49 protein-coding genes and 1 tRNA gene (2 of these 50 cut by a window edge) are annotated in these 57497 nt (G+C 58.0%); 32 read left to right on the top strand and 18 right to left on the bottom strand.

The features are described from left to right. The 4 genes from ACR2R1_RS08185 to ACR2R1_RS08170 form a co-directional block, all read right to left on the bottom strand. Positions 1-438, bottom strand: partial view of an amino acid adenylation domain-containing protein gene (locus ACR2R1_RS08185; RefSeq protein ID WP_434113506.1) — the 5' end (the start) only. The gene continues 1167 nt to the left of window position 1, outside the view; only the first 438 of its 1605 coding nucleotides appear in the window; the start codon lies at positions 436-438; its stop codon lies beyond the left edge, outside the window. A 5-nt stretch (positions 439-443) separates the two neighbouring features. Further along, on the bottom strand, positions 444-1508 hold the full coding sequence (locus ACR2R1_RS08180; RefSeq protein WP_156879774.1) for an LLM class flavin-dependent oxidoreductase: 1065 nt from the start codon (positions 1506-1508) through the stop codon (positions 444-446). A gap of 224 nt (positions 1509-1732) precedes the next feature. Further along, positions 1733-3814 carry an iron-containing redox enzyme family protein gene (locus ACR2R1_RS08175; protein WP_434113503.1) on the bottom strand — a complete coding sequence of 694 codons (2082 nt, stop codon included), beginning with the start codon at positions 3812-3814 and terminating at the stop codon, positions 1733-1735. Further along, positions 3811-5574 carry a carbamoyltransferase family protein gene (locus tag ACR2R1_RS08170; protein ID WP_434113501.1) on the bottom strand — a complete coding sequence of 588 codons (1764 nt, stop codon included), beginning with the start codon at positions 5572-5574 and terminating at the stop codon, positions 3811-3813. Before ACR2R1_RS08170 ends, ACR2R1_RS08175 begins: the two co-directional genes overlap by 4 nt. A gap of 18 nt (positions 5575-5592) precedes the next feature. Here ACR2R1_RS08170 and ACR2R1_RS08165 point away from each other — a divergent pair, with 18 nt between their 5' ends. Next, complete coding sequence (locus tag ACR2R1_RS08165) at positions 5593-6645, top strand: fatty acid desaturase (protein ID WP_168183804.1); 1053 nt, start codon at positions 5593-5595, stop codon at positions 6643-6645. Between the two features lie 35 nt (positions 6646-6680). Here the strand turns inward: ACR2R1_RS08165 and ACR2R1_RS08160 are convergent, their stop codons facing one another. Continuing rightward, positions 6681-7883 (bottom strand): cytochrome P450, encoded by a 1203-nt coding sequence (locus ACR2R1_RS08160; protein WP_434113497.1) that lies wholly within the window; start codon positions 7881-7883, stop codon positions 6681-6683. 209 nt (positions 7884-8092) lie between these two features. Here ACR2R1_RS08160 and ACR2R1_RS08155 point away from each other — a divergent pair, with 209 nt between their 5' ends. Together ACR2R1_RS08155 and ACR2R1_RS08150 are read left to right on the top strand one after the other, a co-directional pair. Further along, complete coding sequence (locus tag ACR2R1_RS08155) at positions 8093-8830, top strand: TerC family protein (protein WP_434113494.1); 738 nt, start codon at positions 8093-8095, stop codon at positions 8828-8830. Positions 8831-8855: 25 nt separating this feature from the next. Further along, positions 8856-9281 carry a universal stress protein gene (locus ACR2R1_RS08150; protein ID WP_156879778.1) on the top strand — a complete coding sequence of 142 codons (426 nt, stop codon included), beginning with the start codon at positions 8856-8858 and terminating at the stop codon, positions 9279-9281. Between the two features lie 217 nt (positions 9282-9498). Here ACR2R1_RS08150 and ACR2R1_RS08145 read toward each other — a convergent pair whose 3' ends face one another. Further along, entirely contained in the window at positions 9499-11577 is a 2079-nt protein-coding gene (locus tag ACR2R1_RS08145) for a TonB-dependent receptor family protein (protein WP_434113492.1), read from the bottom strand. A gap of 769 nt (positions 11578-12346) precedes the next feature. Here ACR2R1_RS08145 and ftsH point away from each other — a divergent pair. The 9 genes from ftsH (at position 12347) to ACR2R1_RS08100 (ending at position 23030) form a co-directional block, all read left to right on the top strand. After that, entirely contained in the window at positions 12347-14263 is a 1917-nt protein-coding gene (gene ftsH, locus ACR2R1_RS08140) for an ATP-dependent zinc metalloprotease FtsH (protein ID WP_156879779.1), read from the top strand. A 301-nt stretch (positions 14264-14564) separates the two neighbouring features. After that, positions 14565-15905, top strand: coding sequence for a phosphoglucosamine mutase (gene glmM, locus ACR2R1_RS08135; RefSeq protein ID WP_077730577.1), 1341 nt, complete (start codon positions 14565-14567; stop codon positions 15903-15905). A 71-nt stretch (positions 15906-15976) separates the two neighbouring features. Next, entirely contained in the window at positions 15977-16360 is a 384-nt protein-coding gene (gene gloA / locus ACR2R1_RS08130; protein ID WP_077730578.1) for a lactoylglutathione lyase, read from the top strand. A gap of 127 nt (positions 16361-16487) precedes the next feature. Next, positions 16488-16733: an RNA chaperone Hfq gene (gene hfq / locus ACR2R1_RS08125; RefSeq protein WP_077730579.1), complete on the top strand. Its 246-nt coding sequence runs from the start codon at positions 16488-16490 to the stop codon at positions 16731-16733. A 62-nt stretch (positions 16734-16795) separates the two neighbouring features. Further along, positions 16796-18070, top strand: coding sequence for a ribosome rescue GTPase HflX (gene hflX / locus ACR2R1_RS08120; RefSeq protein WP_434113490.1), 1275 nt, complete (start codon positions 16796-16798; stop codon positions 18068-18070). A 207-nt stretch (positions 18071-18277) separates the two neighbouring features. Then, the gene (hflK, locus tag ACR2R1_RS08115; protein ID WP_077730581.1) at positions 18278-19453 is read left to right on the top strand and encodes an FtsH protease activity modulator HflK; all 1176 of its coding nucleotides are present in this window, start codon (positions 18278-18280) and stop codon (positions 19451-19453) included. Between the two features lie 2 nt (positions 19454-19455). Further along, complete coding sequence (gene hflC, locus ACR2R1_RS08110; RefSeq protein WP_077730615.1) at positions 19456-20313, top strand: protease modulator HflC; 858 nt, start codon at positions 19456-19458, stop codon at positions 20311-20313. 185 nt (positions 20314-20498) lie between these two features. Next, positions 20499-21692, top strand: a complete 1194-nt coding sequence (locus ACR2R1_RS08105; protein ID WP_434113487.1) for an ATP phosphoribosyltransferase regulatory subunit — start codon at positions 20499-20501, stop codon at positions 21690-21692. Positions 21693-21737: 45 nt separating this feature from the next. Next, positions 21738-23030 (top strand): adenylosuccinate synthase, encoded by a 1293-nt coding sequence (locus ACR2R1_RS08100; RefSeq protein ID WP_077730583.1) that lies wholly within the window; start codon positions 21738-21740, stop codon positions 23028-23030. Between the two features lie 14 nt (positions 23031-23044). On the opposite strand, the gene ACR2R1_RS08095 is transcribed toward ACR2R1_RS08100, so the two are convergent. Next, positions 23045-23129, bottom strand: a tRNA-Leu gene (locus tag ACR2R1_RS08095). A gap of 165 nt (positions 23130-23294) precedes the next feature. Here ACR2R1_RS08095 and rnr point away from each other — a divergent pair. Continuing rightward, positions 23295-25535 (top strand): ribonuclease R, encoded by a 2241-nt coding sequence (gene rnr / locus ACR2R1_RS08090; protein ID WP_077730584.1) that lies wholly within the window; start codon positions 23295-23297, stop codon positions 25533-25535. Next, positions 25532-26287 (top strand): 23S rRNA (guanosine(2251)-2'-O)-methyltransferase RlmB, encoded by a 756-nt coding sequence (gene rlmB, locus ACR2R1_RS08085; RefSeq protein ID WP_077730585.1) that lies wholly within the window; start codon positions 25532-25534, stop codon positions 26285-26287. The genes rnr and rlmB overlap by 4 nt, the downstream gene beginning before the upstream one ends. On the opposite strand, the gene ACR2R1_RS08080 is transcribed toward rlmB, so the two are convergent. After that, positions 26284-26454 carry a hypothetical protein gene (locus tag ACR2R1_RS08080; protein WP_166642627.1) on the bottom strand — a complete coding sequence of 57 codons (171 nt, stop codon included), beginning with the start codon at positions 26452-26454 and terminating at the stop codon, positions 26284-26286. The two genes, rlmB and ACR2R1_RS08080, sit on opposite strands and share 4 nt — an antisense overlap. Before the next feature lie 353 nt (positions 26455-26807). On the opposite strand from ACR2R1_RS08080, the gene mtnA reads away from it, so the two are divergent. The 3 genes from mtnA (at position 26808) to ACR2R1_RS08065 (ending at position 29996) form a co-directional block, all read left to right on the top strand. Further along, entirely contained in the window at positions 26808-27842 is a 1035-nt protein-coding gene (gene mtnA, locus ACR2R1_RS08075) for an S-methyl-5-thioribose-1-phosphate isomerase (RefSeq protein WP_086134126.1), read from the top strand. A gap of 232 nt (positions 27843-28074) precedes the next feature. Further along, positions 28075-29349, top strand: a complete 1275-nt coding sequence (gene serS / locus ACR2R1_RS08070; protein ID WP_434113482.1) for a serine--tRNA ligase — start codon at positions 28075-28077, stop codon at positions 29347-29349. Positions 29350-29591: 242 nt separating this feature from the next. Then, the gene (locus ACR2R1_RS08065; protein ID WP_434113479.1) at positions 29592-29996 is read left to right on the top strand and encodes a septal ring lytic transglycosylase RlpA family protein; all 405 of its coding nucleotides are present in this window, start codon (positions 29592-29594) and stop codon (positions 29994-29996) included. A gap of 70 nt (positions 29997-30066) precedes the next feature. Here ACR2R1_RS08065 and ACR2R1_RS08060 read toward each other — a convergent pair whose 3' ends face one another. Further along, positions 30067-30390 carry a DUF2845 domain-containing protein gene (locus ACR2R1_RS08060; RefSeq protein ID WP_133718166.1) on the bottom strand — a complete coding sequence of 108 codons (324 nt, stop codon included), beginning with the start codon at positions 30388-30390 and terminating at the stop codon, positions 30067-30069. Positions 30391-30489: 99 nt separating this feature from the next. On the opposite strand from ACR2R1_RS08060, the gene erpA reads away from it, so the two are divergent. Continuing rightward, entirely contained in the window at positions 30490-30825 is a 336-nt protein-coding gene (gene erpA / locus ACR2R1_RS08055; RefSeq protein WP_434114219.1) for an iron-sulfur cluster insertion protein ErpA, read from the top strand. A 127-nt stretch (positions 30826-30952) separates the two neighbouring features. Here the strand turns inward: erpA and ACR2R1_RS08050 are convergent, their stop codons facing one another. The 5 genes from ACR2R1_RS08050 to coxB all read right to left on the bottom strand — a co-directional run bounded on the left by ACR2R1_RS08050 (position 30953) and on the right by coxB (position 36212). Further along, entirely contained in the window at positions 30953-31309 is a 357-nt protein-coding gene (locus ACR2R1_RS08050) for a hypothetical protein (RefSeq protein ID WP_077730591.1), read from the bottom strand. 6 nt (positions 31310-31315) lie between these two features. Further along, positions 31316-33838 carry a cbb3-type cytochrome c oxidase subunit I gene (locus ACR2R1_RS08045; protein WP_434113476.1) on the bottom strand — a complete coding sequence of 841 codons (2523 nt, stop codon included), beginning with the start codon at positions 33836-33838 and terminating at the stop codon, positions 31316-31318. Positions 33839-33848: 10 nt separating this feature from the next. Beyond that, entirely contained in the window at positions 33849-34946 is a 1098-nt protein-coding gene (locus ACR2R1_RS08040; RefSeq protein ID WP_347257518.1) for a sodium:calcium antiporter, read from the bottom strand. Between the two features lie 150 nt (positions 34947-35096). Next, a complete protein-coding gene (locus tag ACR2R1_RS08035; RefSeq protein WP_347257519.1) occupies positions 35097-35396 on the bottom strand; it encodes a putative quinol monooxygenase in 300 nt (99 codons plus the stop codon). A gap of 87 nt (positions 35397-35483) precedes the next feature. Further along, entirely contained in the window at positions 35484-36212 is a 729-nt protein-coding gene (gene coxB / locus ACR2R1_RS08030) for a cytochrome c oxidase subunit II (RefSeq protein WP_434113473.1), read from the bottom strand. A 192-nt stretch (positions 36213-36404) separates the two neighbouring features. Between coxB and ACR2R1_RS08025 the strand changes: the two genes are divergently transcribed. From ACR2R1_RS08025 to ACR2R1_RS08000, 6 genes are all read left to right on the top strand, one after another. Then, positions 36405-36941, top strand: a complete 537-nt coding sequence (locus ACR2R1_RS08025; protein ID WP_205780781.1) for a c-type cytochrome — start codon at positions 36405-36407, stop codon at positions 36939-36941. Further along, entirely contained in the window at positions 36914-37309 is a 396-nt protein-coding gene (locus ACR2R1_RS08020) for a c-type cytochrome (RefSeq protein ID WP_133718174.1), read from the top strand. Before ACR2R1_RS08025 ends, ACR2R1_RS08020 begins: the two co-directional genes overlap by 28 nt. 145 nt (positions 37310-37454) lie before the next feature. After that, complete coding sequence (locus tag ACR2R1_RS08015; protein ID WP_348529950.1) at positions 37455-38597, top strand: Do family serine endopeptidase; 1143 nt, start codon at positions 37455-37457, stop codon at positions 38595-38597. Between the two features lie 175 nt (positions 38598-38772). Beyond that, positions 38773-39276 (top strand): beta/gamma crystallin domain-containing protein, encoded by a 504-nt coding sequence (locus tag ACR2R1_RS08010; RefSeq protein WP_077730595.1) that lies wholly within the window; start codon positions 38773-38775, stop codon positions 39274-39276. 8 nt (positions 39277-39284) lie between these two features. Beyond that, positions 39285-40529, top strand: a complete 1245-nt coding sequence (locus tag ACR2R1_RS08005; RefSeq protein WP_434113468.1) for an efflux RND transporter periplasmic adaptor subunit — start codon at positions 39285-39287, stop codon at positions 40527-40529. After that, positions 40529-43618, top strand: a complete 3090-nt coding sequence (locus tag ACR2R1_RS08000) for an efflux RND transporter permease subunit (protein ID WP_434114216.1) — start codon at positions 40529-40531, stop codon at positions 43616-43618. The genes ACR2R1_RS08005 and ACR2R1_RS08000 overlap by 1 nt, the downstream gene beginning before the upstream one ends. Positions 43619-43678: 60 nt before the next feature. Here the strand turns inward: ACR2R1_RS08000 and ACR2R1_RS07995 are convergent, their stop codons facing one another. Together ACR2R1_RS07995 and ACR2R1_RS07990 are read right to left on the bottom strand one after the other, a co-directional pair. Beyond that, complete coding sequence (locus ACR2R1_RS07995) at positions 43679-44446, bottom strand: PRC-barrel domain-containing protein (RefSeq protein ID WP_434113465.1); 768 nt, start codon at positions 44444-44446, stop codon at positions 43679-43681. 100 nt (positions 44447-44546) lie between these two features. Beyond that, positions 44547-45293, bottom strand: a complete 747-nt coding sequence (locus ACR2R1_RS07990; RefSeq protein ID WP_434113463.1) for a phosphatase PAP2 family protein — start codon at positions 45291-45293, stop codon at positions 44547-44549. Between the two features lie 221 nt (positions 45294-45514). On the opposite strand from ACR2R1_RS07990, the gene ACR2R1_RS07985 reads away from it, so the two are divergent. Beyond that, the gene (locus tag ACR2R1_RS07985; RefSeq protein ID WP_434113461.1) at positions 45515-46576 is read left to right on the top strand and encodes an AI-2E family transporter; all 1062 of its coding nucleotides are present in this window, start codon (positions 45515-45517) and stop codon (positions 46574-46576) included. A gap of 120 nt (positions 46577-46696) precedes the next feature. On the opposite strand, the gene ACR2R1_RS07980 is transcribed toward ACR2R1_RS07985, so the two are convergent. After that, on the bottom strand, positions 46697-47239 hold the full coding sequence (locus tag ACR2R1_RS07980) for a MarR family winged helix-turn-helix transcriptional regulator (RefSeq protein WP_434113459.1): 543 nt from the start codon (positions 47237-47239) through the stop codon (positions 46697-46699). A gap of 114 nt (positions 47240-47353) precedes the next feature. Continuing rightward, positions 47354-48265 carry a carbohydrate kinase family protein gene (locus tag ACR2R1_RS07975; protein WP_077730600.1) on the bottom strand — a complete coding sequence of 304 codons (912 nt, stop codon included), beginning with the start codon at positions 48263-48265 and terminating at the stop codon, positions 47354-47356. 293 nt (positions 48266-48558) lie between these two features. Here ACR2R1_RS07975 and ACR2R1_RS07970 point away from each other — a divergent pair, with 293 nt between their 5' ends. The 7 genes from ACR2R1_RS07970 to ACR2R1_RS07940 all read left to right on the top strand — a co-directional run. Further along, a complete protein-coding gene (locus ACR2R1_RS07970; RefSeq protein ID WP_077730601.1) occupies positions 48559-49734 on the top strand; it encodes an N-acetylmuramoyl-L-alanine amidase in 1176 nt (391 codons plus the stop codon). Positions 49735-50134: 400 nt separating this feature from the next. Beyond that, positions 50135-51160 (top strand): isopenicillin N synthase family dioxygenase, encoded by a 1026-nt coding sequence (locus tag ACR2R1_RS07965; protein WP_434113457.1) that lies wholly within the window; start codon positions 50135-50137, stop codon positions 51158-51160. Positions 51161-51601: 441 nt separating this feature from the next. Further along, positions 51602-53932 (top strand): DUF3604 domain-containing protein, encoded by a 2331-nt coding sequence (locus ACR2R1_RS07960; protein WP_434113455.1) that lies wholly within the window; start codon positions 51602-51604, stop codon positions 53930-53932. Further along, positions 53902-54891, top strand: coding sequence for a peptidylprolyl isomerase (locus ACR2R1_RS07955; protein ID WP_434113453.1), 990 nt, complete (start codon positions 53902-53904; stop codon positions 54889-54891). The genes ACR2R1_RS07960 and ACR2R1_RS07955 overlap by 31 nt, the downstream gene beginning before the upstream one ends. A 14-nt stretch (positions 54892-54905) precedes the next feature. Beyond that, positions 54906-55886: a HupE/UreJ family protein gene (locus ACR2R1_RS07950; protein ID WP_434113451.1), complete on the top strand. Its 981-nt coding sequence runs from the start codon at positions 54906-54908 to the stop codon at positions 55884-55886. A 231-nt stretch (positions 55887-56117) separates the two neighbouring features. Continuing rightward, on the top strand, positions 56118-56774 hold the full coding sequence (locus tag ACR2R1_RS07945; protein WP_434113449.1) for a hypothetical protein: 657 nt from the start codon (positions 56118-56120) through the stop codon (positions 56772-56774). Positions 56775-57434: 660 nt separating this feature from the next. Beyond that, positions 57435-57497: the 5' portion of a PKD domain-containing protein gene (locus tag ACR2R1_RS07940; protein WP_434113447.1), read on the top strand. The gene runs 7701 nt beyond the window's last position; 63 of the gene's 7764 nt are visible here — the first part of the coding sequence; its start codon is at positions 57435-57437; its stop codon lies beyond the right edge, outside the window.

Genomic DNA, 57497 nt, shown 5'->3' with positions numbered 1-57497 from the left:
ATCGAAGCATGTGGTGAATTTCCGTCCGTTCAAGCGATATCGCTCGATCGAGCCGATCATCATGGGACAGTCGCCGATCTCTCCAAGGATGTCATCCAAGAGTTTCACCGCCTCGGACGAGACCAGCGCTCCCCACGGCTCGGAAATTCTGATCATCGGTGCCAGGCGCGCGGGGGGGCTGGTCAGATCGATCGGAACATAAACCGCATCCGTCTTGAGCACGCCTAGCATGGCGACGACGGCAGCCGGCGATTTAGGCAGCAACAGACAAATTCGATCGCCGCGGCGGCAACCGGCTTTTAGCAAATGCCAAGCCAAGCGCGAGCTGGCTGAATCCAGTTCTCCGTAAGTCAAAGAGGAACTTCCCAGGGTAACGGCAATGGCATTCGGGCGCAGCTCGGCCTGTCGGGATACGTAATCTTGCAACAGTTCGGGCACGGTGCTTACCCCTTTAGGGATTCTAGGGCTTCGCGAAAAACGACTGCCGTATGCTCCAGTTCTTCCTCGCTGGGCGGGATATCGAGAATGAAAGTACGATAGCCGAGCCTGACGTAGCTGGCGATTTCCCGTGCCACCCGTTCGTAACAGCCCACCAGATAAGGGCAAAACGTCTGGTAATTGTGGAAGGGGCCGAGCCAATAGGGGTTATCGTCGTCCACGGGCGCTGTATGCGACGACAGCTGTTTATGCCAGTCGGAGTCCGACACTTTCATTGCGAGATGATGGGTCAGCTGCCCTTCGCGGGTTTCCGGAAAACGCTCTAAGGCGGCCCGCCATGCCTGCTCGGCCGAGGAACGTGACACGATGCCCACCCGAACGCCGCAGGGCACTCCGATATCCTTTTCTACGCCTCGCTCTTCATTTGGAGGCAAGGGGTACTTGATCGCGGTTGCGCCTATCGCGTGAGCCGCCGCCATACCGGCATCCGACGAGCCCGATATCAGGATGCCGGGCTGCAGCGAAGGCGGCAGCGACGGAGACATCTTGAGATTGTGGACGTGGTAATACTTTCCCTCGAAGCTTATGCCCGCCGGGCTCTCCAGCAGTTGCCGGATAATCGTCGTGTACTCGACCGTACGCGCGTAGCGCTGGTCATGGGGCGTATCATCGCCAAGGGCCGACAGATCGTTGCGGAAGCCGCCGGCCAGCATGTTCAAATAGACACGCCGCCCGTACAGAAATCCTAGCGTCGCGACTTTCTTCGCGGCCGTATAAGGGTGCATATAGATCGGCTGAACGGCCACCAGCGGAGCTAAGGTCGCAGTGTGTTCCAGAATGATTTGACTCACCAGCCACGGGTCCGCCAGCGAGTTGTCGGTGTAGACCAGAATGCCTCGGCATCCGATACGCTCGCTCCAGCGGGCTACCTCGATGACACGCTGTCGATAGGATTTCGGATCGCCGGTAGTGGATTGAGGGCAGGTCGAGAAAACGTCGATCGCGTCAAGACCGATGCGGCTTTCTCCGGAAAAATCGGCAGATGCACTGTTACGCTGAAGCTGCGACATAAAGCCTTCCTTGGAAATGTCGTTCCAGATCGTTGGTTAAAGCCTGCCTAGCGTGCGCAAAGCGGCCATTGTCCTTTTCGGCCGGGCAGTCGGATCGCGATTGGGCTTGACGCTTTTTCGATTCGGTGTCCGTGAATCTCTGAGTCAAGAATTGGCGTGTCGTTGCCCGATCGATACGTTCATATAAACGTCTTGTGGTCCGGTTCGCCCATTCGTACGTTTACCTATCTTGTCGGGTACGCCGTCTTCAAACGGTCAGCAAAATAGCGCTGCATGAATCGGCCCGTCATCGGCAGAATGGCGACGCCGAGGGATACGTAACCTAACCGGATTCTGCGCCATGCTTCTTGCATGCCCGAAAAATCACTCCGCTGTCGTACTCGGTCCAGGTAGAGCAGGATGGCGTCGCGTGCCCGGCCCGCATGCCCGGATGCCAGATTGTCGATGGTCTGGTGAAGTTGAATGATGGTGGGATCGATTCCGTAATGGCGGAGAATATCCGCAACCTGCATATAGCCGGCCCCGAGTCCGCTCAACTCGATGGCGAGATTGAGACCCAGCAGTTCCGGGAAATAGCGGTCCTTGAGCAGCCCGATAGCCAGCATGTAAACCGGCAATTCAAACGCGGCGTCGGTTAATCTTCGATCCTGGGCGAAGCCTTCGGTCTCGAACTCGGGAATCGCCAAGTCCAAGCTCTCCAGCAGCCGTCGATAGACATTGGCATGATTGCGTCCCGGTCTGCCGTTTCCCACCTCGTCGGCATAGATATGCAACAGATGCCGTTCGATCTCGCCGAGATTTTCGGAGGCCGTCGGAATGGCGGCCAGCCAGCAGCCGTCGACCAGAATGGACGGCGCCAGTTGCAGAATTGCCCAAAGACAAAACTCCCGCCCAATCCTGGGATTGCCGTTCAGGGGACGATAGCGCGCGGCTTCCTGCCGATAAGCGGCTTCTATCCACTCGCTGAAGGCCGCCGGATGATAATGGCGCAAAGAACGACGGATCGGTTTCAGCAAGTCCAGCCATCGGCTGCGGCCAAGAATGCGCTTCACCGCGATCGTCGCTTCGGGCGGGCAGTCGCCGGCGGATTCGGCACGGAGCAGCGCGGAGAAGAGCCGTCGGCGGCTCATGGCAGGCGGCGAGGGCTGGTGTTTTTTCGGTCCAGCCCGTGCGTTCTGTGGAGTTGGCACTGCACGGGGTTCGCTAATGGACCGGCGAGCCGTTTCGCCGGCGTCGATTGCTTCCGATTCGGCATCGGGATTTTCGATCCAGTTGAGACAGGACCGCCGTTCCTCTTCGGTGAACACGCCGAACATGGCGCCACCGAATTGCATGGCTCGAATCAGCCGGCCGGCGGCTGGACATCGGAGATCCACATAAGGCGAGGTGCGCAATGCTTCGAGCATCGCACCGGGATCGTCCTCGGCCTGTGCCAGCCATTGATCAAGGCTACGCTCTTGGAGCATCACCCGACGATGGTAGCCGACGGCGTACCGGCGCTTCGCCCTAACGATGTCGGCCATGGCGTCGGCGGCCGTCGGGCGTCGATTCCGGTCGGCGGAGAAAGCGAGCAGAAGTGATTCGAACGCATGGCGGTAGAGGTGCCAGCCGGCGCGGATACGCGCCAAGTGGCCGTATTCCCGGAGGTGGGACTCCAACGCAGCTGATGCCAAAGGGCGGACAGCGTTCGAAAATCGTTCCCGTGCCGAAATCCAAGCGGTTTCAGGGCTATCCGAGAGAGTAGCCCACCAAGCCGAATCCAAAAAGCAATGAGCAAGGGTGTAGCCCAGCAGCTCCGGAAAGAAGGTACGGGGTTTGTGCATCAGGCCGAGATGGAGGCAGGGCATGCGCAGGGCGAAATCGGGGAAACGCCGGTCGCTGAAAAAAGTAGGGCTGTAAATGGCCGGGAGCGTTATGGTCGAATTCGTCAACAAGCTCCGGAAATGTAGGGAAAGGGGCGGTGAGTCGTCCTCCAGCCCGATCGTTCGGCAGTAAATCGCAAATAGGTGACCGTGCGCGGACAAATGGCCCGTGGCCGGCTGGGATACGCGGGCCAGCCACGCGCCTTCGAGCAACGCGCTTGGACTGAGAGCCAAGAGCAACGATCGTCGTTCGGCTGGGTCGGCGACATTCGGCGCGTTAACCGGCACCCAGGTTTCGAGTTGGAAGTCGGGTCGATTTTGCTGCTCTTGAGCTTCGATCAAAGCGGCTTTCACGAACTCTTCGGCGGTTTGCAGAGTTCCTCGATCGGGAGGATCGTTCAGCAGAACCTGGCAAAGAGAGCGGAAATCCGGCGACGCGGTCATGGCTGAAGACCTGGCTTGGTGAACAGATGATCGTCGATGACCAGGGCGTCGAGGCCGGACGTGAGCAATACGCCGGCGGCGTCCTCCACGCTGTGCACGATGGGTTTGCCCATGACGTTGAAGCTGGTGTTGAGCAGGACCGGCACGCCGGTTCGTCGATGAAATTCGCCGAGCAGCGCATGAAAACGCGGATTCCAGTCTTGCTTGAGCGTTTGCAGCCGACCGGTGCCGTCGACGTGGACCACGGCGGGCACCCGGTCAAGTACGGTGGGCCTGAAGCGCAGGGTACGATCCATATAGGGGCTTTCCTGGTAGTTTTCGAAGAAATTCGGACCGTGCTCGTGCAGAACGACCGGCGCATAGGGACGGAAGCGTTCGCGGAATTTCACGTCTCGGTTGATGCGCTCGCCCATGTCCCGCGACCTGGGGTCGGCCAGAATGGAACGATTGCCCAGCGCGCGGGGGCCGAATTCGGCGCAGCCTTGAACCCAGCCCAAGATTTTTCCCTGGGCCAGAAGATCCGCGGCAGCGGTTATTACGGCTCCATCCGGCAAGTGTCGAACCGGAAGTTGTGCGTACTGAGCGAGACGTTCAATGGCGTCGCGCTTGATGCGGCTACCTAAATAGGGCGAAAGGCGGCGGGGTTCCGTCCGGCTTTCCGGATGGTCGTCGTGAAACGCCAGCAGGGCTGCGCCTAAGGCGGTTCCGTCATCGGCAGGTGCCGGCGGGACGTACAGCGATTGGAACGGCGTATGAGCCAACAGCTGACCGTTGCAGACCGAGTTGAGCGCGCATCCTCCCCCGAAAGCCAGATTATCGGACGAGGCGAGTTCGTGGAGATTGGCGATGAGCCGGTTGACGGTCTCGGTGAAGAAATGCTGGCCGGTATGGGCCAAATCCGCGACGGCCTCCGGTGCTTGATCCCTCAATCTCCGACGGGTTATCAGGCGGTTCAGGTACTCGAAGAATCGTTCGTAATCGGGAGCCAGGCGCAAACCCTCGATCCGCATCGTGCCGCGCAGCCAGCTCAAGACCTCCTCGTCGATCCGTCCGTAGGACGCGAGCCCCATGACTTTCCATTCCTCGCCGCCTATCCAATCGAAACCGCATAGCTCGGTGAGCTTCATATAGTAGAATCCCAAGCTGAGCGGGCCGCGTGCTTCGAAGAGAGGTTTCAGGCGTCCGTTGCGATAGGCGAAGAACGCCATGGAGCCTTCCTCGCCATAAGAATCGATTACCGCGCAGGCTGCCTGGTCGAAAGGACTCCCGTAACACGCCAGCGCGGCATGAGTCAGATGATGGTCGTAATGGCGGAAACGGACGGATGCGCCGGGAAAGTCGCGGCCCAATGTTCGCGCCAGGTTGAGCCCGATCCGCCGCATGGCGTGGTGCTGGCAAGCCAGCATGTGGTGGATCTGATACATTTCCAGCCACGTGGTAAGGCGGCGTCCTTTGCCGTTCAGGATGCCCCGGGGCGACAGCCAGCCGAGCATCTTCGCGAGTCTTTCGTAGATCGGCCGGGATCGGCGCCAGTTGCAAGCAATGACGAATTCATCGGCATCGCCGCAATGCTCGCTCAGAAGCTTAGGGATAAGGTATAGGTTGTCCGGCTCGCAATTCAGGGCGCGCTTGTATTGAAGGTGGCGTTCGGTAGCCTCCGCGAATAAGATCTCGCCCGCATGGTTCAGGATGGACAGCGCCGGATCGTGATAGGTCGCGCAGAGGCCAACATAATACGTTCGGGTGTCGTGTTTTTTCATCGCCGATTCCGAAAGCCTATGGACATTCTAACGAAAACTGCGGGGGTCGGGATTCCGAGAACGGTTCGTCTGCCGGATTTTCTACCGCCTTGGTGGTGCGGTTTCGGTCTCAGCCTGTTTATGCCGATCTGCATTTTCGCGTTTTTCGCAACCGGCCCCCATCCGGCGGTTCAGGCCTTGGCTTGGACATTGCCGATGGGCGCACTCTTTGCGGCCGATTGTTTCGGTCCTTCCGAGCGGCGGTCGGTGCCTGCCGACGCTCCGCGCTGGTTTTTCGACGGAATCCTGTATGCGCTAGTTCTATTGCAGATACTGAACGCCCTCGCTTTGGGACTCTTGGTCTCGCGGCTTAGATGGGCCGGCCCGCTGGAAGTTGCGAATAGCCTGGGCAATCTGTTGGCCGTCCGGATCATGGCCGGAGCCAATTTTTGCTGCGCGGCAATTTGTCCTGCCCACGAACTCATCCACAAACATCGCCGATGGCACCGGATGCTGGGACGATTTCTGTTTGCCACCGTGTTTTACGATCATTTTTCGATCGCGCACAAGCGGGCTCATCATGCCATGCTGGGCAGTGCGCTGGATCCGTCGACCGCTATTGCGGGCGAATGCTACGAGGACTTTTTTCGGCGCGTGGCGATTCAACAATGGCGGATTGCCTGGAATGCCGATCGAAGGGCTACTTTGACCGGAGCGGCCGTCGAAGCCGTTTGGCTCGCAGCATACGTCTGGCTGTTCGGGCTCTTGGCGGCTGCGGTGTTTCTGCGATGCGCCTATCTCGCCATACGGATCTTGGAATCCGTCAATTACTTCCAGCATTACGGTTTGACCCAAGCCTCCGGCCGGTCGCGTTTAGCAGCCTGGCGCAACGACTCCGCGGTCAGCCTGTTTCTGTTTCTGGGCCTCACGCGGCACGCCGACCATCATCGTCGCCCCGGGATACCTTATCCGGAACTGTGCGCACCGACCGAAGGACCCGCCATGCCTTACGGATATTGGGGCATGGCGGTGATGGTGCTGAGGCGTAACGAGAAATACCGGGCTTGGGTCGATTCGCAAGAAAACGTATAAGATGACCGAAAGGGAGCGCTCGCGATTGTTCGCCCCTACCAATGCGCCAGCAAATGGGCCAGGCCGCGGATGGTAATGGTCGGCTTCCACGACGGATGATCGATGTTCTCCAACTGTAGCTCCGGCAGCCTGCGGAGCAGGGCGTCAAGCGCCGTCTCGAGCTCGATGCGCGCGAGCCGGGCTCCCAGGCAGTAGTGCATGCCGCCCCCGAAGGACAGCGGTTTTTGCGGAAGTTCGGCGCGTTCGATCAGGAATCGCTCGGGTTCTTTGAACACGGCCGGATCGCGGTTGGCTGCACCGAGATTGATGTAGACCGTCTCTCCTTGCTTGATCGTTACCGCCCCGACGGCGACATCCTGCATGGCAACGCGAGCGGCGATATGAACGGAAGTCTCGTAACGAAGACACTCGTTCACGGCTTGCGGCAGCAATGACGGGTTTCCTCGAAGCAAATCCAACTGCTCGGGATGCCGAAATAGTGTCAATAGCGCATTGCCAATCATATTGGCCGTGGTTTCGTGCCCCGCCAGAAACAGTAGCGCCATATTGGCGATGATTTCATCCTCGCTCAACCGGTCTTCGCCTTCCTCGGCCTGAAGGAGCAAGGAAACCAGGTCATTGCCAGGATTTTTGCGACGTTCGCGGCAAATCTCGCGGAAATAGTGGTCGAATGCGTGCGAGGCCCGGTTGGCGGCGTCGATTTCATCGGCACCGATCGGACTCAATTCGAACACCTTGACCAGTGCTTGGGTGTCGGCGAGGAATCGGAGGCTGTCCTCGAGATGTATATCGAGAAGTGCGCAGATGACCCGGACTGGAAGCGGGTAAGCGAATGTCTTGACCAAATCGGCGCGGCGGCTATCGATAAAGCCGTCTATCAGGCGATGAGTTTCCCGCTGGGCCAGATAGCGCAGTTCGGGGGCCTGTTTCACGCCGAAAGCTTTGCTGACGAGCGTGCGCAGCCGAGTGTGCTCCGGAGGGTTCATCAGCAGCATGAACCGATTCACCATCTGAAAGGCCGGCTCCATGACGGCGTCCTTTCCGTAGCGGCAGGCGAGTCCCGCCAGAAAATCCTTGCCGAAGCGGGCGTCGCGGAGAATTCGGTTGGCATCCTGGTAGCGTGTCGCCAGCCAGATGCCGGGCATGAGCGGACAAATCGGTGCGTCACTGCGCAACTTGGCATAGAACGGATAAGGATCGGCAAAGAAGGCGGGGGAGTCGATATTGATGTTGAGCACGGCGGCCAATTCTGTCCAATAGGTTGTTGGAGACGGTCGAAGATACCCGATTCACGACGGATCCATAAACGGGAGATTTTTTCCGGCACAGTTCGCTCCTCGACCGGTTGCTTGCTACTTCGCCGTCACGCGGTGAAAATATCTTCTTTTAAGGATGTTCGAAATTTCCTTCCCTCATCAGGACCACACCTCGGCCGGAAGCAATAATCATGTCAGGACTTTTTGTCGATCCTCAGTTCTGGATCGGACTCGGCGAGATTATCGTCGTCAATATCATTCTCTCGGGCGACAACGCGGTGGTCATCGCTCTCGCCGCGCGTTCACTCCCGGAACAACAGCGCAATCTCGCCATAGTCTGGGGGTCGGTTGCCGCCATTTTGATGAGGGTTGTCCTCACCATAGTCGCAGTGGAAATGTTGCGGCTTCCTTATTTGAAGATCATCGGCAGCGTGCTGCTGTTCTGGATTGCCGTGCAGTTGCTATTGCCCGAGGGCGACGGCGGCGAGGGTGTCGACGGCCACGATAATCTTATCGCTGCGATCCGGACGATCTTGATTGCCGATCTGGTCATGAGCCTCGACAACGTTATCGCAGTTGCCGCGGCGGCGAAAGGCAACGTACTGCTCCTGATACTCGGTCTGGCGATCAGTATTCCCCTAGTGATTTTCGGCAGCACCGTCATTCTGCGCTTGATGGACCGATTCCCGGTAATCATTGTGCTCGGGGCCGCTTTGCTCGGTTTCGTATCGGGCGAAATGCTGGTCACCGATCCGGCGTGGCCTGGGCCGGAGGGCCATTGGCTGCATGACGTGATCCCCTTTGTCGGTGCCGTTCTGGTGGTCTTGGCCGGCAAGTGGTTGGCGCAGCGTAAAGCGACGACGGCACAGCACCGGGTAGTGGATCTCGCCGCCGAAGACGAGCAGCCGAAATCGGGCAAAACGGGCTGACGCCACCTATTCCAGGAGAATACGAATGTTAAGAGTATTGGTTCCGGTCGATGGCTCCGAAAATTCGATCCGCGCCGTCGATCACGTGCTCAAAAAGGCAGCCTGGTACAAGGAGCCGCTGGAGATCCATCTCCTTAACGTCCAGCATCCGCTGCACGGGGAGGTACGTATGTTCCTCGATGCCGAACAGATCCGCGCTTTTCATCATGACGAGGGAACCAAGGCCCTGGAGTCGGCTCGTAAGATCTTGGATGGAGCCGGGCTTCCCTACATCGTTCATATCGGTGTCGGCAATCCGGCCGAGGTGATCGTACAGTACGCCAAAGAGAAGGCGTGCGATCAGATCGTCATGAGCGCCCGCGGCCTTGGTTCGGTCGCGGCTCTGCTCATGGGGTCGGTAGCGACCAAGGTCATCCATCTGAGCGAAGTGCCGGTGTTGCTTGTGAAGTAACCCCGTAGATGCGTGATCGCTCCGCCGCGTCATAATATGGATTGTGCGCGGCATGAACGGGTGCGGGCGCTCGTGACGTTCTCGCCTATCCAGGTTTCAAAGTGACTTGACGATCAGCCCGTTAGACTACGGGGCGACGGGGCTTGCAACCGAACGCGTCGGATTGCAAACCCCGTTATTTCATTTTGTCGATATCGAGTACTATCCGGCCGCTACGTTAAAACCGGTATTCCACGCCACCGAAGAAAGCCCGTCCATCGCCCGGATAAAACTGCGCCGCATCGCGTCCGTCGGCATTGGCGATGACGCCAGTGGTTGCCGCATATTTTTCGTCGGTCAGGTTCTTCGCCTCGAAGTAGGCGGAAAATCCTTGTTTGGTCCTATAACCAGCGCGAAAACCCATGATAGCGTAGGCATCGGCGGACAGCGTATTGGCCAGGTCGACCGGAATTCGGGTCGCGGACCACTCCACGTTGGGACCCGCGTAGAAGCCGGACGGATGCTCATAGCGGAGTTCCGCTCGCAAGTAGTGTTCCGGAATGCCTGGCAGGCGGTTGTTGCCGTAGGTCGGGTCGTTGTCGAAGCGGAAATCGTTCCACATGTAAGCCTGACGCAGAACGATGTTTTCTATGGGGCGGACCTCGAAACCGAGTTCGATACCTTGGTGTATGGTCGTGGAGTCGGCGTTTCGGGTGATCGTCGCCGTTCCGCTCGGATCCGCCGGATCACGCAGCTGCAGCAATTCGTTCTCGATCCACGCATGGTAGTAGGACAGGTCCCAGTTGACCATGCCCTCCTGTCCGCGCGTCCCGATTTCTACGGTGCTGCCGCGTTGAGCCGAAAGCTGAAGCGGGGTATTGCCATATTGAAGGGTTAGTTCGCCGAATGACGGGGGCTCGAAGCTGCGGCTGAAATTCACATAAGCTTGGCTATTGGCCGTGAATTCCCAGCGCGCGCCGATTTTCGGGCTGACCCCGAAGAAATCCTGGTGGTCGCTTTGATCGCCATTGCTCAGGAAGCGATCGGTATATTCGCGTGAGGCATAGGACAGTTGAAGGCCGGTAACCAGGGCCAATTGATGCAAGATATAGTGTTGGTTTTCGCCGTAGAGATCGATGTTGATGGCGTCTTGCGTACTCTTGGCCCTTCTGGCGCCGCGGTGGCCGCCGACGTTGACGAAACGGTCGTCCTGGGTTCGGCCGCCGGTCGGATATAGACCCAGGATGAAAATATTCTTGCGGCCGAACAAATCGTTTTCATTGGTATAACGAATGTTCATGCCGTAATCGTCGGAAACCTGGTCAAGAACCTGAAAAATAGGGTGATAAAGATCCTTGTAAGACCAGAAGCTGCTGATGTCGATGCGCTGCTTGTCGTCCCATCGCCAGGTAGTGGTATTGCCGAGCCGCATCAGCCTGAAGTCGCGCTTCTGCTGGCCTCTGAGGCTGCTTGGATTGGCCTGGGTCGGATCGTCTTCCAGTTGCGCTTTGGTTAAGCTTCCTGGTAGGTTCGATTGGGTGTTGACATAAGTGACGTAGAAGCGCGTTTCCAGGTTCTCATTGAAGCGATAGCCGAAATTGCTGAAGATGCGCTCGTTCTCCTGCTCGCTCCAGTTGCGAAAACCGTTGGTAGAAAAGAAGGTTCCGGAGATATAGTAATCAGCATCGCCGATCACTTGCCCTGAGCTCACCTGGGCACGGTAAGTGTCGAAGCTGCCGGATTCGAAGCGTAGCTGTAGAGGCGACGCGGTGTATCCGGCCCGGCTCACGAAGTTGATCGCTCCGCCAAGGGTGGTAGAGCCGTACATGAGTGCGTTAGCGCCGCGGTAAACTTCCACGTATTCGGCAGCCAGAGGCTCTACTGCCTGCATGTCGAAGCCTCCGTCGGCGAGGTTTAGCGGAACTCCGTCCTGAAGGAGTTTGATGCCGCGGCCGTGAAAGGTGCGTTGAATGCCGGAGCCTCGGATCGAGACCCGCGATTCCTCGGCACCGAATCGCGGTTGCACGTACACGCCGGGAGAGTAGTCGAGAACATCCTTGAGATTGGCGGCACGGCCCTTCTGATAGCTTTCCGCATCGATAATATCGACGCCTCCGGGAACCCGGTTAATCTGCTCGCGCGCGGTTTCGATATTAGGTACGGTGAGAGCTTGAGGTGCCGTATCGGCTTCGCCGGTAATCGTTAAAGTTGGTAACTGAGTGGGCTTGGTGTCATGATCGGCCCATGCTTTTCCCCCGATGGTTGCTCCGCTGCATAAGAGTGCGAGAGTCATCTTTAAATAGTGATTGCTCATCATTTTCGGACTTGTTGTTTTAGTTTTTTGAGACGGCTGTTAGCGTAAGCACTATTTGAGCCAGTCCGTCTTCAGGCCGAGAACTGGAGGATAGTTTGTCGGAAAGGTCGATCGGGGTGTGTGAAATCACGCATTCCTGGTCGGCGAAGTGAGGCAAATGACATGCTTGGGGTGGCGCGATAAGGGTTGGAAGTGCTCTGGCAATTTCTTGTTTTTTGCGCCCATGGCTGTCGTTGATGGAGATTGCAGGCCGATGTCGGTGACATTATTAACCCGGCCTATAAATATAGGCCGGGTTAATCCGGGGCAGGGATGCCCCGGCGCGGCGGCAAGCCGCGTGAGCCCAGGCCGGGCGTGTACCGGCTTGGGCGGCGGCCCGAAATACCAGGAGGGTATTAACGGGCCTGATTAATAATTGGTCAGCCAAAAAATTTCTTGCAGTACCCGCTTTGGGGTAGGGCATTTGCCGCATCGAGGTTTTGATGATGGGTGCGGCGGCGCTGCATCGGTGTAATGAATTTCTCACGCCGGTATTCGCGTGCGGTGCCGATGGTTGCGAGAGCTCGGGCAGTTCTCGGCAGAAAAATTGCAGAATGAACCTTCTCGAATATGCGCAGTCGAAAAGTCAGTGAAGAGGGAGGTAGATGTAGGCTTCTACGATTGTCCTTGCCCGTTTGAAGCATTTACACCGGGCGATATCCTGATAGTATTTGTAAACTATTTCAAAAAAATGGTCGGATTTATCCGACGAGGAAGTTAGACCGTGAATGACATGTTGAAGAACATAATTCTGTGGGTAGTCATCGCCGTCGTTTTGATGTCGGTTTTCAATAATTTTGGCTCCCGAAAGTCGGTCGATTCGACTATGTCGTATTCGCAGTTCATCTCGGCGGTGAACGAGGGGCAGATTAAGCAGGTGACTATCGACGGGCAAATGATCCGGGGCATGCTCGGGACCGGCGAGAAGTTCACTACTTACAGTCCTGGCGACGACCACTTGGTTGACGACCTGCTGAAGAACCATGTCGAGATCAAGGCTCAGCCGCCAGAATCTCAATCATTATTGATGCAGATCTTTATTTCGTGGTTCCCGATGTTGCTGCTGATTGCTGTGTGGATTTTCTTCATGCGGCAAATGCAAGGCGGTACCGGAGGAAGGGGGGCCATGTCCTTCGGTAAGAGCCGAGCTCGGCTGATCGAAGAAGATCAAGTCAAGGTGACGTTTGCCGACGTAGCGGGCGTTGAAGAGGCCAAGGAAGACGTTCAGGAGATGGTCGATTTCCTCAAGGATCCGAGCAAGTTTCAGAAGCTGGGCGGCAAGATTCCGCGCGGGGCTCTGATGGTCGGTCCGCCAGGGACCGGTAAGACTTTGCTGGCCCGAGCGATCGCCGGAGAGGCTAAGGTTCCGTTCTTTTCCATCTCGGGCTCGGATTTTGTCGAGATGTTTGTGGGCGTGGGTGCGTCCCGCGTGCGCGATATGTTCGAGACGGCGAAGAAAAATGCGCCGTGCATCATCTTCATTGACGAGATCGATGCGGTAGGCCGCCATCGTGGTGCCGGTTTAGGCGGTGGCCACGACGAGCGCGAGCAGACGCTCAATCAGTTGCTCGTCGAAATGGACGGTTTCGAAGGAAACGAAGGTATTATCGTCATCGCGGCAACCAACCGCCCCGATGTTCTGGATCCGGCGCTCTTGCGTCCTGGGCGCTTTGACCGTCAGATCGTCGTTGGACTACCTGACGTTCGTGGTCGCGAGCAAATCTTGAAGGTGCACATGAAGCGAGTGCCGATTGCCGACAACGTGGAAGTCGAATATCTGGCACGCGGCACCCCTGGATTTTCCGGCGCTGATTTGGCCAACTTGGTCAACGAGGCGGCTTTGTTCGCCGCCCGCAAGAATAAGCGCAGCGTCGACATGGAGGACTTCGAGAAAGCCAAGGATAAGATTCTTATGGGCGTAGAGCGCAAATCCATGGTAATGACCGACGAGGAGAAGCAGCTCACCGCTTATCACGAGGCAGGTCATGCGATTGTGGGACGGCTGGTTCCGGAACACGATCCGGTGTACAAGGTCAGCATCATGCCGCGCGGCCGGGCGCTGGGAATTACTATGTTTTTGCCGGAGCGTGACCAGTACAGTGCGAGCAAGCAGAAACTGGAAAGCCAGATTTCGAGTTTGTTCGGAGGACGTATAGCGGAAGAGCTCATTTTCGGCAAAGAAAAAGTGACGACCGGCGCTCAGAACGATATCGAGCGGGCTACCAATCTCGCGCGCAGCATGGTTACCCGATGGGGGCTCTCGGAACGTTTAGGGCCGTTGGCGTATAGCGAAGAAGAAGGCGAAGTATTCTTGGGACGCTCCGTCACCAAGCATAAAATGGTCTCCGAGGAGACGGCGCATCTGATCGATGAGGAAATTCGCTCGGTAATCGATCGCAACTATGAGCGTTCGGAGCGCTTGTTGCGAGAAAACATGGAAAAATTACATCTGATGGCTGAAGCCTTGATCAAGTACGAGACAATCGATCGTTTCCAAATCGACGACATTATGGAAGGCAAGGTTCCGCGTCCGCCGCAAAGCTGGGGCGAGGCGCCTCCGAGCGGTGGTGCTGCGGCGGGTTTGGGTGCTAAAGAGACTCCCAAGGCAAAAGGAGCTGGAGGCATCGGTAAAGCAGCGGAACAGCACTGATTCTGTTTGGTAGGCTTATTGAGACCCCCGGCACCGTGCTAGGTGCGGGGGGTTTTGTTTTTGTATGGATCGCCTACACTAGCTGACGACCTTTTACGTTCAGTTGTCGGATAGAACTTGTCCGTTGGAATGGAGGGCAGTCGCTATGAAACTAAGGACATAGACGGCGCGGATAATTGCGTAATTTCCATGCTTCTTGAAAGCGGAAGGTATTAGTGTGTCCAAAAGGTGTCGACGGATCGGCTACTGCATAGAGCGTAAAATCAAAAATAATTGAATCTTTAGATTTGAAGGACGGCGAATGAAAAAATCGTACTTTGGTACAGACGGAATTCGCGGCAAAGTAGGGGAATATCCTATTACACCGGACTTTATGCTGAAGTTGGGTTGGGCGGCAGGCCGCGTGTTTTCGCTGGATCGCTACCCTTCCAATGTTCTGATCGGAAAGGACACCAGAATTTCCGGCTACATGTTCGAATCTGCTCTCGAGGCGGGGCTTGCGGCGGCGGGGATTAATACTCAGTTGCTCGGTCCCATGCCAACCCCGGCAATCGCTTATCTTACGCGGACGTTTCGAGCCCAGGCCGGGATAGTCATCAGCGCCTCGCACAATCCGCATTACGATAATGGGATTAAGTTTTTTGGGCCCGATGGCATGAAGCTTCCGGACGAGGTCGAGCTCCAGATTGAGGAGCAATTGGACAAACCCATGACGACGGTGGAGTCTTCAAGGATAGGCAAAGCGTCTCGCATCAGTGATGCGGTCGGGCGTTATATCGAATTTTGCAAAAGCACTATTCCGTCCCGCATCGAATTTACTGGATTCAAAATTGTTGTCGATTGCGCCCATGGCTCGACATATCACATCGCGCCCCATGTATTCGAGGAAGTTGGTGCGACGGTTGTCGCTATTGGCATTCAGCCCAATGGCTTGAATATAAACGACGGCGTCGGAGCTACCAAACCCGAGCGACTTAGCCGTGCGGTATTGGAAGAGCAGGCGGATTTTGGGATCGCCTTGGATGGCGACGGCGATCGGCTGATCATGGTCGATCATAAAGGGGAGATCGTCGATGGCGATGAACTCGTTTACATCATCGCTAAGTCCCGTATGGAGTGCGGTGGGTTAAGAGGGCCGATAGTCGGTACTCTGATGAGTAACTTAGGGTTAGAGCATGCGCTGGATGCGTTGGGGTTAGAGTTTAAGCGCGCTGCGGTAGGAGATCGTTACGTGATGGAAATGATGCTTCAGCATGACAGCGTGCTCGGTGGTGAAAGTTCAGGTCATATCATATGCCGGGACCGGATTACGACCGGCGATGGTATTGTTTCTGCTTTGCAGGTTATGGCAGCGATGCACGAGGCGGGCAAATCGCTTAACGAATTGAAGAGCGACATGGTCAAATACCCTCAGTGTTTGGTGAACGTGAAGGTGCGGGACAAAGTCAATTTGGATGAAATCGAGCCGGTTCAGAAGTTGAAAAATGAAATTCAGCGTGAACTTGGCAGCAAGGGGCGTATTTTGCTCAGACCGTCGGGAACCGAACCGCTAATTAGGATTATGGTTGAAGGGCAAGACGCTCATGTTGTTCGTGCTACGGCCGACCGTCTCGCAAATGCCGTCTCTTCGGCGCTGACCTAGAGATGTGTTCGTGGCGGTTATTAGATGCGCGATGATTTCATTAGCAAAAATTGAGTCGAGGTAGTCAGTCGATGCGTATCTTGCACGCGATGATTCGGGTTGGAGACTTAGAACGGTCGATTCGCTTTTACACTGAAATTCTCGGAATGAAACTATTGAGAAAGGAGGATTTTCCTGATGGAAAATTCACTCTGGCATTCGTAGGGTTCGGTGACGAACGCCACGATTCGGTGATTGAATTGACTTACAACTGGGGTGTTCATGGCTATAACTTGGGCGATGCCTTTGGGCATATCGCGATCGAAGTCGAGGACATCTACGACGCTGTCGAGCGTATAAGACGCGCTGGCGGCGAAATTTTACGCGAAGCCGGCCCCATGAAGTACGGCACCACGGTCATTGCCTTCGTGGCGGATCCGGATGGTTACAAAATTGAATTAATCGGAAAAGAATAAAGGGCTGTTGCGCTTATTTTTCATATATTAATGGCGGCTACAGTCAGGTATTGTGCCTGGCGAAAAAATGAGAGATTTGTTTTAATACTGGCTGAGCGTCGGTCTTATAACAATAAGGAGAAAGAGGATGTCAAAAGGGCAAAATTTACAAGATCCGTTCCTAAATGCGCTTAGAAAAGAACATGTTCCGGTTTCGATCTATCTCGTAAACGGGATCAAGTTACAAGGTAAAGTGGATTCTTTCGATCAGTACGTGATCATACTCAAGAACACTGTAAGCCAAATGGTTTACAAGCATGCCATTTCCACGATTGTCCCTGCGCGTCAGGTCCGTCTACCCCATGCGGCGGAAGGATTGGAAGACGAGGGTTAATCGACAGTTCGGTTCAAGCCGTAAGATGGTGATGTCGAAGTTGGTCTGGGAGAAGAGTTTACTTGTTTGAGAGGCCGAAGTCCGGCGAGCGTGCCGTGCTTGTTCATTTGGCCGCTCAGGACGAGACCGAAGCTCTTGTAGAACTTCAGGAACTCGCCTCATCAGCCGGGGCGGAGCCTGTAGCTACGGTGACAGGCAGGAGACACACGCCCGATCCTCGTTATTACATCGGAAAAGGGAAACTTGACGAGTTGGCCCGGATTGTCCGGGAGGACGAAGCAGAGCTGGTTCTTTTCAACCATCCTTTAACGCCCAGCCAAGAGCGTAATTTAGAGAGAGAGCTTTCGGTCAGGGTTGTCGATCGCACCGGATTGATTCTCGATATCTTCGCTCAGCGGGCCCAATCCTTCGAAGGCAAACTCCAGGTTGAATTAGCACAGTTGCGGCACTTATCTACTCGTTTGGTGCGCGGCTGGACTCACTTGGAACGTCAAAAAGGGGGTATCGGCCTCCGTGGTCCTGGGGAGACACAGCTTGAGACGGACAAGCGTTTAATTGCTGATCGAATACGGCTGATTCAAAAACGGCTGGAGAAAGTCGAGCGGCAACGCAATCAGGGACGCTCCGCTAGACGGCGGGCGGAGTTGCCGGTTGTCAGTTTGGTGGGATATACAAATGCCGGCAAATCGACTCTCTTCAACGCGTTGACGGGGGCTGGCGTTTATGCGGCAAATCAGTTATTTGCTACGCTCGATCCCACCTTGCGACGCTTGCAGTTAACGCCGAGTTTGACGGTAATTCTAGCTGACACGGTCGGATTTATCCGGCATTTGCCACACGAGCTGGTTGCAGCATTCCGTTCGACTTTGAAGGAAGCGGCGGACGCAGATTTATTGCTTCACGTTATTGATGCGAGTGATGAGCGGTCTGACGAAACCATATCGGAAGTCAATCGGGTTCTGAGCGAAATCGGAGCTGATCGAGTAAGACAGATTCAGGTCTTTAACAAGATCGATCGGGTTGCGGATATTGAGCCGCACGCTGAGAGAAACGCGAGCGGAGATGTCGCAAAAGTATGGTTGTCCGCCAAGACAGGTGCTGGTCTGCCTTTGCTTCACGACGTTTTAGAGGTTCTTTTTCGTCGCGAAGTGATTCACCGCAGAATTCACTTGGGTCCGGAAAACGCCGGATTGAGGGCACGGTTATATAACGCAGCGCAGATCTTGAGAGAAGAATCGGACGGAACCGGAGGGTGGGATTTGGAAGTCGAGCTTCTCAAGCGGGATGTGAAGTTATTGCATGAGCTCGACGAGCTGCAGGATTCAATTAGTGCTTAATCATCTCGATCTGGTAACAATAATGCCGGGGCATAGCATGCTTCTACCGTGAAGCACTGGGCCAGTGGAGAGCGTTCCGGCTTCCTCTCAAATGCTCGTTTTTGTATATCCAACCATTTTCCTAGATAATTCTAATATTCATGCCGCAGTAGCGGCTTTGTTATAGCTCTAGAAGAGCATCAAGTTCTGTACTATAGGAGTCATCCAATGTCCTGGAACGAACCGGGCGGTAATAAAAAAGATCCGTGGAGCGGGCGTGATCAGCAGGAGACGCCTCCGGACTTGGAAGAAGTCATGCGCGGATTACACGAAAGGATAGGGAGGTTTTTCGGTGGCGGTGAAAATGCGCCCATGAGGACGATCGGTTTATTTCTCCTGATTGCCTTGGCTGTATGGGGGCTAACCGGTATTTATCTCGTAGACGAAGGGAGTCGCGGCGTCGTTACGCGTTTCGGCAAATACGCTGATACCACCATGCCTGGGCTGCATTGGCACATGCCTGCGCCAATAGAGCACGTTCAGGTGGTCAATATGGAGCAGCAACGTTTTCTGGAAGTAGGGTATCGCTCCGGCGGGCGTCAGCAATCTTTGGGTTCCGTGCCCAGGGAAGCCCTTATGCTCACGCAGGACGAAAATATTATCGATATCCGATTAGCGGTTCAGTATCAGATCAAGGATGCGAAAGATTATCTTTTTAATGTTGCTGATCCGGACGAAACCTTGAAGCAGGTTATTGAAAGCGCCGAACGTGCGGTTATCGGGAAGAGTACGATGGATTTCGTGTTGACGGAGGGACGGGGCAAGGTTGCCGACGAGATCAAGAACGAAATTCAACAAACGCTGGATCAATATCAAACCGGAATCAGAGTGAGCAATGTGAGCTTGGTGGATGCTCAGGCTCCGGAAGAAGTCCAGGCAGCATTCATGGACGCGATCAAGGCAAGGGAAGATGAGCAGCGCCTGAAAAATGAAGCGGAAGCTTATGCGAATGAAGTCGTGCCAAGAGCAAGGGGTGCCGCGGCACGTGTCTTGGAAGAATCGGAAGCGTATAAACAGCGCGTAATTGCCAGAGCAGAAGGTGACACGAGTAGGTTCAAACAGTTGCTGGCGGAGTACGACAAGGCTCCGGAGGTTACGCGAGAGCGCCTCTATCTCGATACGATGGAGGAAGTGCTTGGACGCACGGGTACGTTATTGATCGATGTCAAGAACAGCAATAATTTGTTGTATCTGCCTATAGATAAACTTCAAAAAGCTGCGTCGCCCCTGATGCCGCCCAGAGATGCCGACAATGCCACGATTACTACTCCGGAAGTATCGGACAGCGGGGCCCCTAGAACTATCCGATCAACCACTCGAGGTCGTGAAGGAAGGGGACAATAATGATTAGTAAAAATACCCTAATTCTTGCGTTTGTTTTTATTTTGCTGGTAATTACTGCTACCTCCATATTTACTGTATCGGAGACGGAAAGAGCCTTATTGCTGGAGTTTAAGAAAATCGTTCGAACAGACTTCGAGCCGGGGTTGCATTTCAAGCTTCCATATCAAGAGGTGAAGAAATACGATGACCGAATCCTCACATTGGAGTCCAAGCCCGAGCGGTTTCTCACCTCTGAAAAGAAAAACGTAATCGTTACTTGGTTCGTGAAATGGCGGATCGAAGACGCGACGAAATTCTATAAGGCAGTCGGTGGGGATAAGGCAGCGGCAAATATTCGTCTCGATCAGATAACGAAAGACGCATTGCGGAACGAATTCAGCAAGCGAACTATCCGCGAGGTGGTTTCCTTAGAGCGTGGCCAGATCCGCGATCTACTGATTAAGACGGTGAACCCTGTAGTAGATGATTTGGGAGTCGAGGTTATCGATATTCGTGTGAAAGGAATCGATTTGCCGGATGAGGTAAGTTCATCGGTCTACCGACGGATGGAAGCCGAACGCGCCCGGGTTGCGAGAGATTTCCGTTCGCGTGGTGCGGAGGCAGCCGAACGTATTCGTGCGGAAGCAGACCGTCAGCGGGAGGTGATACTTGCTGATGCCTATAGAGACTCGGAGATCAGGCGTGGTGAGGGCGATGCCACGGCATCGGAGATTTATGCTCAGGCATATAGCAGAAATCCAGAGTTCTTCGAGTTTTATCGAAGCTTGTATGCTTACAGGCAAGTGTTCAAGGACGAGAACGATATGATCGTGTTGGAGCCTGATTCGAAATTCTTCCAGTACTTCAAAAAGCCAAAGTAACCGGACTGTTGCTCCCGCATATTTTCTATTGCCCCTTTGTCCAGTCGACAGGGACAAAGGGGCGGACCGTTTGCCGTTGGCAAAGGATTCTCACACACTGCTAGGGTCAATATGAGCCTCGCGGTAACATAACTGTCGCCTAATCCATCCAGATTTTTTTCCGTTTGCTGAGCTCACCGAATTCGATGCTAACCGAAGATAATTGGCTGTTGCCAGAAGGTATTGATGAGGTCTTTCCGGAAGAAGCCGAGCGTTTGGAGCAGCTACGTCGAAAGATCATCGATCTGTTCGCCAGCTGGGGCTATCGGCTGGTGATGCCGCCGCTGATTGAATTCATTGAATCGCTTTTGACTGGATCGGGCAACGATCTTGATTTGCAGACATTCAAGATCATCGATCAGATCAGTGGTCGATTAATGGGGATACGTGCTGATATGACGCCTCAGGTTGCGCGTATCGATGCGCGCAACCTTGGCACCGATACGCCGACACGGCTCTGTTACATGGGAACGGTGCTGCACACGCAGTCGGATCATCTCGAAAAGTCCCGGAGCCCATTGCAGGTTGGGGCCGAATTGTACGGACATGCGGGTAATGCCAGCGACATGGAGGTTATCTGCTTGATGTTGGAGATGCTTGCCATTGCAGGTATTGAAAACGTACATCTGGATCTGGGACATGTAGGCATCTATCGGGAGTTGGCACGTCAGGCCGGTTTGAATGCGCAGCAGGAGGCGGAGCTGTTTGAAATTCTTCAGCGGAAAGACTATCCGGAATTGGTAACTTTATTACATTCGCTGACGGTTAGCGATTCTTCCACCGAGATGTTGGAAGCGCTGATCGATCTAAATGGACATGAGGGTGTCATAGAGAAAGCTAGAAAGCGATTGGCAACCGCCAATGAGTCGGTACATCGCGCTTTGATGGATTTGGAATCCATTTCGAAGAGTTTGGCAAGCTTGTTCCCGGCCTTACGAATCAATTTCGACCTTGCGGAATTGCGTGGTTATCACTACAAAACGGGTGTCGTATTTGCCGCTTTTGTGCCGGGTTACGGCAGAGAAATTGCACGTGGCGGCCGTTACGATGAGATCGGAAAAATTTTCGGGCGCGCTCGTCCGGCGACGGGTTTTAGCGCCGATTTGAAGGTTCTGGCGCGATTGGCCAACGGAAAAGACGATGATGCGCCTAGTTTGCGCATTTTTGCGCCCGCCGTAGACGATCCCGATTTGCACGAAATAGTGCGTAATTTGCGCGGCGCCGGGCAAACGGTCATTCAGGAGTTGTATGGACAAACTGGCGAGGCTCGCGAGATGGCATGTTCACACTACCTTCAAAAGCGGGGGCTAACTTGGGAAGTCTTTCCCGTTAGCGATTGAGCCCAAAATTACCTCGAAAAATGAAACGCTAATCTGGAATCAAGAATGGGTAAAAACGTCATAGTCATCGGCACCCAGTGGGGCGATGAAGGTAAAGGTAAACTTGTCGATTTGCTGACGGAGCGTGCAGATGCAGTCGTCCGTTTCCAGGGTGGTCACAACGCAGGGCATACCTTGGTAATCGACGGCCAAAAGACGGTATTGCATTTGATACCTTCCGGCGTTTTGCGGGAATCGGTGAAATGCTTGATAGGCAATGGCGTGGTGTTATCGCCCCGCGCTTTGTTGGAAGAGATTGCGCTGCTGGAGAAAGCCGGTATTCCGGTTCGGGATAGGCTTACAATCAGCGAAGCCTGTGCCTTGATATTACCCATTCACGTCGCGTTAGATGTAGCGCGTGAAAAATCTCGTGGCGATAAGGCTATCGGTACGACAGGGAGAGGTATCGGTCCCGCTTATGAAGATAAAGTGTCGCGGCGAGGGTTACGCGCCGGCGATCTTATGTATCCCGCCGTGTTTGCCGAAAGGTTACGCGAACTCCTGGATTATCATAATTTCGTACTCAGCGGGTATTACCGGCAGTCTCCGCTCGATTATCAGCAAGTGCTGGACGAAACGATGGCATTGGGTGAGCAGATTAAACCCATGCTGGGAGATGTGGCGGGTATGCTGCATGCTTATCGTGATGAGGATAGAAATGTCCTCTTCGAAGGCGCTCAAGGCGCGATGCTGGATATCGATCATGGCACTTATCCTTATGTGACCTCGTCTAATACTACGGCGGGCGGCGCAGCATCCGGTAGCGGAATGGGCCTGCTGGATTTCGATTATGTATTGGGTATCACCAAAGCCTATTCGACACGCGTTGGAAACGGACCTTTTCCGACGGAACTGTCGAATGAGATTGGCAAGCATTTATCCGCGAAAGGCGCGGAATTCGGTGCTACTACTGGACGAGCGCGTCGCTGTGGCTGGTTCGATGCCATCTTGATGAAGCGTTCGGCGAAACTCAACAGTCTGAGCGGGTTGTGCCTGACGAAATTGGATGTTCTGGATGGGCTGGAAAAGATCGGAATTTGTACGGCTTATCGATATAAAGGAGAGGAGATTCGTACGGTACCAATCGGCGCCGATAGTTATGCTCAGTGCGAGCCCGTTATCGAGGAGCTTTCAGGGTGGCAAGAATCTACTGCCGGCATTACCTCGTATGAGAACCTTCCGGCAAATGCGAGAGCCTATATTGACCGGATTTCAGAATTGGTCGGTGTGCCAGTGGATATTCTCTCGACCGGTCCTGATCGCAGCGAGACGATAATTCTGAAGAATCCCTTCGATTGAGGGACAACTAAGGATGGTGCCGAGGAGAGGACTTGAACCTCCACGGGTCTCCCCACATGAACCTGAATCATGCGTGTCTACCAATTTCACCACCTCGGCAAGAGGCGAGTCGAGCGACTCAATTGAGTCGCGAATTTTGTTACTTATCGGTTAAATTGTCAATACCGAAAGTTTTGAAGGGAATCATCGATCTTCGAAGAGGTTGTCGGACCGAGGGCTGTCCGAATAGCAAAACTAAACATATAGAAAATAGGAAAATTATCGATGACCAAGTCCGCCCCTACGATCGCTAGAGGGTTTAAGCTCGAGGATCCCTTCGCCGAGCGGGAGGCAGGAAAGTATGAGCGTCCCATTCCCAGCCGGGAGTTGATCCTCGAGGTGATGAAAGAGCAAGGGATTCCTTTAAGAGTCGAGGACGTTGCCGGCGTATTGGGCGTACAAGAGGATGAGGACGTTGAATCGCTCCGTCGCCGCCTCAATGCCATGGAGCGGGATGGGCAGATACTGAGAAACCGCCGCAATTATTACTGCATCGTAAACCACAAAGATCTCATCGTTGGGCGGGTCATCGGCCATCCCGATGGGTTCGGCTTTCTTCGGCCCGACGAGGGCGGCGATGATCTTTTTCTCTCGCCCAAGGAAATGCGTTCGCTCATGCACGATGATCGCATCGTGGTGTGCATACGCGGCGTCGACCGCCGCGGGCGGCGAGAGGCCGGGGTTGTGGAGGTGTTGGAGCGGAATACGCACAATATCGTGGGTCGGTTGTACCTGGAGCAGGGAATCTCATTCGTCGTCCCAGACAATAAGCACATCGCTCACGACGTTCTTATTCCTGAGGAGCATAGAAATGGAGCGCTCCCAGGTCAGATCGTGGTCGCCGAGATCATCGAGCAACCTACCCGCCAGCGTGACCCCATCGGTCGAATCAGGGAGGTTCTGGGGGATCACATGGCCCCCGGTATGGAGATCGAGGTGGCGATTCGCAGCTTCGATCTGCCGGCCGAGTGGCCGGAAGCCGTGTTGAACGACGTTGCGGGGCTAAGTACGGAAGTCGCGGAAGATGATAAAGCCGGTCGCGTTGATTTGCGGCGGCTGCCGCTCGTAACCATAGACGGGGAGGACGCCCGCGATTTCGACGATGCCGTGTACTGCGAAAGAACGCCGAAAGGATGGAAACTTTATGTCGCTATCGCCGATGTTTCCCATTATGTCCGGCCGGGAACGGCTCTCGACGACGAAGCAAAAATCCGTGGCAACTCGGTGTATTTTCCCGATCGAGTCATTCCCATGCTGCCGGAGGTGCTCTCAAACGGTTTGTGCTCGCTCAACCCCGAGCAAGACAGGCTGTGCATGGTCTGCGAAATTTACATAAACACCGATGGCGCCATCGTCCGTTCACGTTTCTACTCGGGGCTGATGTACTCCCATGCGAGGCTCACTTACACGGAAGTCGCCCGCATGATTGTCGACGGCGATAAGATACTGAGGAAGAAGTATCGCGCTCTCGTGCCTCACCTGGAGGAGTTGCATTCGCTCTACAAAGTGCTGCGGCGGGCAAGGGAGGCACGGGGGGCGATGGATTTCGACACCCAGGAATCCTACATCGTATTCGGAGAGGGCAAGAAAATCGCGCAAATCGTGCCGCGCGAGCGCAACGACGCCCATCGCCTGATCGAGGAATGCATGATTACCGCGAATATTGCCGCGGCGCGATATCTGACCCGTCAAAAACTCCCCCATGTGGTTCGAATTCATGAGGGTCCCACCGCCGAACGATTGGCCGATCTGCGTGCCTTTCTCGGAAAAGTCGGTCTGAACCTCGGTGGCGGCGATAATCCTGGACCTAAGGATTATTTCGAAGTGTTGGACAATATCACCGGCAGGGCCGACGAGCACCTGATCCAAACTGTACTGTTACGCTCGCTGGCTCAGGCCGTTTATAGCCCGGAGAAAAAAGGCCATTTCGGGTTGGGCCTGGATGCCTATACCCATTTTACGTCGCCCATCCGGCGCTATCCGGACCTGCTGGTACACCGGGCTATTCGCCACTCGCTCGAAAAGAAAAAGATAGAAGAATTCTACTATTCCCATAACGACATGGTACTGATGGGCGAGCATTGCTCGTACACCGAGCGGCGCGCCGACGAGGCGACTCGCGACGTCGTCGCCTGGCTTAAATGCGAGTACATGCTCGATAAGCTGGGAGAGGAGTTCGAAGGCGTCATTTCCGCCGTTACGCCATTCGGTTTTTTTGTGGAGCTAAAAGACATCTTCGTGGAAGGATTGGTCCACGTTTCGACTTTGGACAAAGACTACTTTCACTACGATCCGATCGGTTATCGGTTGGAAGGGCAGCGGAGCGGTGTGACTTATAGGCTTGGCGACAGCGTTCGTGTGATTGTGGCTCGCGTGGATCTGGATGAACGCAAGATCGACCTCGAATTGGTGAAACGCTCCGAGTCTTCGTCGCGCCGGACACGGAAGAAAAGACGCCGGTCATGAAGAATCGGCGTCGCATCGCGGGTCTTCATGCGGCGGAAGCTGCTCTCGAAAACGCCCCGGACAAAATCATCAGCGTTTGGATAGACCATCGGCGGGAAGATGGTCGCATTGCCGCCATCGAACGGAAATTGGCTTCCCTTGGAATTTCGGTTCAGCCGGCCGGACGAAATCAACTTGACTCGTTAGCCGAAAGCCGAAGCCATCAAGGCATCGTTCTCGAGCTGAAGCTGGCCGCCGAACTCGGAGAGTCGGAGCTTCAGGATGCGCTGGCGAATCTTTCGCGGCAGCCTTTTTTTCTCGTTCTGGATCATGTGCAGGATCCGCACAACCTCGGAGCCTGTTTGCGTACCGCGGACGCCGCTGGAGTACAGGGGGTCATTATCACGAAAGATCAGTCTGTGGGGTTGACGCCGACCGTGGCCAAGGTCGCCTCCGGCGCTGCTGAAACGGTGCCGATTTACCGCGTAACCAATTTGAATCGAGTCCTGGGCTGGTTAAAGGAGGCGGGGCTGTGGATCGTAGGGGCTGCGGGCGAGGCCGAGCGATCGCTATACGAGATCGACCTGGCCATTCCATTGGTCTTGGCGATCGGAGCCGAAGGAAAGGGTCTACGTCGCTTGACGCGCGAGTCCTGTGACTTTTTAGTCAAAATTCCAATGTTCGGCCAAATCGAAAGCCTCAACCTATCGGTTGCGACAGGCGTACTGCTTTTTGAAGCCGTACGGCAGCGAGCACAGGCAAAGAGGACTTAACGATTCGAGTCCTTCTGACCAACCTCGATCGTCAGGCTGGGCGTCGAGGGCTTGAATCCTTGTCCGGTCATTTCGACGTTGGCATAAATCAGCGGAGCCAACACCAATACCGCCAAGCCCAGAAGTTTTGCGCCTCTTTTCGCCGCATGCCGCGGTTCCAAGTGCATCCAACACCAGAGGTAGATTTCGAGTACCATAGTCGGACCTTTACGGGTGTTAGTCTTGACAAATTCAGGCTAATGTGACTATGACCATCTTGCAACCGAGAATAGCCGCTCGACGATGCGGCAAAAACGCGCACCTTAATTGCCTTAAAACGCGTTGCAAATGGTATGCCTCTTTAGGACTTATCACCAAGTCTCGGTGCGCACGCGCGAATTCTTTGTTTGTCGGCTGGACCATCTTAAAATGCATGGACGTTTAGCCGCACCGGCCCGGCCCGACAACACCCGCGAGTCGGGGGTTCTTTGACAATCGCCTGATTTCAATAATCCAAATGCCTTCATCTTCTGCACCCATAATGTCTAACGATACGGTCCGTGCCCTGCAGTGGAGCGAGCGCGGGCTCCGCGTGCTGGATCAGCGCAGGCTGCCGAGCGTGGTCGAATACGAGACATTCGACAGCGCTCAGGGCGTGGCTGAGGCTATCTTTTCGATGCGCGTGCGCGGAGCCCCCGCCATCGGTATCGCCGCCGCCTATGGTGTCGTGTTGGCGGCGCGTCAACGGTATCGCGAAAATCCGGATAACTGGAGAGAGGCGATCGAAGCGGATTTGGCCAAGTTGGCCAGTTCGCGTCCCACTGCCGTGAATCTGTTCTGGGCCCTTGACCGTATGCGATCGGAAATCGGGGCTGTCGAAGGTGACCCGGAGCCGCATCTGTTGCAAGCCGCGCGCACCATTCATGATCAGGACATCGCTGCCAATCGAACGATGGGCGACTTGGGAGCCTCCCTGCTTGTCGGAGCCAGCGGCGTTTTGACCCACTGCAATACGGGTTCACTTGCGACCGGTGGGTACGGTACGGCGCTCGGAGTGGTTCGAAGTGCCTACCGACAGGGCGTTACGAATATCTTCGCGACCGAAACCCGTCCGTGGCTACAGGGGGCTAGGCTGACTGTCTGGGAGCTGGAGCAGGACGGCATACCCGCGACTTTGATTGCCGATTCCGCTGCCGCCTATTTGATGAAATCGGGTGCGATCCAGTGGATCGCAGTCGGAGCCGACCGCATCGCCGCAAACGGAGATACCGCCAACAAGATCGGCACCTATGCCTTGGCCGTTGCCGCTCGCCACCATGGCGTGAAATTCATGGTGGTTGCGCCGACGTCCACCATCGACTGGCGGACAGAGTCCGGCGAGAGCATTAGGATCGAGGAAAGGGCCCAGAGCGAACTGCTGAACGAATATTTCGCGCGGCCGAGCAGTGTTATAAAAGCGTGGAATCCAGTGTTCGACGTGACTCCGGCCGAATTGATCGATTGCATCGTCACCGAGCGGGGTATTGTGCGGAATCCGAATCGTCAGGCCATGAAAGTGCTGGCGGATGCCGGATGAGTTCGTATTTTCGGCTGTCCGTGCGCTGACAAGACGCGAAGCTAGCGGGTTCGATCGAAGCTACTTGTCCGTCTCTTCTCGTGAAATAGCTTATCTGAAGACTCAAGCAGTTTGATACCCGCCTTCGCTATGCACCACGGCGCCGATGAATCCGTTCGAATCTCCGGCGGGTTCGCCCGCGCCGTAGATAGTTTTTGATCCAGATTCACCCAAATCTCACCAAGGATAACCGATGTTAGATCCACGTCTTTTCCGCACTCAATTGGATGAGGTCGAAGCGCAATTGGCGCGGCGCTCGTTCAAGCTGGACACCGAAGTATTTCGCGAGTTGGAAAACCAGCGCAAGGAAATACAGGGCCGCACTCAGGCGTTGCAGAACGAACGCAATACGCGCTCCAAGCTGGTCGGCCAGGCCAAGGCAAGAGGAGAGGATATCCAGCCTATACTTGCGGAGATGCAGCATTTGGGGGATGACCTCAAACGGATGGAAGGGGAATTGGAAGGCATTCAAGCGAAGTTGGAAGACTTGCTGCTCGGCATACCGAACATTTTGGATGCCGGCGTTCCCGATGGCCGGAGCGATGCGGACAACGTGGAGATCCATCGCTGGGGCGAGCCGTCGCAGTTCGGATTCGAACCTGGCGACCACGTCGATTTGGGAACGCGGCTTGGAGGTCTCGATTTCGAGGCGGCCGTCAAAATTACGGGTTCACGGTTCGTCACCCTGAAAGGTCCTCTGGCTCGTTTGCAGCGGGCCTTGACCCAATTCATGCTCGATATTCATACGCAAGAGCACGGTTACACCGAGACCTACGTGCCGTTCATGGTGAACGCGGAAAGCTTGCGCGGCACGGGACAGCTTCCGAAATTCGAAGAAGATCTGTTCAAGCTCGATCGCGAACCGCCGTTCTATCTGATTCCGACCGCCGAGGTGCCGGTTACCAATTTGGTCCGCGACGAAATCTTGGCCGCGGAAACGCTTCCTTTGAAATTCGTTGCCCATACGCCGTGTTTCCGCAGCGAAGCCGGCTCCTACGGCAAGGATGTACGCGGCATGATACGCCAGCATCAATTCGAAAAAGTCGAGCTGGTGCAGATTGTAAGGCCCGACGATTCGGCGCGTGCCCATGAGGAGCTAACCTCCCATGCGGAGGAGATTCTCAAGCGCTTGAAGCTGCCGTTTCGAAGAATGGTTTTGTGCGCCGGCGATACGGGCTTTTCATCGGCCAAAACCTATGATCTCGAGGTTTGGCTGCCGGGACAGAATGCCTACCGTGAAATCTCGTCGTGCAGCAATTTCCGGGATTTCCAGGCGCGACGCTTGAGAGCGCGCTGGAGGAATGCCGAAACGGGTAAACCCGAGCTGGTTCATACCCTGAACGGTTCGGGACTCGCTGTCGGCCGCACCCTTATTGCCGTGATGGAGAACTATCAGGATGAAAAAGGACGGATCAGAGTTCCGGAGGTCTTGCTTCCGTACATGGGTGGGGTTGAAGCAATCGGCTGAGCGAAAAACTGAGAAGCTCTCAAAACAGTCATATTTGAATTCGAATGCCCGCGCCGTTGAAACAGGAGCGCGGGCTATTCATTTTCAGGTTGGTTGCGCGACGGGATCTGCGCCAAGGCGTGAGCCGCATCGCAGAACGGCGCATGACGATATAACCATTTCGATAAAAACTTGGCCTTTTTAGAAGCATCGTTTATTATGAAACGGCATCGTTCCTAAAATAACCAATATGGAGGTGAAGGATGCAGAAGCTTCGACTGATTGCTAACTCCCTTCTGTCGATCTATCTGGCGTCTTCCTGTACTGTTGGTCATGCCAGAACGGCAAGTCCAAAAAGCCTTGCAAGCTCTCAAAAAGGCATTGCATCGTACTACAGCGATCGTTTCCACGGCCGGCGGACGGCCAGCGGCGAGCGTTACAACCGGAACGGCCTCACCGCAATGCATCGGTCGCTACCATTCGGTACCCGACTCCGGGTGACCAATCTCAGCAATAACCGTAGCATAGAGGTGCGCGTGAACGACCGCGGTGATCCGGCGAATAGGCGTCTGCTCGATCTCTCGCGGCGCGCGGCCAAAGAGCTCGGATTCATAAGAGCGGGACTCGCTCAAGTGAAGCTTGAGGTGATCCAACCGGGAGATGGTTAATTGGCGCCTCGTCCGTGATAAGGGCCATTTTTTATTTTTCGCCGTAGGAAAACGGCTCTGAGCGTACCGGTTACCGACCGTAGCCCAAGGATTCTATATCCACCAGACGGCCGTTCTCGAATCGAAGCAGCTGCACGAACCGATTCGGACCGAAGTCGTAGGTCCATTCGTCGATCATGACCGGCACGTATTGCCCCAACTCCAAGCCCGAACCGTACAATTTCACATACCTGAGCTCGATGCGGGAGTCCGTGAATACGGGCTCGCCGCACTTGCGAAGCACCTCGAACTTATAATCGCCAGTGTTTACCAGTAAAGAGCCGCAACGTAGCGCCCAGGCAGCCGGGGCGGACAGGCATAGAAACAGACCGAGAGGAATGATGGTTTTTCTCATGAATGCTTAGAGTATGACGTGCCGCGTATTCTTGACCAAAATTCTCGGAAAATTCATAATGCAGTTAGATTCTATGCGCGTATCAAGGTTACGGTTTGTATGAGCAAAGAGCCCATTAAATTTACTGACAGCGCCGCGGCCAAGGTGAGCCAACTGATAGCGGATGAAGGAAACGAAAACCTGAAGCTGCGGGTTTACATTACCGGCGGCGGCTGTTCGGGTTTTCAATATGGCTTTACTTTTGATGACACGGTCAATGAAGACGACACGCAAATTGTGAAGAACGGTGTCATTGTCTTGATCGATTCCATGAGCATCCAATATCTGACCGGTGCCGAGATCGACTATACCGAGGACTTATCCGGATCTCAATTCGTTATTCGGAATCCCAATGCGGCCACAACGTGCGGTTGCGGTTCGTCCTTCTCGGTTTAAGCGTTCTCGTTCCAAAAACTTTCGCAAAGTGCCGGTAGGGGACCAATTCCACGCGTATTGGGTCGTCCGCTTCGTGGCTGCCAAGCACGCCGATGGATTGCAGACGAACGGGTGCTGGAAATCAGGGCTAACATATCGGCACCAGCATTACCGGAAACGTTACCCATACGATCGCCAGCAGTGCCAGCCCCCCGAAGGAGACGGTCATCCAGTCGATGAAAGCGGGTGTCGCGGACTGCGGGCGGTGCCGGTGAAGATTCCGCCAGGCGGGGACAAGTATGATCAGAATCCCCGCGATCGCCATCACCGTAGCAATGGTGACCATCCATGCAACGATGCCCACCCCGAGCCAGCTTAAATTCTGAACCCCCCGGGCACACACCAGGGCAGTGGCGATGTAGACAACCCCGAAATGGGCACCCCAGATCAAGACGCCCGAGAGCATCCGAAGCGTGTTTGTGACGAAGTGGAGTGCGGCAGCCATGGCGGTTCACCCCAGGAAGCGCGGAGACAGATGGACCACGGCTAATGCAATCAGGCCCTGAACGACCGTGTAATGCCAGAACAGCATGGTGTTGTCGAAAGTGGCCCTGCGTTCGCGGTTTATGAGTCCGCACACCGAGCGGGCGAAGGTATAGAGGCCCATGATGACCACCACGGTAACGAAAAATCCCTGAATCGAGATGACGGTATAAACGATCGCGGCATAGCCGGAATCGGTCGGCCGCAGGCCTATCTGCCATTGGCCCCACAACTCAGGCACCAGGGCACCGACGAGCAGCGGTACGGCTAAGAGCAGGGCGAGGCGCACCGTCCAAGACCGATTCGATTTCAATGCATGACTGGCGTAGGCGATGGCAGCACTGCTGAATGCCGAAAGGCCTCCCGCCGCGAGCGGATAAGCCACTTCCGGCAGCGATTCTCCGCCCTTGGGCCAGAACCCCGGCGCTACGGTCCACAGGAAATAATACGAGAAGATCAGGCAGGCGAAGAGGGAGGCCGAGACTATCATCAGCACGACCATGGCCCACCGGGAATGCGACATGGGGCCGGTCACGTAGACCGGCAGCTTGATGCCGCCGCCGATGTCCACGGGAGGGTGGCTGGGGCCGGGGTCGGTTTCCCATGCCCACCGGATGATCATGGCGATGGCGAACACGCCGAAGAACAGTGCAGGCACCACTACCTTCACCGTCAGGAGCAGAAAGAACGCCGCCGTTCCGAAGGCCGCCAACACCGGGAACCAGCTCCCTGCCGGCATCTGCAAAATGTACAGAGGCCGGGCATCGATGGGACTGGTGACGACGGTCTCGCGCGCGCCGGTAGGCGCGCCCGGCAGGTAATAGCGGCCGGCCTCGACGTCCTCCGCCAGATTCGGCTGATCCCAAAGCGGCTCGCGGCTTTCGACGATGGGAATGCTGCGCATGGCGTAATCGCCGCCGGGCAGCCATTCGAGGGTGCCTGCATCCCAGACGTTGCCCGCCTTTTCCGGACGGAAGGGTCGGAAGTTGCGAATGAGATCGACCAGGAACACCAGAACGCCGGCACCGATGAGGAAAGCGCCGAAAGTCGAGATCAGGTTGAGGGTGTCCCAGCCGACTTCCGCCGAATAGGTATAGACCCGCCGCGGCATACCCAGCAGCCCGGTGATGTGCATCGGGAAGAACGCCGTGTTGAAGCCGATGAACATCAATCCGCACACCCAGCGGCCCAGTTTTTCCGAGAGAGGCTTCGTGCTCGCATAGGGCGCCCAGTAATAGAACACGCCGAACAGCGGGAACACCATGCCGCCGAACAACACGTAGTGCAGATGCGCCACCACGAAATAGGTGTCGTGCACCTGCCAGTCGAAGGGCACGATCGCCACCATCACCCCGGTCAGCCCGCCCAGCACGAAAATGAACAAAAAAGCCAGGGTGAACAGCGCCGGCACCGTGAGTTTCAAGCGTCCGGCCGCAATGGTGGCGATCCAGGCGAACACCTGTATGCCGCTCGGAACCGACACCGCCATGCTGGCCGCCGAGAAATAGCTCATGGAAATCTGCGGCAGTCCCACGGCGAACATATGGTGCACCCACAGGGCGAAGCTCAGGAAACCCGTGCCCACCAGGGCCAGCACCACCAATCGGTATCCTACCAAGTGCTTGCGCACCATGGTGGGTATGATCATCGAGACGATTCCCGCGGCCGGTAGGAAGATGATGTAGACCTCCGGGTGACCGAAAAACCAGAAGAGATGTTGCCAGAGCAGAGGATCGCCGCCCTTCTCGGCCACGAAGAACGGCCACTCGAAGCTGCGCTCCAGCTCCAGAAGCGCGGTGCAGAGGATCACCGCCGGGAAGGCGACCATGATCATCCCGGCGAACACCAGCATGGCCCAGCAATAGATCGGCATCTTATCGAGGCTCATGCCGGGCGCGCGGTTGAGCAGCACCCCTACCACGATCTCGATGGCCGCAGCGATGGCCGTGATTTCGATGAAGCCGATGCCGAGCAGCCAGAAATCGGAGTTGTCGCCGGGCGAGAATTGATAACTGGTCAGCGGCGGATACATGAACCAGCCGCCCTTGGGCGCCAAGTCGAAAAACAGGCTGCAGAAGAACGCCAGCCCACCCGCGAAATAAGCCCAGAAGGCATAGGCCGACAGCCGCGGGAAGGGCAGGTCGCGCGCCGCCTGCATGTTGGGCAGGATGAGAACTCCCAGCGCTTCCACCGCCGGCACGGCGAACAGGAACATCATGATGGTGCCGTGCATCGTGAAGATCTGGTTATAGGTGTCCTGCCCCAGAAGATCGTTTTCCGGCACCGCGAGCTGGGTGCGCATCAGGAGCGCCAGCACGCCGGCCAGCAAGAAGAACAGAAAGGCCGTGCCGACGTAGAAGATGCCGATGTACTCGTTGTTGACGACGGTGATGAAGTTCCAGCCCGATGGTGGCCGCCAAATCTTTTTGAGCAGGGAAAGCTCTTCGTCCGGGCGGGGCACAGGGTTCGGAAATTCCTGATTCCGGTCCATCCATGTCTCCTCAGCGCAATCGATACAGCAGGAATATCCCGCCGAGATAAATCAAGAGCACGGCCAGCGAGTCGTAGCCCATGCGCAGGATCGTCCGATCCCGGCGCTCGACCAAACCGGCGATGTACAGCGTCGTCACGACAATCCCTAAAAGGGCCGCGAAAGATGAAAACCGTCCCACCTGGTTCAGCACCGGGCCGTCCGGATAGACGGCATCGATCAAAAAAATCATGCCGACGTTGAACAGATTGGTGCCGAAGATATCGGAAACCGCCATCAGATAACGCCCTAGGTGCATCGCCGCCAGTACGGTGCTGACTTCCGGCAAGGAGGTCGAAAAGCCGACAAAAACGGCGCCGAAGAAGCTCGAGCCCAGCCCGCTCTGCTCGGCGAGGGTTTCACCGGAACGCGATAGCGCATAGCCCGCCACCAGAATCGCCAAACCGGCAAGCACCGTCTTGCCGAGAATTTTTCCAAACGGACGTTCGGGTTCCTCCTCCGTTTCGTCGCGTTGGGCCGGATGTCCTCTGTGCTGTCCCTCAAGTCCCTGATGGGGACGCTTCGGAGCGCGTCGTTGATGCCAGCCCAGCCCGTCCGGCCGCCAGGGAAAGCGGCCCTGAGATTTGGCGAGCATCCAGATGGCCCCGAAATAAAAAAGGAGAATGCTCCATGCCCAACCGCCGATGCCGAGGAACGCCGTGTCGCCCACGATCACGGCCGCGGACACCAGAGCGAGCAGCAGTACGCCCAGTGCCCCTTGCAAGATCACGACCGGATCGGGAATGACCGAAGTCAGAGCGTCCCGCCCGATGACGGCGTCGGCCAGCGCCAGGATGACGACGTTGATCGCGAGACTGCCGAGGATGTTGTTCACTGCCAGCGGCGCATTGCCGGCGGCGGACGAGGCGACCGTGACCGCGACCTCGGGCAGCGAAGTGATGCCGCCCAAAAGGATCAATCCGGCTGCTGCATGGCCGATGCCGGTATGCTCGGCGATGGCATCGGCATAGTGCGAGACCTTGGTGCCGGCAATCCAGACGATGCCTGCCGAAACCGCGAACATCACGATGTTGAGCCAGAGCGAATAATTCTTGAAATCGAAAGGCATCAGCTCGGGTTCTCCAAATAAGCCGTCGGCCGATGCGCGTGGAAGCGCCGCGGCCGGCATCCGTGAAATCCACTCGAAGATTCAGCTCTTGCGCTGTCCTCCGTAAAGCGGTACCGGCGGTGCTGCCGTCGCATACACCGAGCGGCGCATCTAACCAACCTTGTGCCAGAGAGTAAGCTCCATCGGCTCGGCCAACAGCGTTTCGGCCAGCGTAATCCAATGTCTGATATGTGGCGCGTCGAGATGCCTTCTGAGGTCCTCCTCGCACACCCAGTTCTCATGGAAGAGAAAACGCGAATCGTCATCGGCAGCCTGGTGCATGTCATAATTCATGCAGCCTTTTTCCGAGCGGGTCGGGGCGAGGAGGTTCATGAGCTCCCGCTTGACCTGCGCCTCCATGCCGGGTTTGGCTACGATTCGAACGATAACCGTCACGGGTTTGCTTGCCATGTTTCGCTCCTTTATCGGAGTGCCGGTTGCGATCCATGATTTCAGGGACGCTGCGGACGGAGATGTTCGACAATCCCGGAACCGCGTTCATCTCCGGTTCTCCGAATAAGCCGCCGGCGGACGCGCGGGCTGACGCTGGGCGGTAAGCCAGGCATCGAAATCCTCCGGCGTTTCGACCACCGCCAGGAAGGCCATATTGGCGTGCTGGGCGCCGCAATACTCGGCGCACTGCCCGCGCCACACGCCCGGCCGGTCGGGGCGGATACGCAGCGTGGTGATACGGCCGGGAATCATGTCGACTTTTCCGGCCAGGTTGGGCAGCCAGAAACTATGGATGACATCGGCGGTGCGCAGTCTGAATTCCACGAGCCGACCGGCCGGAAGGTGGATCTCGTTGGCGGTGGCGACATCGACATGGTCCGCCTCGGTCAGGTAATTCACCCGCCACCAAAACTTCTCGCCGACGACCTCGATCCGCAGGGCCGGAGGTTCCGACGGGGTGACGATATCCCCGGCGATTCTCAGCGTATAGACCAAGAGCGCGGACAACAGGACCACGGGAAACGCGAGGCCGCCGATAAGGACTGCTCGGCGATGGCCCAGCAAGCGGCCGGCGCGTTCCGATCCGGACATCGAATAAACAGTCAGCGCCATGACCAAAACGAAAATGACCGCGGCTCCCCAGTACAGCAGCCAGCCGATGGCATCAATTTCGGATGCGGTCGGCGAATGCGGATCGATGGCGGATTGAAGGCCGGCGCCGGCAGATGCCGGCAGCGTTGCCAGGAGCAAGGCCGAACCAAGACGGGCGGTCATGGTAAGCCGGAACGCGGGCCGTCCGGCCGAACGCATCGACAGCCGGCACTAACCGCAATGCGGAGAGTCGAAAATGCTATAGCGTCGGAAGACGTTCCATTCCCGATGGTCATCGGTCACTCCCCTGGCCGAATATCGAGCCGTTAGGCTGGCGCCGTTCTCTCGAATTTTGGAGCGTACTCACAAGAGACCATGGCACCTTCCCGAAAGTTTCTGATCCATGCGCTCATCACTCTCGTCATCCTGGGTGGATTCGGAGTATTGGGCGCGGCCATCGTCGTTCTCACCGGCGTGTACAACGTCGCTGCCATTTATCAACACACTTGGCCGGTTTACGAGATGCTGGATTTCGCATTGGATCGGTCGGTCTCGGCCCGCCTCGGCGGCATCGCGGCGCCGCCCCTGGACGATCCCCTCCTGGCGGAACGCGGCTTCCGCATTTACCGGGACAAATGCGCGCAATGCCATGGCGCGCCGGGTGTGCCTCCCGACGATGCCGGCAAGGGGATGCTGCCGCTGCCCAACAATCTGGCACAAACGGCGCGCGAAAAATCGGCCGAATACATCTATTGGGTGGTCGCCAACGGAATCCGCATGACCGGCATGCCCGCCTGGCAGTATCGCCTCGACGAGGAGGAGCTGTGGGCGGTGGTGGCGTTCGTAGAACGGTTGCCGGAGTTTTCCCCGAAGGAGTACGCGGAATGGGATCGAAAGACCGGCGGGCGATAAGAAGAATCAAAGGAGCGGGCGGACTCTTCGCGGCACTGGCTCTTCTGAATGCCTGCGGCCGCGCCGATCAGCCCTTGTTCGTCACCGGCGGAGACCCGGCCCGGGGGCGGATCGCCTTGCAGCAATATGCCTGCGCGACCTGTCACATCATTCCCGGCATCGTCGGCGCCAAGGGTTTGGCCGGGCCGCCCCTGACCGCTTGGGCCAATCGCATCTACATCGCCGGCGTTCTGCCCAACACTCCGGACGACCTGGTTCTGTGGCTTCGGGACCCGCAGCGGATATCGCCCGGCACGGCCATGCCCGACTTGGGTGTGACCGAGCATGACGCATGGGACATGGCGGCGTATCTCTTCAGCCTGAAATGATCCCGCAGGCGGTCGGCGCTCATGCTCGATAATCGAGGATGCACGCGCAGGCGGAAGAGAGAAAATCCGCCCGAGAACTTTTACGGTATCGAACGACCTAAAAAGTGACGTCGCGACTCGAGAAGCACACTGCGGGAGGAACTCCATGGAACGGCTTGGCCGACTTTGCGCTCTTGGCGCCGTTCTGATCATGATGTCGGCGGGATGCGAGCCCGTGCCGGCACCGCGACTTGCGCAAGCGCCGGCAGCGGCCTACCAGGCGTCCAATCCCGGCGCCGCCATAGGACAAAGCGGCAGGCCGACTCTGGCGCCCATGCTGGAAGCCGTATTGCCCGCCGTGGTCAATATTTCGACGACCTCGACGGTGAACGTGCAGGAGAATCCGCTGTTCAACGATCCGTTTTTCAGACGGTTCTTCGACTTGCCGAACATGCCGCCGCGCCAACGGCAACAGCAGAGCCTCGGCTCCGGCGTGATCGTGAACGCCGAAAACGGGCTTATCCTCACCAACCACCACGTCATCGCCAATGCCGACCAAGTGACCGTGACCCTGCAGGACGGAAGGGATTTCGAGGCTACGGTGGTGGGCGCCGATTCCGAGACCGACGTGGCGGTCGTCAAAATCGACGAGAAAAACCTTACGGCTCTGCGGTTCGGCGACTCGCAATCCTTGCGGGTCGGAGATTTCGTGGTGGCTATCGGCAGTCCTTTCGGCTTGAGCCAAACCGTGACTTCCGGCATCGTCAGCGCGCTGGGTCGTTCCGGTTTGGGCATCGAAGGCTACGAAGACTTCATCCAGACCGACGCCTCGATCAATCCCGGCAATTCCGGCGGCGCCCTAGTCGACCTGAATGGGGAACTGGTCGGGATCAATACCGCCATCGTCGGCCCGGCCGGGGGCAATGTCGGCATCGGTTTCGCGATCCCGAGCCATCTCGCCCAAGCCGTCATGCAGCAGATCGTCCAGTACGGCGAAGTTCAGCGAGGTCAACTCGGGATCGGAGTCCAGGATTTGACTCCCGAGTCGGCGAAAGCCTTGGGCCTGGAGCGGAGCGGCGGCGCCGTGATTGCCCAGGTTCAGCCGGATTCGCCTGCCGCCCAAGCGGGGCTGCGTCCCGGCGACGTCGTGGTGGCGGTCGATGGTGCTCCCGTGGCCAATGCCAGCAGCTTGCGCAATATTATCGGCCTGCTTCGAGTCGGTTCCGAAATCAAGCTGGATTTCCTCCGAAATGGCCAAAAGCGGACGGCGACGGCCCGGATAGCCCAACCACCGGCCCGGCGGCGGTGAGGAAACCTCGGAGCGGCTGTCTCAATGGTTATGGACGAAACTCTATTTCACTCGCGGAGACATGGACATGGGCAGCATCTTGCGATTCTTGGGCAGCGCGATCGGCATCATCTTCCTGATCGGGTTATTGGTCGTGATCGGGATTCTTATGCTCATTTTCTGATCGGAGCGTCGCATGCGGAAATTTAGGCGCCTTCGGTTCGGGATTGTGGCCGGGGCGCTGTCCGCCGTGGCGGGCCTGAATGTGACGGCCAGGGAGTCCGTGCCTCCCTCCGCGCCCGATACCGACGCTCGCCCGCCGATTACGGAGGAGCCCAGCGCTTTGCCGACGGTCCTGATCGTGCCCGGATCGTTCAGCGCCGAGCGGGTCGCCGACGGTTGCTGGGTACAGTTCTACACGGGCGACCGTTTTACCGGAATTCAACTGAACATCGTCGGCCCGGTCGAGATGCGCACCATGAAAGGTCCGTTCGGCGCCCGCTGGACCGGCCTGGAAAGCGTCATAGTCGGACCGCGCGCCCAGGTAACCGCCTTCGACGACGAAGACTTCGAAGACCATAGCCTGTCGTTCGAACCGGGACAGCAAATCCCCGACTTGGGGGAAAGACGGGGACGCAGCGGGCTGGGGATTTTCGAAGATATCAAGTCGTTGCGGGTGACTTGTTTGCCGCGCCGCTGATGCGGCGAATGGCACGGCGTTTGGCGCATGAAACGGAGAGCGCGTTCGGCAGTGGGGGCCGATGGCGGATCTTGGTAGGACTCGCCGTTCTGGCTGTCTTGGCGTTGGTCGCTTATTGGCTCTGGTCGCAGATTGTCGGTAAACGCGGATCGGCTGAACCGTTCGAGATCCCTCCCGTCACCGTGACGGCAGCCCGTGCCGAGCCGGAGATCTGGCGGACCGAGTTGGACGCCATCGGCAACCTCGTCGCCGTGCACGGGGTGCAAGTGACCACCGAGGTGGCGGGCATGGTGGAAACCATCGGGTTCGAATCGGGCGCCGAAGTGGAGCAGGGCGCGACCCTGGTGCAATTCAAGACCGATGTGGACCTGGCGCGGCTGGAGCGCCTCGAGGCCGAGGCCGAACAGGCGCGCCGCGATCTGGCTAGGTTCCGCGAACTGGCGCAGCGGCGCTTCGTATCTCAATCCGAACGGGAGCAGGCGGCGACCCGGGTGGAAACCTTTGAAGCCCAGGTTAGGGAACAGCGGGTCCTGATCGGCAAAAAGCGGATCGAGGCACCGTTCAGCGGGGTTCTCGGACTCCGTTACGTCAATCTGGGACAATATCTTGAACCCGGACAGGCCGTGGTCGATTTGCAGTCGATCGCCCCCATCTACACGGATTTCACCTTACCCGGACGTCATTACGGCGTTATCGGACCGGGACTGCCCGTCCGGGTGCGGGTCGACGCCTACCCCGATCAGGTTTTCGAAGGCGAAATCAGCGCGGTCAGCCCGCAGATCGACCGGGAAACCCATAATTTCAGCGTGCGCGCTACGCTCCCCAACCGCGAACGCCTGCTCCGGCCGGGCATGTTCACCGACGTGGTCGTGACGCTTCCCGATGAGCGCCGGGTGCTGGCAGTTCCCAACACGGCGATCAGCTACAGCCCGTACGGCGACGTCGTGTTCGTGATACGGGAAGGGGGCGGGGCGGCTCCGGCACTGCCGGCCGGCGGTGCCGACGATAGCGGAAATCCGGACGATTCGGCGGTTTCTTCCGCTCGGGCTCCGGACCAGCGTATCCATCGGGTCCAACGGGTTTTTGTCACCACCGGCGAGCGCCGGGGTTTGCGCGTCGAAATCCTGAAGGGCGTCGCGCCCGGCGACCGGGTGGTCACATCGGGTCAGCTCAAGCTCAGCGACGGGGCGCGGGTGCTCATCTCGGACCGGGACGTGCTGCCGGAAGTCGACCCCATACCGAAGGGACCGTGATGGGCGGCTTTACCGATCTCTTCATCAAGCGGCCGGTGCTGGCCTCGGTGGTCAGCCTGGTGATTCTGATGCTGGGATTGCGGTCGATTCTAACCCTCAATGTCCGCGAGTATCCCGAGACCTACTCCTCGGTCATCACCATTTCGACCCCTTATTTCGGCGCCGACGCGGAACTGGTCAGAGGATTCATCACCACGCCCCTGGAACAGGCCATCGCCACCGCCGAGGGCATCGACTATCTCGAATCCACCAGCGTCCAGGGTACCAGCACCATCCGGGCGAGGCTTTTGCTCAATTACGATCCCAACGCCGCGGTGGCCCAGATCATCACCAAGATCAACCAAGTGCGGAACCAGTTGCCGCCCGGCAGCGAGGACCCCATCGTCACCGTTACTCCGGGCGAGCCGACCGCCGCCATGTACATCGCCTTTTACAGCGAGGTGCTGGAACGCAACCAGGTGACCGATTATCTCAACCGCGCCGTTCGGCCGCGCCTGGAGACCCTGGTCGGCGTTCAGGAGGCGCCGGTCCTGGGCGGGCAGACGGTGGCCATGCGCATCTGGCTGGACCCGAAGCGCATGGCGGCATTCCGGGTCACGCCGACAGACGTCCGCGCGGCGCTCGAGGCCAACAACTTCATCGCGGCGGTGGGCGCGACCAAGGGAGCGACCCTCTCGATCTCGCTGGATGCCGCGACCAACCTGCATTCGGTGGAGGAGTTCGAGCGGCTGGTGGTGCGGGAGGACAACGGCGCGCTGATCCGGTTGCGGGACGTGGCGGAGGTGTCCCTGGGTGCCGAATCGTACGAAACCTCGGTGTATTTCGACGGGGTTCCGGGGGTGTTCATCGCCGTGGAAGCGGCGCCCACGGCCAATACCCTGGACACGGCGGCGCGCGTGCGCGAAGTCTTTCCCGATATCCAGCGGCAATTGCCCGCGGGCATCCGCGGCGTCATCGTCTACGACAGCACCGACTTCATCCGCGACTCGATGCGCGAGGTGCTGGTTTCGCTGGCCGAGGCGCTGAGCATCGTGACCGGGGTCATCTACCTGTTCCTGGGATCGGCCCGCGCTGCGCTGGTGCCCGCCGTGGCCATGCCGCTGTCGCTGGTGGGCTCGCTGTTCCTGATCCTGGTCATGGGGTTCACCATCAATCTCCTGACCCTCTTGGCGCTGATCCTTGCCATCGGCATGGTGGTGGACGACGGCATCGTCATCGTGGAGAACGTCCACCGCCACATGGAGGAGGGCAAGAGCAGGTTCGAGGCCGCCCTCGAAAGCGGGCGCGAACTAGCGGCGCCCATCGTCGCCATGAACATCGTGGTGGTGGCGGTGTATGCGCCCATAGGCTTCATGACCGGGCTCACCGGAAATCTCTTCACCGAGTTCGCCTTCACGGTGGTCGGGGCGACGCTGATCTCGGGCGTCGTCGGCCTGACCCTGTCGTTCATGCTGTGCTCCAAGCTGCTCAGGCGGGAAACCGGGAAACGCGGGCTCAGCCGCCGGGTGGACGCAGGCTTCGGATGGGTGGCCGAGCGTTACGGCCGCCTCCTCCATTACACTTTGGAGCAGCGCTGGTTGGTGCTGCTGTTCGGAGGCGTCGTACTGGTCGCCTGCTTTTTTCTCTATACCGCCGCCGAGGACGAACTGGCGCCGACCGAGGACCAAGGCTTTCTCATCGTGCAGGCCACCGCCGATCCCAACGTCTCCATCGACTACCTGGAACGCTGGACCGGCCGGGTCGGCGAGATCATTCAGGATTTCGACGCCACCGATCATTCGTTCGTCATCAACGGCGTGGCGCCGGGCGGAGGCGGCGTGGGCAGCGCCTATCAGGCTTTCGCCGGCATGTCGATGAAGGACTGGGAGGAGCGGGCGCAGAGCCAATTCGACATCATGCCCGAATTGCAGGATCGGGTGAACGGCGTCGCCGGCCTCCAGAGCGCGGTGTTTCCGCCGCCCGCGCTGCCGGGCGCCGGCGGCGGAACCCCGGTACAGTGGGTCATCGGTACCACCGAGGAAACCGAGGCGCTCTACGATGCGGTGCAGCGGGTGCTGGAGCGGGCGCGGCAAAGCGGCAAATTCGACTTCATCGAAACCGATCTGCATTACGACCGGCTCCAGGTGCGGGTGGAGATCGACCGTGCCAAGGCGGCCGATCTCGGCATCGACATGCAGCAATTGGGCGGCGATCTTTCCACGCTGCTGAGCGCCGGCTATGTCAATTATTTCAGCGTCCGTGACCGTAGCTATCGGGTCATTCCCCAGGTGGAACGCGTCTATCGGCTTCGCCCCGAACAGCTCGAGAATTATTATCTCCGCGCCCGGAACGGCAGCCTGATTCCCGCCTCGACCATTGTCCACCTCACCCAAACGATCCAGCCGAGGGAACTGGCCCGGTTCAACCAGCTCAACGCGGCCACCTTGTCCGGAGTCCCGGCGCCGGGAGTGACGCTCGGCGAAGCGGTGGAGTTCCTGAGGACGACCGTGGCCGAAATCTTGCCCGGCGGCGGATATGTCACCGACTGGAAGGGGCAGTCGCGGCAGTACGTCCAGGAGGGCGCGGAACTGGTCACCGCGTTTTTCCTGTCGGTGATCCTGATCTATCTGGTCCTTGGCGCGCAGTTCGAAAGCTTCCGCGATCCCGCCATCATGCTGGTGAGCGTGCCCATGTCGCTGGCCGGGGCGCTGCTGTTTATGGCGCTCGGGGTGGTCACCGTCAATATCTACACCCAGGTGGGCCTGTTGACGCTGATCGGCTCCATCATCCGCCACGGGATTCTCCTGGTGGAATTCGCCAACGAGGTCCAGCGGCGCGAGGGGCTGGACCGCCGCCGGGCGATGGAGACCGCGGCGGCGATCCGGCTCCGCCCGATCCTGATGACCACGATCGCGACCCTGGTCGGCATGATTCCGCTCTGGTTCGCGTCCGGACCCGGCGCCGAAAGCCGCTTCGCCATCGGCTTCGTGCTGGGCGCCGGCATGGCCATAGGCACGCTGTTCACGCTATTCGTGGTGCCGGCCTTTTATACCGTTATCGCCAGCGAGCGGGCCGGATCGGAAAAGGGTGAACAAGGTGAGGAGACCTGAAACCTGTTGTCGCTTAATCGTAGGACGCGGTGAGCTCTTCGAACCGCATCGATCGCTCTATCACCAATAATACGGACGACCATAATAGTCGTGGATCTCGATCTCGTAGCGGCGGTTGACCGGTTTTGTCGGATCGAACTCGGGCCCGTTGCGGATGCTTTCGGCATCGAGTTCGACATGCAGGCGCTGTGCGGTCCAATCGACTGAACCGAGCCAAGGCGTCGCCACCAGAACCTTGCGTCCCGGCAGCCAATGGCCCGTGTCGACCACCAGATAGCGCAGCGCCCAAGCCTGGTCGTCCACGATGAAATCGTCCACTTGGCCGATGTCCCGGTCGGTGGCGGCGATGTCGTAGCCGGTCACTTCCTCTACCGAACGCAAATGCTCTTCTTTCGGTTCCCGGATCTCGGTCCCGGGCACAGATGCCGGTGTCGGGTTGACGACTCCGCCGGGCCAGGGGTAAGCGCCGAAGCCGCCGGGACCCAAGCCATAGGGCGACAAGATGCCGGTGTAAGGGGGCTGCGAGTAGTGTCGCCAGTACTCGGCCTCGTACGCTCGGGATACCGGGGCGTGCTCGTCCAGCGGCGGAGAGTTTTCGATTTGCTGTTTGGTCAAACGCACGGGCAAACGCCTGTGGGTCCAATCCGGTTGGTCGAGAAACGCGGGCGAAACGACCACCTTGCGTCCGGGCAGCCATTTGGCGGTCTTGGCCACCATGAAGCGAACCACCCAATCGCGATCGTCGAACAGAAAATCGTCGCAGCGGCCGATGTCGCCGTCTTTCGCCCCCAGTACATATCCCACAATTTCCTTGACGCTTCTCAACATAAATCCTCCAAACTCGAGGTATCCGACATGCCGGATCGGCGCACTATTTGAAGCTGCCTCTTAGGTAACGAAACACGGCGGAAAGTTTCGGCACGAGCATTTAGCTCCCGTTCTCCGCTTCCTCGACGATCCGTTCTCTTTGCAGCCAGCGGGCCACCAGCCACCAGATCAATGCCCAGGCGGCTCCGATCATCCAGCCGGCGGCGACGTCGGACGGCCAGTGGACGCCCAAGTACACCCGGCTGAAGCCGACCAGCAAGCAGAGCACGACGGCCATCGTCAGCACGAAAAACTTGGTGCGCCGATCGGGCAGCACTCGGGCGAGCAGGGCGCCCAGAGTCAGATAAGTGGCGGTAGCCAGCATCGCATGGCCGCTGGGAAAGCTTGCGGTGTAGACGTATGCGCCATGGGGTACGAGATCGGGGCGGGGGCGGTCGAAGCCGAGCTTGAGCAAGGTGTTGATAAGCAGGCCGCCGCCGACGGCGATAGCCAAGAGGAGCACGGTCCGGTGTTTTCGCAACAGGGCGAGATAGCCCGCCGCGCCCAGCGTGATGAATAGGATCACGCTAACGCCGCCCAAGGCGGTGAAATCCCGGAACATTTCCTCGACCCATCGCGGGCCGATCGGGTCGGCCGGGTCGGCGGGATTCCGCAAGGCCAGCAGGATGGCGGTGTCGACGGCGCGCGTCTGACCTTCGGCGACCTCGTCGGCGAGTTCGATGAACCCCCAGATTCCCGCCCCGGTTAAGAGAATCAGCACAAGGGTTCGAAACTCGCGAGCAACGGCGGATCCCGCGGCGCCGAGCAGCGGCCTGAGCGCGACGATGAATCGTTGAGACATGGACATGGCGAACGCTTGTATCTCGATTGATGATCATGATTTGGACAATTCCATGGACTCTCCGGCACGGCGGGGCGGGGATAATTCCACTTTCCGCTTGGTCCTTATTAGTAAGTCCCCGTAAAAGCGCCTTTCATTCGACCGAACCGGCGGGGAGCTCGCAATATGCTGTCGGCAGCTCGATCGAGTTCTACGGCAAGGCCGGAATGCCGGCAAGGGGCGTAATAATGGATCATGAGACCAGCGAGACACGGACTCCCAGCGGACTGCTGACCAAGCGGACGCTCATCGTCGCAGTCGCGGGTACGGCCGTCATTGCGCTGCTTCTGGCGGTTTGGCAGGTGTCGCAGATTCTTTTGCTGGTTTTCGCGAGTCTCCTCCTGGCCCTGTTCCTCCGCACGCTTGCCGAGTTCATCACCCGGCATACGCCTTTGTCCATGAACTGGTCGCTGACGGTGGTGGTCTTGATACTGCTGGGCTTGCTCGTGCTGATCCTGGCGCTGTACGGACCCGCCATCGCCGACGGTTTTTACCAGTTGTTCCAGCAGTTGCCGGCGGCGCTGGACCGGCTACGGAACACGCTCGAGCAATATCCGTGGGGAACCGCGGTGATCGATAGGCTATCCAGGGCGGGTAGTACCCTCACAGATCCCGAGCAGCTATCGAAAATCGCCGGGATTTTTTCGACCGCATTCGGCGCCTTGGGCAGCCTCTTCATCGTGATCGTGCTGGGGCTTTATTTCGCCGCTGATCCCAAGACCTACATCGACGGCACGGTTCATCTGTTTCCCAAGGGGCGCCGAGGACAGGTTTGGGAGGCATTCAACCGGATGGGGAATGCACTCCGCTGGTGGCTGATCGGGCGAATCGCAGCCATGCTCGCCGTGGGGGTGTTGATCGGCGTCGGGCTGATGGCGCTGGGAGTGCCGTTCGCGTTTATTTTGGGTCTTGTCGCCGCCGCCCTGGATTTCGTGCCCAATATCGGGCCGCTGATTGCGGCCGTGCCGGCGATGATGGTCGGTCTCACCCAGGGCGGCCCGACGGTACTCTATGTAGCCATCCTCTATTTCGTGGTCCAGGCATTGGAAGGGTATCTGATCACGCCCTTCATCCAACAGAAGATTGTTTCCCTGCCGCCGGCTCTGCTGCTGACCGCCCAACTCATCATGGGCGCAAGCTTCGGCATCCTAGGACTTCTGCTCGCGCCGCCGCTGGTGGTGGTCATTATGGTGCTGGTGCAGATGCTGTATATGAGGGACGTATTGGGAGAATCCGTCGAGATGCCCTAAAGGCGGCTGGGTGGTTCGATTGTGATTTCTGTCGCAGGGGCCATTCCCACGCATGTGGGGAACAGATCCGAATGAGGCTAGCCGCGGATCGATCGTGCGCTGTCCGGAAAATGTTTCGGTTCAGCATCCGATCTCGTTGCTGTTTTCGGCAAGCAATGCACGTTCTTCTTCGCCGATCTCCGAATCCGCCGACGGCTTGGCCTTGTTCGCCGATACGTCCATCATGCTGGCGACCCGTTGCAGGCTGGAGAGAATGAGGGTTTGCTCCCAGTCGTTCAATTGCCGGAAGGCGGCCACGAAGTTGACGTGTAGCAGCGAGGGCGCGTGGCGGAGAGCCTCCCGGCCGGCGTCGGTGAGGGTGATGGTCAGGCGCCGCTTGTCTTCGGCGCTGCGCTCGCGCCGGATTTGGCCCTTCAGTTCCAGGCGGTCCAAAATAGACGTGATGGTTCCCTGGCTGAGGCTGACCGCCCGGCTGAGCTGGTGGGCGGTCAGCGCTCCGCGCTTTTCCAGGGCACGCAGCACCAGCAGCTGCGAGCCGGTCAGCCCAGCTTTCTGCAACTGCTTGGATTGCAAATCGAGCGCCTGTACGATGCGCCGGAGTTCCACCAGAACCTGCTCGTGAATTTCCATGGGAGCGCCGGTGAGCGGTTGAGCCTGTTTCACGCCATTGTTCCTGCCAGTCGGTGAGTGTGCGGGCCAGCTTCAGGCGGATGACATGCCGTCCGAAGCCGTTGACGATAGTTTTGAAGCCGGGCGCGTCCGGCTACCGTTTCGGGATTATATCTTCCATGATTCGCGCAGCCTTCGATAAAAGCTCAGATCGCGTTTGACCGCGCCCCTGACGCCGCAAATGAATCCGGCCAATTCCTGGGCCCGTTCCAGCGCGTCCTGCAAGGGCCAACGCCACATCAAGCCGACCAGCAGCGCGGCGCTGAACGCGTCTCCCGCGCCGACGGTGTCCACGACCTTTATCGACGCGTCGGGACGCACCCGAGCCGTGTTTCCGTTGGCGCAGACGGCGAATGCTCCCGATTCGCCCAGGGTCACCGCCACGTATTCCGCGTCGCAGAGGGCTCGCAAGGCTTCGGCGCGCTCTTCGGGAAGCTTGCCGGACAAGCCGTAAATATCGGTTACGGTGTCCAATTCCTGCGCGTTCAATTTAATCCAGTTCGCCCGTTCCAGCAGGGTCCACAAATGCTCGACGCTCCACCAGGGCGAACGGAGATTGACGTCGAGGAATATCGGGGGACGATGGCGTTTGATGAGATAATCGAGCGCCTGGCGCGAGACCTGATTTCTCACGGCGAGGGTGCCATGGTACAGGATGGCGCCTCCCGTCGGAAATTGAGGGACGTCGTGCGCTTCGATGAAGTCGTAGGCCCGCTCGGGTTGAATGCGGAACACGGGTTCCCCCTTCTCGATGTGCACCCGCACGGCTCCCGTCATGCGCTCGGGGTCGATTTGCACGCCCCGTTCGTCCAGATCCCAGTCGTGAAGCGCCTCGCGAACAAGTTTTCCACCCTCGTCCTCGCCGATACGGCTTATCAGCAAGGGTTGTATGCCCAGTCCCCGGAGGTGGCAGGCTACATTCAGCGGAGCCCCCCCCAGCACAACCGAGCCATCGGGAAAATGATCGAGCAGCAGTTCGCCGAAGAGGACCGGTCTCAGTGATACAGTGAATTCGGTCATGTCTACTTTGATGTCAAAATAAAATAAAGCTGAACGCCCTGTTCCGGCCGTCTAGGCTACCGGGCAAGGCGCGCTAATCAGTAGTTTTACCTATGGGAGTACGATAAATCGGGTTGACAGGTTCGTGCAAACATTTTGAAATCAAAAAATAGGGCGGGTATGTTGCACGTCTCCCGCTGCGGGAAGCGCTCCACGGCTGATTGTGGATACGGCCGACGCCTGAGCGTTTCGAATCGTTACGAAGAACAATCTCTGCTACCCGCCGAGTTAGTAAAAAATCTATTCCCGGAATCATGCCGCGATTTGTGGATAGAGCGGGCTGTTTCGTCTTGCTGATGGTCCTCGCAGCGTCGGTATCGGCCGAACCGGTCCGGCTCACGGCATTGCGAGCTGCGGATAAGGCGGATCGGGCGCGTTTGGTTTTTGAATTCACCGGTAAACCCGAATACCGGGTGATCCGCTGGGCCGAACCGAGGCGGCTGCTGGTGGATATTACCGATGCCAAGCTCGGAGTCAGCGTAAAGCAGCCGCCAGCGTCGCATCCTTTTTTGGGAAAGATCCGCACGACATCTCACAAGGAAAGGCTTCGATTGTCGGTCGACCTGAAGCGCCCGGTTTTGCACAGGGCGTTTATCAGCCCCGCCGGAAAGGGAGTCCGGCTGATCGTCGAACTGATCGAATCCGAGCCCCCCAAAGCCGGTGCCGCGACCAAAACCGCGAAGAAGACAGCACATGCGCCGGTCCGCCGAAGTTCCAGGAAGCCCAAGATCCGCGTGATCGCGATTGATGCGGGTCATGGCGGCAAGGACACCGGCGCCGTCGGTCCGGGCGGCCGTCGGGAAAAGGACGTGGTGCTGTCCATGGCCCGCAAGCTGAAAGACATGATTTACGCCGAACCTGGCATGAAGCCGGTGATGATCCGGAAGGACGACCGTTTTCTCAGTCTGCGCGAACGTCTGGTGAAAGCCCGCGAGGCGCAGGCCGACCTGTTCATATCCTTGCATGCCGATGCCTACGTGCATGGCCTGGCTCGGGGCATGTCGGTGTTCACGCTGTCCCAGCGCGGGGCCAGCAGCGAGGCCGCGCGCTGGCTGGCGGAACGGGAAAATGCGGCCGACTTGATAGGCGGCGTGAGCTTGAGGGACAAGAACGGCACCTTGGCGAAAGTGCTGCTCGACCTGTCCCAGTCCGCCACCGCCGAGGCGAGCGCGCGAGCCGCATCCGCCGTGCTGTGGGAACTGAAGAAGAGCTTCCCCATGCACCATCCGGAAGTCCAGCGGGCGGGATTCGTCGTGCTGAAATCGCCGGATATCCCGTCGATTCTGGTCGAGACCGGATTCATCACCAACCCGGAAGGCGAGAGCAAGCTCGCAGACGCCGCCCATCAGACGAAGATTTGCCGCGCGATCTTTTACGGGATTCGGCAGTTCTTCTCGGCCAAGGCGCCGACCAAGGCCAGCGGGAACTAAAGCATTCTCCGGTTTGGTGTAGCGCGTCGTGGGTGCAGTGTCCGTCGGCAAAGGATTGACGACCTACAACGGTGTCTCAAGTAGGTCGGAAATCCCTTCCCGACGTAATTCCATTCGGCATTCGAGATAATATTCATCGTAGGATGGGTAGAGCGAAGCGAAACCCATCGATGGCGGGTTAGCCCCTAGTCTCCGCTCGGGACAGGCTCTGCGTAACCCATCGATTGAAGGTCGCTCGGTGGGTTACGACGCATGCGAGGCGCGGTGATCGGCCATCGGTCAGTGCTGATGTGCGCCTAACCCACCCTACGAAAATGAATTCCGGATTGAAAGCGATTTGAGAATTAGAGGCATACCCGCGTGTTCGGAAAAACTGCGGCAGCCGCCTCGGGAGGTTTCCATGACTCATACCGAAGCTGGATCCGAATCGGTTTCCAATCTTCCTATCATCGACGTTCACGCCCTGGTAGCGGGCACCGGCGATAAAGAGACGGTGGCGGAGCAGATCAGACATGCCTGCCTCGACATGGGCTTTTTCTACATCAAGGGCCACGGCGTCGACGAGGCGCTCCAGGATCGACTGGAGCAGCTCAGCCGGCAATTTTTTGCACAGGATCTCGAAACGAAGCAGGAGCTTCTCATGGAACGGGCCGGCCGAGCCTGGCGCGGCTATTTTCCGGTCGGAGGCGAGCTCACCTCCGGACGGCCCGACCTCAAGGAAGGTCTCTATTTCGGTGCCGAGCTCAGGGCGGACGATCCGAGAGTCCAGGCCGGCGTTCCTCTGCATGGCGCCAACCTCTTCCCCGCCAACATCCCGCGATTTCGTGAAACGGTGCTCGCGTATACGGCGGCGATGACGCAACTCGGGCAAACCTTGATGGAGGGCATTGCGCTCAGCTTGGGGCTGGAAGCGTCCTACTTCGCCGACCGCTACACCGCCGATCCTCTGATCCTGTTCCGCATCTTCAACTATCCGCCAGGGCCGGCGAACGTGGGTACTCCGCCCAGCTGGGGCGTGGGTGAACACACCGACTATGGTCTGCTGACCATTCTCAAACAGGATGACGCCGGCGGCTTGGAAGTGAAGTCGAAGTCGGGCTGGATCGCGGCCCCGCCTGTTCCCGGAACCTTCGTGTGCAACATCGGCGACATGCTCGATCGAATGACCGGCGGTCGCTACCGCTCCACGCCTCACCGGGTCCGTAATACCGCCGGTCGCTCCCGGCTGTCCTTTCCCTTCTTTTTCGATCCGAATTTCGATGCGGAAGTAAAACGGATCGAGAGTCCCGACTTGGAGCCCGTCATGGACGATCAAGAGTCCCGGTGGGACCGATCGAGCGTCCACGCCTTTACCGGCACCTACGGCGACTACCTGCTCAACAAGGTCGGCAAAGTCTTCCCGGCACTCGGGGGCAGCGTGATTTGAAAATGGCGTCCTAGACGTGAATGCGAGGAACATTTTTTCCTGTAAACCAACCGGCGCCGAATGCCTCACGGTCGAGTCAGCAAATGTACGGATGTTCTAGCAAAATATTGTCAACCCATAATGCCCACGACCCCGGGCGAATTCTTCTTTTTTAATGGGCTAGACAGGCACTGCCGAATATTCGGCGGGTTTTTCCTTTCAGTTCGCGTAGCAAGCCGCGCGCCCTTGCGACGTGACAGGCTAACTATTCACGTTGCCGGACGAAGTAACCAAAAGGCAAGCCAAGCTTCCTACGTCTTTGCCGCGGTGGATCTGCCGCTCTGTGTCAATGTCGCCGGCACGATTGAAGAGTTTTTCCGGAAGCCGATCATGGATGATCCGGTGCCATTGCACCCGGCTAGGAAACGCCGGATACCCGGCGGATACATGGAGGAGCTTCACATGCAAACCTGCTCTCTGTCGAAGCGCGTCACACTCGCCATTTCCTTGAACGCGGTGCTCTTGGCCTGGCCGACGGTCGGGGAAGCGTTCGAGGTCACGGAACCGGAAGCCTATCGCCCCCGTTGCGACAACTATGATCCGATGCGCCAACCCTTTTTCGGCGTGACCCATCTGCATACCGGCCTCTCTTTCGACGCGAGCATCCGTTTCGTCGACGAACAGGCCGGCAACAATCCGCGCGGAGCCTATGCGTTCGCCAGGGGCGAAAGCCCGATAACGCTCCCGAACATCATCGGAATCCAGGGTGTCGAGATTCCCGAGCTGGGTTTGCCGAACGATCTGCGCAGGCCCACCATAGACCGGCCGATCGATTGGGGCGGCGTTACCGATCATTCGGAGCACTTCGGCGAGATGGGCATCTGCAAGGACCTTCTCGGAACTCCCGACCCCGCCGACCCTGAGGGACGTTTCTCACTGGATTGCCGGATGATCAACGGATTCTATTGGCAGCCGCTCGGAGGAGAAGTTTCGACTCCGGCCACCGCGCCGTTCAATCAATTCCAGCGGGAACTCGCCTCCAATGCGTTCACGCAGCTCACCATGATGAACCTCGGTCCGGTGAGCCAGATGACGCGGATGCCGCTTTGCGTGAACAACCCGGATGAATGCGATTCGGCGGAACTCGCGGTATGGCAGGAGCACCAGGCGGCGGCGGAGGAGTTCTACGACCGGAGCAGCCGGTGTTCGTTCGCCACGTTCAACGCCTACGAGGTGACTTCCACGCCGCTGGGAACCAACTGGCATCGTAACGTCTTTTTCCGCAACGACAGGGTGGTCAGGCGGCCCATTACCGCGATCGACATGGCCGTGAGGCCCAACGAGAGTCCGACTTCCGGCGGCCCCGGCGGTGTCGGGGAACCCCCCAGCTACGTGGGCAGCATCGTTCCCGACGATCCGGAGGTGTTCCCGGTCCCGCCCGGTCAATTCGTCACGTTTCCGCTTCCGGAACGGCTCTGGAACGGCCTGGAGCGGGACTGCACCTTGGGGCAGAACGTTACGGACGGCCGTGGGACTCGCTGCGAGTTTCTGACCATTCCGCACAACTCCAACCTCGGCGGAGGCATGGGGCTCGTTCCTCCGATGTTTTTCACTCCGTTCAATAAAGAGGATGCGATTCGACGCGCCAAGTTCGAGCCGCTCGTGGAGATCTATCAGAACAAGGGAAGTAGTGAATGCCGTTGGGATCCCCGCTTCAAGGAAGGTGTCGACACGGCGGATGAATTCTGCAATTTCGAGCTGCTGGACACGACCTCCCTATCCGCGGCTTCGGGCGTCGGAACCAGCGGCGGATCGGCGGGAGGATTGCCGCCGTCGGCTTTCAACGAGCGCGCCTTCGTCCGCAATGTCTGGAAGGACGGACTGAAGCTGGCGGAGGAGCAATTCGAGGGGGTCAATCCCTTCAAGATGGGCGTGGTGGCGTCCTCGGATTCGCATAACGGCACCATGGGCTGGCATCCCGAGAACGAAAGGTTTCCGGGGCACCTCGGCATCGACGATGCGGTCCCCGTGCAGCGTCCCTCCACCATCCAAAACAGTTCGGGCGGCCACTCCGTGGCGTGGGCGGAGGAGAATTCGCGCGACTCCATTTTCGAGGCGCTGAAGCGCAAGGAGACTTACGGGACCAGCGGAACGCGGATCGTCCTGCGCTTCTTCGGAGGCTGGAACTTCGACAAATCCATGTGCGGCAAGGATTTCGTGCCGACCGGCTATGCCGACGGAGTCCCCATGGGCGGCGACCTCCCGCCGAGACCCTCCCGTGCCAAAGCCCCGCGGTTCATCGTGGCGGCTTGGTGGGACGATTTCATCCGGACGCCGCTGGAGCAGATCCAGATCATCAAGGGGTGGTATGACGCGGCAGGCGAGCTGCACGAGTCGGTCGTCACGGTAGCCGGCGAAAGAGGGCGTCCCAACCTCCCTCAGGCCGGCGTCACCCCCGATTGCAGTCTTAGGGGAGGAGGAGCCGAGTCGCTGTGCGCGGTGTGGGAAGACAAACAGTTCAAGCCCGACGAGCGTGCGTTTTACTACGCCCGTGTTATCGAAAAACCCGTGTGCCGCTACAGCACGCTCTGGTGTCAGAACGCTTTCGGTCTGAATCCGCTGCGCCCGCAACAGTGCAGGGATGATCTCCAAAAGCTGCAACAGGGCAACGAAATCGATCAGCTCAAGGCTCAATACGCAGCGTCGTGTTGCAGCAACCAGACGACGGCCCCCATCGTGCAACCGGCCATACAGGAGCGGGCATGGAGTTCACCCATCTGGTACACACCCTAGGTCACAGAGCTCTTCGCTCGCCGGCACTGCATTTTCTGATCATCGGAGCGGTACTGTTCGCGGCGTTCGCACCGCAAGGAAGAATGGACCCGCCCGACCGGGCTCGGCTGGTGATTCCCTCGTATCGCGTGGATCTCGCGCGCCGCGAGTTCGCGGAGGCGTACCGGCGAACGCCGACGCCGGAAGAGGACAAGCATCTCCTCGAAACGCTCGTGGACGAGGAGGTGCTTTACCAATATGCCCTGCGTTTGGGGCTCGACAAACAGCCGGTGGCGGAGCGGCGACTGGCTCAAATCGCCACTTTCGTGGAGCAGAACCCGGAGGAGGCCAAGTCGCCGGCGGAGTTGGCCGCGGAAGCCGAGGGGCTCGGTCTCCACCACGGCGACGCCGTGGTCCGGCGAATCCTGATCGACGGGGCGAAGCGCCTGATCCGCGCCGCCGTGCGGGTGCGCCGGCCGACCGAGGAGATGATGGAAGCGTATTTGCAGAAAAATCCGGAACCCTTCATGGTTCCCGCGATGACGCGCATCACCCAGGTTTCCGTGAACCGACTGGCGCACGGTTCGGACACCGAAGCCCGTGCTCGGGCGCTGCTCAAGAGAATGAAGCGGGGCGCCGACCCTTCGGCAGCGGCTTCCGCCTTGGGCGACAAGGCTTTCGGACCGCCGTCGCTGCCTTTGCTGACTAACAAGGATCTGGCGCGGCGTTTCGGGTACCGTTTCGTGGAAGCTCTCAGTACGGCGCCCGAAGGCGCGTGGAGCGGTCCGATACCCTCTCGCTACGGCTTTCATCTCGTTTACGTGCACGAGCGGACTCAACCGTATCTACCCCCTCTGGCGGAAGTCAAAACGCAGGTGCGACGGCGTCTTGTGGAAAAGCTTGCCGACGAATGGCTGGCTTTTCGTTTGCAGCAGCTTCGGGCCGAGTTCGACATCGTCGTGCCCGGTCGACAGTCATGATGGGAAGGCGCGACATGTTTTGGCCCAGGCTTCTGTTGCCGACGGCGATCCTGTTTTCGGTCCCGGCCGAGGCGCATTTGTTCGCCCCCGCTTTGCTCGAACTCCAGGAGACATCCGGGGATCACGTGGAGATACGCTGGAAACAGCCCATCATGCGGGTCATGGGCAGCGAACTCCGTCCCGTGCTCCCCGGTGAGTGCAACGGTATCGGAAGACCGGCGGTGAAGCAGGCGGGAACGGGCATCGAAGCGACCTGGGAGATTCAATGCCCAGAGGGGCTGGTGGGCAAATCCGTGGAGGTCGAGGGCATTCCGTCGAGCAGGGCGGACGTTCTCCTCCGGATACGGCTCGCCGATGGCCGCTCCATGCGCCATGTGCTGACCGGAGACGAACCCGGTTTTACGATTCCCGCCCGCGAAAGCAGGCTGTCGGTGTTGGGTTCGTATGCCAGGCTGGGTGTCGAGCATATTCTCACGGGTTTCGACCATTTGCTCTTCGTGCTGGGCCTGACGCTATTGGTCGGCGGCGGCAGAAAGCTGCTTTGGACCATCACGGCGTTTACGCTGGGACACAGCGTCACCCTCGGGCTCGCCGTTCTGGGCTTCGTCAAGCTTCCGCCCGCGCCGATAGAAGCGGGGATCGCCCTCAGCATCTACGTGCTCGCCGTGGAACTGGCAAGGCCCGGAGAAAAAAGCCTGCTGCGAGCCTATCCCTGGCCCATGGCCGGACTGTTCGGACTCCTCCACGGGCTCGGGTTCGCCGGGGCGCTGTCGGAAGCCGGCCTGCCCGAAGGTGAAATTCCCTTGGCCTTATTCGCCTTCAACGTGGGGATCGAACTCGGTCAGATCGCATTCGTCGTTCTTGTGCTCTTCATGTGGAGGTTCTTGCGGAAAATGCCGCTCGCCCGGTACTCGTTTGCGCGGCTGATGCCCGCCTACGCCATCGGTTCCCTCGCCGCGTTCTGGCTTCTCGAGCGAAGCTGGGCGGGCGTATAGATTTCTTGAGTCTCTTATCGTTTCTTCACGAAAATTTCTGATCACGATCGGGATAAGCCGGCCTTGTCTGTCGTCGATGATTCTCCGACAAAAATATCGTGTTCGACCCCAAAACCATGGCAGGAGCATAACGGACAGCAAGCGTATTACGGTTATGGAATACCGCGGTCCGTTCTTCTACCATGTCCGCCTGCTCTCCTAACCCCGTGACGCAGGCTGACGAGGCGCAACATGAAAGTTTTTCAGCCAGAATTCCGACTCTATGCGCTATTGGTTTGCACGGCACTCGTGACCGCTTGCACCAGCCCAGGTTACAACGACAATCCGTCGCAGCAGATTACCAACGCCCGGATCGGCTGCCTGGCCGCCACAGACTTTTTCGCTGTCTATTTCAGCGTGCATCTCCAGCCGTCCGACGAAAACCAGGATGCAAGATTAACGAAAGAGTTATTCCGCTCGTACTGCCAAGATATACCAACACCCGGCAAGGTGTTTTTTACAGCGGATCTGGTGGGTAACGAACTGAGGAGCATGCCTATCGGCATCCGGATCGTCGAACAGGAGTTTACGGGCGGCGATGAAAGCGATGCTGAAAACTTCAAGGATCTGCGCACCATATCGGAGGTTCTCGCCAAAACCTATTCCAAAGGTGTCATCGAATCGCATTTTGACCTTGATGCGAATGGGTATTACGCGATCTACTTGATCAAGGGTGGAACAGATGCCGTTCCGGAACAAGACACATTGAGAATCCCGCTCAATGTCGGCGCCGACTCCGGCGTAAAACGCTTGACGACACGAATCGTAAGCCTGTTCGGTATCGCATCGGGCCTAGCGCTGATTGGCTTTGCGGCTTCTCGATTTCGGCGAAGGCGCAAGATTCTTTAGATAGCCGTCCGCGGCTTTTCTTGAACGATGGATCGAAAGACGCGTTATTGATTTTGCAACACGGGTAACGACAATACCTATTAACGTTAATGACGCGATCAACATCAGGTCTTCTCCCACGCATCTGGACGATTCTCCTAGAAACGGCTGTTGACCGCTTAGAAGGAGTAGAAAAGCCGTATAAATTCTGACCGTCCTACCTTCTACCGATCTCACCGTTTGGTGAAGCCGCTACGCACCCGATTGCACGGCTGACGGGCCACCCTGGCGGCGTTGCTCCTTCTTGTGGGGGCGGCCCCACGGCGTCGTCGCGCCTAGAGCATTTTCATACCGACTGTACGGGCATTCGCGAGTAGGTCGGGGAATCCATTCCCAACGGTTTCGTTGGGCCAACGGGTTCGTCGGCAAAGGATTGCCGACCTACGACCATGCACCCTGTAGGTCGGGAATCCCTTCCCGACGTAACGGGCTGATTCAGCCACCGATCAGCCGCAATCCCCCTTGCAACAAGGGCTCGCCCTTCATGTAAGCCTACGCTCACAAAAAGATCCGCCGAGGCTTACAAGCTCTTGGCTTCAACTTCGAAAATGTGTCACTAAACTGTGACAGGATCGACGTGCGCGTCGAACAAGGCCGAGAAAAAACAAAAGGGGAATACGGATGGGGATCGAGCGGCTGTCTCAGTTTAGGGCGGGATTCGTGCTGAGCTTGTGTCTGGCGTTC

Source organism: Methylocaldum sp. GT1TLB (genome assembly GCF_051027445.1).
In the GTDB taxonomy this organism is placed as follows: Bacteria; Pseudomonadota; Gammaproteobacteria; order Methylococcales; family Methylococcaceae; genus Methylocaldum.
The sequence above is the reverse complement of the archived record's forward strand: the minus strand, read 5'-3'. Positions and strand labels throughout refer to the sequence as shown.

What these genes read in the sequence shown, in the direction of transcription:
- ACR2R1_RS08100 (WP_077730583.1), top strand. Translation starts at nt 21,738, where the DNA reads ATGGGTAAAAACGTCATAGTCATCGGCACCCAGTGGGGCGATGAAGGT.
- ACR2R1_RS07960 (WP_434113455.1), top strand. Translation starts at nt 51,602, where the DNA reads ATGCAAACCTGCTCTCTGTCGAAGCGCGTCACACTCGCCATTTCCTTG.
- ACR2R1_RS07990 (WP_434113463.1), bottom strand. Translation starts at nt 45,293, where the DNA reads ATGTCCATGTCTCAACGATTCATCGTCGCGCTCAGGCCGCTGCTCGGC.
- rlmB (WP_077730585.1), top strand. Translation starts at nt 25,532, where the DNA reads ATGAAGAATCGGCGTCGCATCGCGGGTCTTCATGCGGCGGAAGCTGCT.
- ACR2R1_RS08000 (WP_434114216.1), top strand. Translation starts at nt 40,529, where the DNA reads ATGGGCGGCTTTACCGATCTCTTCATCAAGCGGCCGGTGCTGGCCTCG.
- ACR2R1_RS07945 (WP_434113449.1), top strand. Translation starts at nt 56,118, where the DNA reads ATGAAAGTTTTTCAGCCAGAATTCCGACTCTATGCGCTATTGGTTTGC.
- rnr (WP_077730584.1), top strand. Translation starts at nt 23,295, where the DNA reads ATGACCAAGTCCGCCCCTACGATCGCTAGAGGGTTTAAGCTCGAGGAT.
- ACR2R1_RS08010 (WP_077730595.1), top strand. Translation starts at nt 38,773, where the DNA reads ATGCGGAAATTTAGGCGCCTTCGGTTCGGGATTGTGGCCGGGGCGCTG.
- ACR2R1_RS07975 (WP_077730600.1), bottom strand. Translation starts at nt 48,265, where the DNA reads ATGACCGAATTCACTGTATCACTGAGACCGGTCCTCTTCGGCGAACTG.
- hfq (WP_077730579.1), top strand. Translation starts at nt 16,488, where the DNA reads ATGTCAAAAGGGCAAAATTTACAAGATCCGTTCCTAAATGCGCTTAGA.
- mtnA (WP_086134126.1), top strand. Translation starts at nt 26,808, where the DNA reads ATGTCTAACGATACGGTCCGTGCCCTGCAGTGGAGCGAGCGCGGGCTC.
- ACR2R1_RS07950 (WP_434113451.1), top strand. Translation starts at nt 54,906, where the DNA reads ATGTTTTGGCCCAGGCTTCTGTTGCCGACGGCGATCCTGTTTTCGGTC.
- coxB (WP_434113473.1), bottom strand. Translation starts at nt 36,212, where the DNA reads ATGACCGCCCGTCTTGGTTCGGCCTTGCTCCTGGCAACGCTGCCGGCA.
- ACR2R1_RS08020 (WP_133718174.1), top strand. Translation starts at nt 36,914, where the DNA reads ATGGGATCGAAAGACCGGCGGGCGATAAGAAGAATCAAAGGAGCGGGC.
- gloA (WP_077730578.1), top strand. Translation starts at nt 15,977, where the DNA reads ATGCGTATCTTGCACGCGATGATTCGGGTTGGAGACTTAGAACGGTCG.
- ftsH (WP_156879779.1), top strand. Translation starts at nt 12,347, where the DNA reads ATGTTGAAGAACATAATTCTGTGGGTAGTCATCGCCGTCGTTTTGATG.
- ACR2R1_RS08170 (WP_434113501.1), bottom strand. Translation starts at nt 5,574, where the DNA reads ATGAAAAAACACGACACCCGAACGTATTATGTTGGCCTCTGCGCGACC.
- ACR2R1_RS07985 (WP_434113461.1), top strand. Translation starts at nt 45,515, where the DNA reads ATGGATCATGAGACCAGCGAGACACGGACTCCCAGCGGACTGCTGACC.
- ACR2R1_RS07965 (WP_434113457.1), top strand. Translation starts at nt 50,135, where the DNA reads ATGACTCATACCGAAGCTGGATCCGAATCGGTTTCCAATCTTCCTATC.
- ACR2R1_RS08025 (WP_205780781.1), top strand. Translation starts at nt 36,405, where the DNA reads ATGGCACCTTCCCGAAAGTTTCTGATCCATGCGCTCATCACTCTCGTC.
- ACR2R1_RS07955 (WP_434113453.1), top strand. Translation starts at nt 53,902, where the DNA reads ATGGAGTTCACCCATCTGGTACACACCCTAGGTCACAGAGCTCTTCGC.
- ACR2R1_RS07970 (WP_077730601.1), top strand. Translation starts at nt 48,559, where the DNA reads ATGCCGCGATTTGTGGATAGAGCGGGCTGTTTCGTCTTGCTGATGGTC.
- ACR2R1_RS08145 (WP_434113492.1), bottom strand. Translation starts at nt 11,577, where the DNA reads ATGATGAGCAATCACTATTTAAAGATGACTCTCGCACTCTTATGCAGC.
- erpA (WP_434114219.1), top strand. Translation starts at nt 30,490, where the DNA reads ATGAGCAAAGAGCCCATTAAATTTACTGACAGCGCCGCGGCCAAGGTG.
- ACR2R1_RS08060 (WP_133718166.1), bottom strand. Translation starts at nt 30,390, where the DNA reads ATGAGAAAAACCATCATTCCTCTCGGTCTGTTTCTATGCCTGTCCGCC.
- hflK (WP_077730581.1), top strand. Translation starts at nt 18,278, where the DNA reads ATGTCCTGGAACGAACCGGGCGGTAATAAAAAAGATCCGTGGAGCGGG.
- ACR2R1_RS08180 (WP_156879774.1), bottom strand. Translation starts at nt 1,508, where the DNA reads ATGTCGCAGCTTCAGCGTAACAGTGCATCTGCCGATTTTTCCGGAGAA.
- ACR2R1_RS07995 (WP_434113465.1), bottom strand. Translation starts at nt 44,446, where the DNA reads ATGTTGAGAAGCGTCAAGGAAATTGTGGGATATGTACTGGGGGCGAAA.
- ACR2R1_RS08045 (WP_434113476.1), bottom strand. Translation starts at nt 33,838, where the DNA reads ATGGACCGGAATCAGGAATTTCCGAACCCTGTGCCCCGCCCGGACGAA.
- ACR2R1_RS08005 (WP_434113468.1), top strand. Translation starts at nt 39,285, where the DNA reads ATGGCACGGCGTTTGGCGCATGAAACGGAGAGCGCGTTCGGCAGTGGG.
- ACR2R1_RS08155 (WP_434113494.1), top strand. Translation starts at nt 8,093, where the DNA reads ATGTCAGGACTTTTTGTCGATCCTCAGTTCTGGATCGGACTCGGCGAG.
- ACR2R1_RS08150 (WP_156879778.1), top strand. Translation starts at nt 8,856, where the DNA reads ATGTTAAGAGTATTGGTTCCGGTCGATGGCTCCGAAAATTCGATCCGC.
- glmM (WP_077730577.1), top strand. Translation starts at nt 14,565, where the DNA reads ATGAAAAAATCGTACTTTGGTACAGACGGAATTCGCGGCAAAGTAGGG.
- serS (WP_434113482.1), top strand. Translation starts at nt 28,075, where the DNA reads ATGTTAGATCCACGTCTTTTCCGCACTCAATTGGATGAGGTCGAAGCG.
- ACR2R1_RS08040 (WP_347257518.1), bottom strand. Translation starts at nt 34,946, where the DNA reads ATGCCTTTCGATTTCAAGAATTATTCGCTCTGGCTCAACATCGTGATG.
- ACR2R1_RS08035 (WP_347257519.1), bottom strand. Translation starts at nt 35,396, where the DNA reads ATGGCAAGCAAACCCGTGACGGTTATCGTTCGAATCGTAGCCAAACCC.
- ACR2R1_RS08050 (WP_077730591.1), bottom strand. Translation starts at nt 31,309, where the DNA reads ATGGCTGCCGCACTCCACTTCGTCACAAACACGCTTCGGATGCTCTCG.
- ACR2R1_RS08165 (WP_168183804.1), top strand. Translation starts at nt 5,593, where the DNA reads ATGGACATTCTAACGAAAACTGCGGGGGTCGGGATTCCGAGAACGGTT.
- ACR2R1_RS08105 (WP_434113487.1), top strand. Translation starts at nt 20,499, where the DNA reads ATGCTAACCGAAGATAATTGGCTGTTGCCAGAAGGTATTGATGAGGTC.
- ACR2R1_RS08080 (WP_166642627.1), bottom strand. Translation starts at nt 26,454, where the DNA reads ATGCACTTGGAACCGCGGCATGCGGCGAAAAGAGGCGCAAAACTTCTG.
- ACR2R1_RS08065 (WP_434113479.1), top strand. Translation starts at nt 29,592, where the DNA reads ATGCAGAAGCTTCGACTGATTGCTAACTCCCTTCTGTCGATCTATCTG.
- ACR2R1_RS08175 (WP_434113503.1), bottom strand. Translation starts at nt 3,814, where the DNA reads ATGACCGCGTCGCCGGATTTCCGCTCTCTTTGCCAGGTTCTGCTGAAC.
- ACR2R1_RS08015 (WP_348529950.1), top strand. Translation starts at nt 37,455, where the DNA reads ATGGAACGGCTTGGCCGACTTTGCGCTCTTGGCGCCGTTCTGATCATG.